General features: G+C 70.7%; 54 protein-coding genes and 2 pseudogenes (2 of these 56 only partly in view). 27 read left to right on the forward strand and 29 right to left on the reverse strand.

What is annotated here, in order from left to right; all coding sequences use genetic code 11:
- On the reverse strand, nt 1-494 hold the 5' portion of the coding sequence (gene map / locus ABFX50_RS08665) for a type I methionyl aminopeptidase (RefSeq protein WP_183658557.1). 355 nt of this gene lie to the left of the window's left edge; the window shows 494 of its 849 coding nt (coding positions 1-494); the start codon lies at nt 492-494; its stop codon lies beyond the left edge, outside the window.
- Between map and ABFX50_RS08670 the strand changes: the two genes are divergently transcribed.
- Nucleotides 493-705, forward strand: coding sequence for a hypothetical protein (locus ABFX50_RS08670; RefSeq protein ID WP_346144807.1), 213 nt, complete (start codon nt 493-495; stop codon nt 703-705). The two genes, map and ABFX50_RS08670, sit on opposite strands and share 2 nt — an antisense overlap.
- A gap of 36 nt (nt 706-741) precedes the next feature.
- On the opposite strand, the gene ABFX50_RS08675 is transcribed toward ABFX50_RS08670, so the two are convergent.
- A complete protein-coding gene (locus tag ABFX50_RS08675) occupies nt 742-1398 on the reverse strand; it encodes a cyclase family protein (protein ID WP_346144809.1) in 657 nt (218 codons plus the stop codon).
- The gene (locus ABFX50_RS08680) at nt 1395-1640 is read right to left on the reverse strand and encodes a CBU_0592 family membrane protein (protein ID WP_346144811.1); all 246 of its coding nucleotides are present in this window, start codon (nt 1638-1640) and stop codon (nt 1395-1397) included. Before ABFX50_RS08680 ends, ABFX50_RS08675 begins: the two co-directional genes overlap by 4 nt.
- A 71-nt stretch (nt 1641-1711) precedes the next feature.
- On the opposite strand from ABFX50_RS08680, the gene ABFX50_RS08685 reads away from it, so the two are divergent.
- On the forward strand, nt 1712-2665 hold the full coding sequence (locus ABFX50_RS08685) for a LysR family transcriptional regulator (protein WP_346144813.1): 954 nt from the start codon (nt 1712-1714) through the stop codon (nt 2663-2665).
- Here ABFX50_RS08685 and ABFX50_RS08690 read toward each other — a convergent pair.
- The gene (locus ABFX50_RS08690) at nt 2606-3184 is read right to left on the reverse strand and encodes a hypothetical protein (RefSeq protein ID WP_346144815.1); all 579 of its coding nucleotides are present in this window, start codon (nt 3182-3184) and stop codon (nt 2606-2608) included. The two genes, ABFX50_RS08685 and ABFX50_RS08690, sit on opposite strands and share 60 nt — an antisense overlap.
- Nucleotides 3185-3302: 118 nt before the next feature.
- Between ABFX50_RS08690 and npdG the strand changes: the two genes are divergently transcribed.
- Nucleotides 3303-3965 carry an NADPH-dependent F420 reductase gene (gene npdG, locus ABFX50_RS08695; RefSeq protein WP_379505693.1) on the forward strand — a complete coding sequence of 221 codons (663 nt, stop codon included), beginning with the start codon at nt 3303-3305 and terminating at the stop codon, nt 3963-3965.
- A gap of 24 nt (nt 3966-3989) precedes the next feature.
- On the opposite strand, the gene ABFX50_RS08700 is transcribed toward npdG, so the two are convergent.
- The 5 genes from ABFX50_RS08700 to ABFX50_RS08720 all read right to left on the reverse strand — a co-directional run bounded on the left by ABFX50_RS08700 (nt 3990) and on the right by ABFX50_RS08720 (nt 8875).
- Nucleotides 3990-4595, reverse strand: a complete 606-nt coding sequence (locus ABFX50_RS08700) for a response regulator transcription factor (RefSeq protein ID WP_346144819.1) — start codon at nt 4593-4595, stop codon at nt 3990-3992.
- Nucleotides 4592-5734, reverse strand: a complete 1143-nt coding sequence (locus ABFX50_RS08705; protein ID WP_346144821.1) for a sensor histidine kinase — start codon at nt 5732-5734, stop codon at nt 4592-4594. Before ABFX50_RS08705 ends, ABFX50_RS08700 begins: the two co-directional genes overlap by 4 nt.
- 11 nt (nt 5735-5745) lie before the next feature.
- The gene (locus ABFX50_RS08710; RefSeq protein ID WP_346144823.1) at nt 5746-6489 is read right to left on the reverse strand and encodes an ABC transporter permease; all 744 of its coding nucleotides are present in this window, start codon (nt 6487-6489) and stop codon (nt 5746-5748) included.
- Nucleotides 6482-7360: an ABC transporter ATP-binding protein gene (locus ABFX50_RS08715; RefSeq protein ID WP_346144825.1), complete on the reverse strand. Its 879-nt coding sequence runs from the start codon at nt 7358-7360 to the stop codon at nt 6482-6484. The genes ABFX50_RS08710 and ABFX50_RS08715 overlap by 8 nt, the downstream gene beginning before the upstream one ends.
- 105 nt (nt 7361-7465) lie before the next feature.
- Nucleotides 7466-8875, reverse strand: a complete 1410-nt coding sequence (locus ABFX50_RS08720; protein ID WP_346144827.1) for an aminotransferase-like domain-containing protein — start codon at nt 8873-8875, stop codon at nt 7466-7468.
- Between the two features lie 60 nt (nt 8876-8935).
- On the opposite strand from ABFX50_RS08720, the gene ABFX50_RS08725 reads away from it, so the two are divergent.
- From ABFX50_RS08725 to ABFX50_RS08735, 3 genes are all read left to right on the forward strand, one after another.
- Complete coding sequence (locus ABFX50_RS08725; protein WP_183658580.1) at nt 8936-10108, forward strand: trans-sulfuration enzyme family protein; 1173 nt, start codon at nt 8936-8938, stop codon at nt 10106-10108.
- A gap of 96 nt (nt 10109-10204) precedes the next feature.
- Nucleotides 10205-12823 carry a rifamycin-inactivating phosphotransferase gene (rph, locus tag ABFX50_RS08730; protein ID WP_346144829.1) on the forward strand — a complete coding sequence of 873 codons (2619 nt, stop codon included), beginning with the start codon at nt 10205-10207 and terminating at the stop codon, nt 12821-12823.
- Between the two features lie 93 nt (nt 12824-12916).
- Nucleotides 12917-13825, forward strand: coding sequence for a serine/threonine dehydratase (locus ABFX50_RS08735; protein WP_428834686.1), 909 nt, complete (start codon nt 12917-12919; stop codon nt 13823-13825).
- A gap of 4 nt (nt 13826-13829) precedes the next feature.
- Here the strand turns inward: ABFX50_RS08735 and panB are convergent, their stop codons facing one another.
- Complete coding sequence (panB, locus tag ABFX50_RS08740; RefSeq protein ID WP_346144833.1) at nt 13830-14654, reverse strand: 3-methyl-2-oxobutanoate hydroxymethyltransferase; 825 nt, start codon at nt 14652-14654, stop codon at nt 13830-13832.
- A gap of 125 nt (nt 14655-14779) precedes the next feature.
- Between panB and ABFX50_RS08745 the strand changes: the two genes are divergently transcribed.
- The 3 genes from ABFX50_RS08745 (at nt 14780) to ABFX50_RS08755 (ending at nt 18228) form a co-directional block, all read left to right on the forward strand.
- Nucleotides 14780-15982: an MFS transporter gene (locus ABFX50_RS08745; RefSeq protein ID WP_346144835.1), complete on the forward strand. Its 1203-nt coding sequence runs from the start codon at nt 14780-14782 to the stop codon at nt 15980-15982.
- Between the two features lie 94 nt (nt 15983-16076).
- A complete protein-coding gene (locus ABFX50_RS08750; RefSeq protein WP_346144837.1) occupies nt 16077-17615 on the forward strand; it encodes an MFS transporter in 1539 nt (512 codons plus the stop codon).
- A gap of 7 nt (nt 17616-17622) precedes the next feature.
- Nucleotides 17623-18228, forward strand: a complete 606-nt coding sequence (locus ABFX50_RS08755) for a TetR/AcrR family transcriptional regulator (RefSeq protein ID WP_346144838.1) — start codon at nt 17623-17625, stop codon at nt 18226-18228.
- 307 nt (nt 18229-18535) lie between these two features.
- Here ABFX50_RS08755 and ABFX50_RS08760 read toward each other — a convergent pair whose 3' ends face one another.
- On the reverse strand, nt 18536-20545 hold the full coding sequence (locus ABFX50_RS08760; RefSeq protein WP_346144840.1) for an AfsR/SARP family transcriptional regulator: 2010 nt from the start codon (nt 20543-20545) through the stop codon (nt 18536-18538).
- 106 nt (nt 20546-20651) lie between these two features.
- Here ABFX50_RS08760 and ABFX50_RS08765 point away from each other — a divergent pair, with 106 nt between their 5' ends.
- The 4 genes from ABFX50_RS08765 to ABFX50_RS08780 are packed head-to-tail and all read left to right on the forward strand — an operon-like array spanning nt 20652 to nt 24768.
- Nucleotides 20652-22610 carry a right-handed parallel beta-helix repeat-containing protein gene (locus tag ABFX50_RS08765; RefSeq protein ID WP_346144842.1) on the forward strand — a complete coding sequence of 653 codons (1959 nt, stop codon included), beginning with the start codon at nt 20652-20654 and terminating at the stop codon, nt 22608-22610.
- Nucleotides 22607-22987 (forward strand): cupredoxin domain-containing protein, encoded by a 381-nt coding sequence (locus tag ABFX50_RS08770; protein ID WP_346144844.1) that lies wholly within the window; start codon nt 22607-22609, stop codon nt 22985-22987. Before ABFX50_RS08765 ends, ABFX50_RS08770 begins: the two co-directional genes overlap by 4 nt.
- Before the next feature lie 13 nt (nt 22988-23000).
- A complete protein-coding gene (locus tag ABFX50_RS08775) occupies nt 23001-24221 on the forward strand; it encodes a hypothetical protein (protein WP_346144846.1) in 1221 nt (406 codons plus the stop codon).
- 13 nt (nt 24222-24234) lie between these two features.
- Nucleotides 24235-24768 carry a TetR/AcrR family transcriptional regulator gene (locus tag ABFX50_RS08780; RefSeq protein ID WP_183658603.1) on the forward strand — a complete coding sequence of 178 codons (534 nt, stop codon included), beginning with the start codon at nt 24235-24237 and terminating at the stop codon, nt 24766-24768.
- Here ABFX50_RS08780 and ABFX50_RS08785 read toward each other — a convergent pair.
- The 3 genes from ABFX50_RS08785 to ABFX50_RS08795 form a co-directional block, all read right to left on the reverse strand.
- Nucleotides 24730-26502: an NAD+ synthase gene (locus tag ABFX50_RS08785; protein ID WP_346144848.1), complete on the reverse strand. Its 1773-nt coding sequence runs from the start codon at nt 26500-26502 to the stop codon at nt 24730-24732. The two genes, ABFX50_RS08780 and ABFX50_RS08785, sit on opposite strands and share 39 nt — an antisense overlap.
- A gap of 49 nt (nt 26503-26551) precedes the next feature.
- Complete coding sequence (locus tag ABFX50_RS08790; protein ID WP_346144850.1) at nt 26552-28024, reverse strand: BTAD domain-containing putative transcriptional regulator; 1473 nt, start codon at nt 28022-28024, stop codon at nt 26552-26554.
- Between the two features lie 106 nt (nt 28025-28130).
- Nucleotides 28131-29342 carry an MDR family MFS transporter gene (locus ABFX50_RS08795; RefSeq protein WP_346144852.1) on the reverse strand — a complete coding sequence of 404 codons (1212 nt, stop codon included), beginning with the start codon at nt 29340-29342 and terminating at the stop codon, nt 28131-28133.
- Between the two features lie 60 nt (nt 29343-29402).
- Here ABFX50_RS08795 and ABFX50_RS08800 point away from each other — a divergent pair, with 60 nt between their 5' ends.
- Complete coding sequence (locus tag ABFX50_RS08800) at nt 29403-30356, forward strand: DUF5937 family protein (RefSeq protein WP_346144854.1); 954 nt, start codon at nt 29403-29405, stop codon at nt 30354-30356.
- Here the strand turns inward: ABFX50_RS08800 and ABFX50_RS08805 are convergent.
- From ABFX50_RS08805 to ABFX50_RS08815, 3 genes are read right to left on the reverse strand one after another with little or no spacing between them, the layout of a single operon-like run.
- Nucleotides 30340-31143, reverse strand: coding sequence for an expansin EXLX1 family cellulose-binding protein (locus ABFX50_RS08805; protein ID WP_346144856.1), 804 nt, complete (start codon nt 31141-31143; stop codon nt 30340-30342). The two genes, ABFX50_RS08800 and ABFX50_RS08805, sit on opposite strands and share 17 nt — an antisense overlap.
- A 31-nt stretch (nt 31144-31174) precedes the next feature.
- Nucleotides 31175-32059 carry a terpene synthase family protein gene (locus ABFX50_RS08810; protein ID WP_346144923.1) on the reverse strand — a complete coding sequence of 295 codons (885 nt, stop codon included), beginning with the start codon at nt 32057-32059 and terminating at the stop codon, nt 31175-31177.
- Nucleotides 32060-32079: 20 nt separating this feature from the next.
- Entirely contained in the window at nt 32080-32625 is a 546-nt protein-coding gene (locus tag ABFX50_RS08815) for an EF-hand domain-containing protein (RefSeq protein WP_346144858.1), read from the reverse strand.
- 203 nt (nt 32626-32828) lie between these two features.
- Between ABFX50_RS08815 and ABFX50_RS08820 the strand changes: the two genes are divergently transcribed.
- The 3 genes and pseudogenes from ABFX50_RS08820 to ABFX50_RS51290 form a co-directional block, all read left to right on the forward strand.
- A complete protein-coding gene (locus ABFX50_RS08820; RefSeq protein WP_346144860.1) occupies nt 32829-34193 on the forward strand; it encodes a glutamine synthetase family protein in 1365 nt (454 codons plus the stop codon).
- A 447-nt stretch (nt 34194-34640) separates the two neighbouring features.
- Nucleotides 34641-35678 carry a trypsin-like serine peptidase gene (locus ABFX50_RS08825; RefSeq protein ID WP_346144862.1) on the forward strand — a complete coding sequence of 346 codons (1038 nt, stop codon included), beginning with the start codon at nt 34641-34643 and terminating at the stop codon, nt 35676-35678.
- A 92-nt stretch (nt 35679-35770) separates the two neighbouring features.
- Nucleotides 35771-35941 (forward strand): annotated as a pseudogene (locus tag ABFX50_RS51290) (DUF6461 domain-containing protein); the annotation flags it as partial.
- 276 nt (nt 35942-36217) lie between these two features.
- On the opposite strand, the gene ABFX50_RS08830 reads toward ABFX50_RS51290, so the two are convergent.
- The 4 genes from ABFX50_RS08830 to ABFX50_RS08845 all read right to left on the reverse strand — a co-directional run bounded on the left by ABFX50_RS08830 (nt 36218) and on the right by ABFX50_RS08845 (nt 38839).
- Nucleotides 36218-36763: an SMI1/KNR4 family protein gene (locus ABFX50_RS08830; RefSeq protein ID WP_346144864.1), complete on the reverse strand. Its 546-nt coding sequence runs from the start codon at nt 36761-36763 to the stop codon at nt 36218-36220.
- 43 nt (nt 36764-36806) lie between these two features.
- A complete protein-coding gene (locus ABFX50_RS08835; protein ID WP_346144866.1) occupies nt 36807-37025 on the reverse strand; it encodes a hypothetical protein in 219 nt (72 codons plus the stop codon).
- Nucleotides 37026-37296: 271 nt separating this feature from the next.
- Nucleotides 37297-37470 carry a hypothetical protein gene (locus ABFX50_RS08840; RefSeq protein WP_346144868.1) on the reverse strand — a complete coding sequence of 58 codons (174 nt, stop codon included), beginning with the start codon at nt 37468-37470 and terminating at the stop codon, nt 37297-37299.
- Between the two features lie 112 nt (nt 37471-37582).
- Nucleotides 37583-38839, reverse strand: coding sequence for a serine hydrolase domain-containing protein (locus ABFX50_RS08845; protein WP_346144870.1), 1257 nt, complete (start codon nt 38837-38839; stop codon nt 37583-37585).
- A gap of 258 nt (nt 38840-39097) precedes the next feature.
- On the opposite strand from ABFX50_RS08845, the gene ABFX50_RS08850 reads away from it, so the two are divergent.
- The gene (locus tag ABFX50_RS08850; RefSeq protein ID WP_346144872.1) at nt 39098-39814 is read left to right on the forward strand and encodes a hypothetical protein; all 717 of its coding nucleotides are present in this window, start codon (nt 39098-39100) and stop codon (nt 39812-39814) included.
- Nucleotides 39815-39830: 16 nt separating this feature from the next.
- Here ABFX50_RS08850 and ABFX50_RS08855 read toward each other — a convergent pair whose 3' ends face one another.
- Nucleotides 39831-40679, reverse strand: coding sequence for an alpha/beta hydrolase (locus ABFX50_RS08855; RefSeq protein ID WP_346144874.1), 849 nt, complete (start codon nt 40677-40679; stop codon nt 39831-39833).
- A gap of 61 nt (nt 40680-40740) precedes the next feature.
- Between ABFX50_RS08855 and ABFX50_RS08860 the strand changes: the two genes are divergently transcribed.
- A complete protein-coding gene (locus ABFX50_RS08860; protein WP_346144875.1) occupies nt 40741-41427 on the forward strand; it encodes a type 1 glutamine amidotransferase in 687 nt (228 codons plus the stop codon).
- On the opposite strand, the gene ABFX50_RS08865 is transcribed toward ABFX50_RS08860, so the two are convergent.
- Nucleotides 41399-41869 carry an HXXEE domain-containing protein gene (locus ABFX50_RS08865; protein WP_346144877.1) on the reverse strand — a complete coding sequence of 157 codons (471 nt, stop codon included), beginning with the start codon at nt 41867-41869 and terminating at the stop codon, nt 41399-41401. The two genes, ABFX50_RS08860 and ABFX50_RS08865, sit on opposite strands and share 29 nt — an antisense overlap.
- Before the next feature lie 74 nt (nt 41870-41943).
- Between ABFX50_RS08865 and ABFX50_RS08870 the strand changes: the two genes are divergently transcribed.
- From ABFX50_RS08870 to ABFX50_RS08880, 3 genes are read left to right on the forward strand one after another with little or no spacing between them, the layout of a single operon-like run.
- Nucleotides 41944-44871, forward strand: a complete 2928-nt coding sequence (locus tag ABFX50_RS08870) for a bifunctional [glutamine synthetase] adenylyltransferase/[glutamine synthetase]-adenylyl-L-tyrosine phosphorylase (protein ID WP_346144878.1) — start codon at nt 41944-41946, stop codon at nt 44869-44871.
- 38 nt (nt 44872-44909) lie between these two features.
- Nucleotides 44910-45944, forward strand: a complete 1035-nt coding sequence (locus ABFX50_RS08875) for a hypothetical protein (protein ID WP_346144880.1) — start codon at nt 44910-44912, stop codon at nt 45942-45944.
- 42 nt (nt 45945-45986) lie between these two features.
- Entirely contained in the window at nt 45987-46514 is a 528-nt protein-coding gene (locus ABFX50_RS08880) for a hypothetical protein (protein WP_346144882.1), read from the forward strand.
- A 96-nt stretch (nt 46515-46610) separates the two neighbouring features.
- On the opposite strand, the gene ABFX50_RS08885 is transcribed toward ABFX50_RS08880, so the two are convergent.
- Together ABFX50_RS08885 and ABFX50_RS08890 are read right to left on the reverse strand one after the other, a co-directional pair.
- On the reverse strand, nt 46611-47489 hold the full coding sequence (locus ABFX50_RS08885) for a sigma-70 family RNA polymerase sigma factor (RefSeq protein WP_346144883.1): 879 nt from the start codon (nt 47487-47489) through the stop codon (nt 46611-46613).
- Between the two features lie 70 nt (nt 47490-47559).
- On the reverse strand, nt 47560-47967 hold the full coding sequence (locus ABFX50_RS08890; RefSeq protein WP_183658644.1) for a VOC family protein: 408 nt from the start codon (nt 47965-47967) through the stop codon (nt 47560-47562).
- A gap of 350 nt (nt 47968-48317) precedes the next feature.
- Between ABFX50_RS08890 and ABFX50_RS08895 the strand changes: the two are divergent.
- Nucleotides 48318-48509: pseudogene (locus tag ABFX50_RS08895) on the forward strand (response regulator transcription factor); the annotation flags it as partial.
- A 50-nt stretch (nt 48510-48559) separates the two neighbouring features.
- Here the strand turns inward: ABFX50_RS08895 and ABFX50_RS08900 are convergent.
- The gene (locus tag ABFX50_RS08900; protein ID WP_346144885.1) at nt 48560-48961 is read right to left on the reverse strand and encodes a hypothetical protein; all 402 of its coding nucleotides are present in this window, start codon (nt 48959-48961) and stop codon (nt 48560-48562) included.
- Nucleotides 48962-49368: 407 nt separating this feature from the next.
- Nucleotides 49369-50400, reverse strand: a complete 1032-nt coding sequence (locus ABFX50_RS08905) for an aldo/keto reductase family protein (protein ID WP_183658654.1) — start codon at nt 50398-50400, stop codon at nt 49369-49371.
- 51 nt (nt 50401-50451) lie between these two features.
- Between ABFX50_RS08905 and ABFX50_RS08910 the strand changes: the two genes are divergently transcribed.
- Nucleotides 50452-51168 (forward strand): FadR/GntR family transcriptional regulator, encoded by a 717-nt coding sequence (locus ABFX50_RS08910; protein WP_346144888.1) that lies wholly within the window; start codon nt 50452-50454, stop codon nt 51166-51168.
- A gap of 306 nt (nt 51169-51474) precedes the next feature.
- Here ABFX50_RS08910 and glnA read toward each other — a convergent pair whose 3' ends face one another.
- On the reverse strand, nt 51475-52899 hold the full coding sequence (gene glnA, locus ABFX50_RS08915; RefSeq protein WP_183658658.1) for a type I glutamate--ammonia ligase: 1425 nt from the start codon (nt 52897-52899) through the stop codon (nt 51475-51477).
- Between the two features lie 94 nt (nt 52900-52993).
- Nucleotides 52994-53155: a hypothetical protein gene (locus ABFX50_RS08920; RefSeq protein WP_346144889.1), complete on the reverse strand. Its 162-nt coding sequence runs from the start codon at nt 53153-53155 to the stop codon at nt 52994-52996.
- 238 nt (nt 53156-53393) lie between these two features.
- On the opposite strand from ABFX50_RS08920, the gene ABFX50_RS08925 reads away from it, so the two are divergent.
- The 3 genes in view from ABFX50_RS08925 to ABFX50_RS08935 are tightly spaced (at most 57 nt apart) and all read left to right on the forward strand, a layout consistent with a single transcriptional unit that may run on beyond the window.
- The gene (locus ABFX50_RS08925) at nt 53394-53861 is read left to right on the forward strand and encodes an RDD family protein (RefSeq protein WP_346144890.1); all 468 of its coding nucleotides are present in this window, start codon (nt 53394-53396) and stop codon (nt 53859-53861) included.
- A 57-nt stretch (nt 53862-53918) separates the two neighbouring features.
- Nucleotides 53919-54467, forward strand: a complete 549-nt coding sequence (locus ABFX50_RS08930; RefSeq protein ID WP_346144892.1) for a TetR family transcriptional regulator — start codon at nt 53919-53921, stop codon at nt 54465-54467.
- Nucleotide 54468: 1 nt separating this feature from the next.
- Nucleotides 54469-54965, forward strand: the 5' portion of a protein-coding gene (locus tag ABFX50_RS08935; RefSeq protein WP_346144894.1) for a glycoside hydrolase family 113 protein. The gene runs 427 nt beyond the window's last position; only the first 497 of its 924 coding nucleotides appear in the window; the start codon lies at nt 54469-54471; the stop codon falls past the right edge of the window.

Consider the following 54965-nt stretch of genomic DNA (forward strand, 5'->3'; position numbering starts at 1 on the left):
ATCGTCGCCTCGCGGGTGCGTTCCACCAGCAGCCGCGACTCCTCGTCGACCTCGCCCACCAGGTAGGTGGCGTCGGTGTCGCCGTGGACCCCGCCGATGTAGGCGGTGATGTCGATGTTGACGATGTCGCCGTCGCGCAGCACGGTGTCGTCGGGGATGCCGTGGCAGATGACCTCGTTGATCGAGGTGCACAGCGACTTGGGATAGCCGCGGTAGCCCAGCGTGCTGGGGTAGGCGTCATGGTCGAGAAGGAACTCGTGTCCGATCCTGTCGAGCTCGTCGGTCGTCACTCCTGGAGCGACGTGCTTGCCGACCTCTTCGAGGGCCTGCGCGGCGATCCTGCCCGCGACGCGCATCCGCTCGATGAGCTCGGGGGTCTTGACGTCGGCCTCTCCGGTCTTGGGCTGCTTCTTGCCGACGTACTCCGGCCGCTGGATGTGGGCGGGAACCTTGCGCATGGGCGAGATCCGCCCTGGCTGGAGCAGTGTGGTCATGAAAACGAGTTTACGGGGCACAATTCACCCCGTGAGCGAAGGTCAATGGTGGTTCTGTCTCAAGCACATGCGCGTCGAGCCCGAGCGGGGCTGCCCGAACAAGGACCGCATGGGCCCCTACGTGACCGAGCAGGAAGCGGCCGGGGCGCTGCAGCGCGCCGCCGACCGCAACAAGGCCTGGGACGAACAGGACCAGGACGACGATGACTGACCGGATGACCGACCGGATGACCGGCGGGGCGACTGGCTAGGCCGCCCGCACCACCGCGTAGGCGCGCACGGGGAAGGTGCCGAGACCGACGATCATGGGTGGCGCCGCGTGGAAGCGGAACCCGCTGACCGGCAGGCGCGCCAGTCCTGTCAGATGCTCGACCAGCGGGATCCCCGCCGCCAGCAGCAGCGTGTGCGCGGGGCGCTCGCCCTTGGGCGGGGTCGCGTCGATGTTCAGCGAGTCGATGCCGACCAGCGCCGCGCCCTGCTCGGCCAGCCAGGCCGCGGCCTCCGGCTCGAGGTAGGGGTGGTCGCGCAGGTAGGCGTCGGTGCCGAAATGCCTGTCCCAGCCGGTGTGCAGGAGTACGGCCCTGCCGCGCACGTCCAGCTCCCGCAGCAGGTCGAGGCCCACGCTCGGCCTGCCCTCCGCGCGCACCACGAGCCCGGGCAGGTCGGCCATCCGCTCGATCGGCAGCTGTGAGAGGTCGGGCCCTTCGGCGTAGCGGTGATACGGGGTGTCCAGGTACGTCCCCGTGTTGGCGGTCAGCGTGATGGTGCCGATGTGGAACTCGGTGCCCTCCGCGTAGACCTCGCGGGAGTCCTCCCTGCTCAGGTGCGTGCCGAGCACGGGCCCCGGGATGCCGGGGTAGGTGGTCATGCCTTCGGTGATCCGGTGACTCAGCTCGATGATCATCGGATGGCCTCTTTCAGTCTGACGATGGAGACGACGCCGATCGCCGCCCACACCACGTTGAGGATCGCCGAGGGCCAGGCCGCGTTGTAGGCCGTGTTGACCATGAGGGCGAGGGATCCCGCCAGGTTGATCAGCTGGTACGGCAGGCCGTCCCCCGCCATCGCACCGGCCGAGACCCTGGCGTAGGCGTAGAGCATCAGGCCCGCGCCGATCCAGCCGACGGCGGCCACAAGGAGATCCATACGGACATTGTGGTGAGCCCGCTTCCTCAAGCGCAAATAATGAAATCTACACTTTGACGTAAGCTGAGCTAATGGAGATCGACCCCCGTCGCCTACGGGTGCTGCACGAGGTGGCCCGCCGCGGCGGGGTCATGCGCGCGGCCGAGGCGCTGCACCTCACGGCCTCGGCCGTCTCCCAGCAACTGGCGCAGCTCGAACGCGAGGTCGGCCTCGCCCTCATCGACCGCTCCCAGCGCAGGGTCTCCCTCACTCCCGCGGGGCGCGTGCTGGCCGGATACGCCGAGCGGGTGGAGGAGGAGCTGGCCGAGGCCAAGCGCGAGCTCACCCACTTCTCCGAACGGCTCGCGGGGCCCGTGACGATCGCCGCCTTTTCCACCGTGATCACGCATCTGCTCGTGCCCGCCCTGCGGTCGCTGGCCGTCAGGCATCCGCAGATCACCCCCGTCATCCAGGAGACGTACGGCGTTTCCGCCCTGCGCGAGCTGCGTCTGGGCGGGGTGGACGTGCTGATCACCGAGCGCGACGCCGGCCTGCCCGCGCCCGCCAGGCCCTCGCTGACGTCGAGGACGCTGCACATCGACGAGTACAGGATCGTGGTGCCGCCGGACTGGCCCGCCATGCCCCGCACCATCGCCGACCTGGCAGGGGCCCCATGGGTGGCGGGCCTGCCCGAGCAGGCCTGCGGTCAGGCGCTCGAACGGCTGGCCGCGCTGCACGGCTTCGAGCCGAGACGGGTGCACGTCATCGAGGAGTTCCCTCCCACGCTCGCCCTGGTGGCCGCGGGGCACGGCGTGGCGATCGTGCCCGAGCTGGCCCTGCTCGACGTGCCGGAGGGGTTCGTGAGGGTGAGCGAGATCGGGGAGATCGGCGCGCGGGGGCTCGACGCCGTCACCCGCGTCAGCCGTACGCGGTCGGGGGAGCCCGACCCCGTGCAGGCCGTGGTCATCGCGGCGATCGAGGAGGCGCTAGTCGACCACCTGCGGGCCGCTGACCCGCTCAAGGAGCCTGGCGAGCCTGTCGCGTAGCCCCGGGCGCCGGGGCAGCTCGGCCGCCGCGGCGCTCACCAGGTGCTGGGCGCCGTCGAAGCTGACGGGCCCGTCGGAGGGGATCGCCAGCGCGTCGTGGGCCAGCCCGGCCAGCTCGGGATCGCCGCTCTCCAGCGCCAGGATCGTCGCGCCGGTGCGCCTGGCGTCGTCGACGCGCTCGAGCAGCGGCACGGGCGCCTGCCGCTCGGCCACCACGAACAGGGTCTCGCCCCTGCCGGCGCGCTCGATGCGGTCGAGGCCGACCCTCAGATGGGCGGGGGCCTGCGCGGGCGGGCTCCACCGCACCAGCGTCGGCGCCAGCTGGGGCAGCCCCGCCAGGCGTGCCTCGTCGCCCAGGTGGGCGGTGAGGTGCCACGGCTCGTCGCCGGGCGTGCCGACCAGGAGCAGGCCGCCGGGGGAGCGGGTGGCCCTCAGTGCCGTTCCCAGCTCCCTGGTGCGCTCCAGCCAGCCGGTTTCGGCCAGAACCTCGCGAAGGAAAGCCACCGACCCTGCGTCCATTCGTCCATGGTGCCTGACCAGTGCCTGCTCTGCTGCCCGTTTGCCGCGTCGGCCGACCACCGCCCGCCCGGCGGGGCTGGGTTCGGCCCGTGAACTCCGCCCTGGCATGATTCGCCGTATGACTGACCTTCCCGAAGTGAGCGGCTTGACCATCGGCATCCTGGGCGGAACGGGCGACCAGGGCAAGGGGCTGGCCCGGCGCTTCGCCCTGGCGGGACACCCCGTGCTCATCGGCTCCCGTGACGCGGGACGCGCCCAGGAGGCCGCCGACTCCATCGGCAACGGCGCGAGGGGCGCGGAGAACGCCGCGGTCGCCGCCGAGGCCGACATCGTGATCGTCGCCGTGCCGTGGGACGGCCACAAGGCCACCCTCTCCGCGCTGCGCGAACCGCTGGCCAGCAAGATCGTGGTCGACTGCGTCAACCCGCTGGGCTTCGACAAGCAGGGCGCCTACGCGCTGCCGGTCGAGGAGGGCTCGGCCGCCCAGCAGGCCGCGGCGGTGCTGACCGACAGCCGTGTGGTGGCGGCCTTCCACCACGTCTCCGCGGTGTTGCTGCTCGATCCCGCGGTGGACAAGGTGGACCTGGACGTGCTCGTCCTGGGCGACGACCGTGAGGCGACCGACACCGTCCAGGCCCTCGCCTCGGCGATCCCGGGGGTGCGCGGGGTGTACGGCGGGCGCCTGCGCAACGCCCACCAGGTCGAGGCGCTGACGGCCAACCTCATCTCGATCAACCGGCGCTACAAGGCGCACGCGGGAGTCCGCCTCACCGACATCTGATCGCGGCGCCCTCCCCACGCCGGCTCAGAGCCAGCCCGCGTCCTGGGCGATGCGGATGGCGTCGATCTTGTTCTTGGCGCCCGTCTTGGTGATCGCGCCGGTCAGGTAGTTGCGCACGGTTCCGGCCGACAGGTGCAGCCGCGCGGCGATCTCCTCGGCCGTCGCGCCCCTCGCCGCCTCGTCCAGGACTGTCCGCTCGCGCTGGGTGAGGGGGCTCTCGCCGTACTCCATGGCCGAGGCCACCAGGTCGGCGTCGAGCACCCTCAGCCCGGCGGCGGTGCGCCTGATGGCGTCGGCCAGGCGGTCGCCCGGCGCGTCCTTCACCAGGAACGCCTCGATGCCGACCGACAGGGCCCGCCGTACCTGGCCCGGCTGGCCCATCGCGGTCAGCACCAGGATCCGGCAGGACGGCAGGCGGGTGCGCAGTTCGGCGGCGGCGGTGATGCCGTCGACGACGGGCAGGTCGATGTCCACGATCGCCACGTCAGGCCTGACCTCCATCGCGGTGGGGACGATCTCGTCGCCCCTGGTCACCTGGGCGACCACGTCGATGTCGGGCTCCAGGCGCAGCAGCGCGACCAGGGCCGCCCTGATCATGTGCATGTCCTCGGCCAGCAGCACCCTGATCACGCGGGGACCTCCATGATGAGCCGGAAGCCGCCCGCGGCGGTCGTCTCGGCGGTGACGGTGCCGCCGACCTGGGAGGCGCGCTCGCCGAGCCCGGTCAGGCCGTTGCCCGGCGTCACCGGAGCGCCCCGGCTCGAGGACGCGGCCGCCCCGTTCGCGGAGGTCGCCGGGCTTTGAGGGGTGCCGTCGTTGACGACCTCGAGGCGGGCCGCGTCCGCCCGCACCGAGGTGGTGATGGAGCAGGTGGTGGCGCGGCTGTGCCGCAGGACGTTCGTCACGCCCTCGCGCACGCCCCAGGCCAGCGCCTCCTCCGACGAGCGGGGCAGCGCCGCCGCCGTGAGGTTGACCTGGCAGTCGACCCCTGAGACCTCCAGCAGCGCCACGGCCCTGTCCGTCTCACCCTTCAGCGACATCTCCCGGTAGCCGCGCGCCACGTGCCGTACGTCCTGGACCGCCTCGCGGGCGACCTGCACGAGCTCGGTGACCTCGGTCCTGGCCGAGGCGGGGTCGCGCTCGACCAGCCTGGCCGCCAGGTCGCCCTTCAGGGCGATCGCGGTGAGGCTGCGGCCGAGGCCGTCGTGCAGGTCACGGGAGATGCGCAGCCGCTCCTTCAGCACCGCCGCCTCCGCCAGCTCCGCCCTGGCCTGCTCCAGCTCGCCCGCCATGCGAGCGCTCCTGACCAGCGCGTAGACCATCACCCCTGTGGTGAGGACGGTGACGGCGTAGAAGAGCGCGATGGCCCAGTGCCCGCCCGTCGCGTTCATGATCCCCAGGCCCTGGTAGACGGTCACCAGCCCGACCAGCGGGCCGCTGACCCGCAGGCGCAGCAGCACCAGCAGAGACCCCGCGAACAGCGGTGCGATCACGCCCGACCAGCCGAAGGGGAGCAGGAAGTCGGGCACGTAGGTGGCGAGGGCCTGCACAGAGAGGGTCAGCGGCAGATGGCGAGGACGGAGGCCGCGCAGTCCCGCTCTGACGTGGAGGACGTGCGGGACGGTGGTGCCCACGGTCCCCACCAGGGCGACGGCTGTGACCGTGAGATCGGCCGCCGCGAGGTAGAGCCCGAAGCCGATCATCGTGTAGCAGACGGAGACCGCGGTGATCACGATGACGGCGAAGCGTCGGAGAGCGGCGGAGGTCATAGTGGGATCAATTATGACTTCCTGGGCTCCCACCTGAACCGGTAGCGGAGGACGATCAGCCCGATAGCGGTCCAAACCGCCAGGTTGAGCAGGGCGAGCAGGACGTTGCCCTCGCCTGTGTAGGCGAAGCGGGCTCCCTCGACGATGCCACCGGTGGGCAGCAGGTTCAGAACCGTGCCGACCCACGAGGGCAGGAGCTGGATGATCGGCCCGAACCCGCCCGCGCCGAGCCCCGCCAGCATGAACCACGGCATGGTGACGGCCGCCGCCAGCTCCGCCCGCGAGATCGCCACCGTCCACGCCGCGCCGAGCAGCGACAGCACGGCCGCGCCCGCCACCACGAACGCGACCAGCACCAGCGGGGTGCCCGGAGTCGGCATCCCCGCCGCGACGTACAGGACGACCGTCACGACCAGCGCGAGCAGCGCGGCCTGCGCGGCGATGTTGGCCAGCTCGCCGCCGATGATCTCCCGGTCGTTCAGCCCCGTGGCCCGCATCCTCTTGAGAATCAGCTGGTCCCTGCGCGCGCTCAGGTTGACCGCGGCCTGCAGGAGCGCGGAGAGCGTCATGATCATGGCGAGCAGGCCGAGGTGCATGTCGAGCAGCAGGCCGGAGTCGCCTGGCCGCAGCTTCGCCATCAGGAACGGCATGCCGATGCCGAGCCCCAGCGAGAGCGCCACCGAGGTGGACAGGGCCACCTTGTCGCGCCAGTAGAGCCTGCCGCCGAACCTCGCCACCGCCATGAAGTCACGCATTGCCGATCCCTTCGAGAAACAGGTCTTCGAGTGAGGCCGTCCGCACCTCGAGCCCGCGCAGCCGCAGGCCCTTCTCCGCCGCCCAGCTCAGCAGCCGCTGCGCGGCCAGGTCGGGGTCCTCGGCCCTGCAGGTGGCGACCGCGCCCGCCATGGTCACCGGCAGCGGGAGCTCCTGCGGCGAGATCCCCTCGGGCAGTTCGAAGGAGACCCTGCCCGCCTGCGTGGCCAGCGTCTCGGCCATGCCGCCGCTGGCCACGATCTCGCCGCGGTCCATGATCGCCATCCGGGTGGCCAGCCGCTGGGCCTCGTCCAGGTAGTGCGTGGTCAGCAGGATCGTGGTGCCCTCGGCGGCGAGAGCGCGGACGACCTCCCAGGTGTTCCTGCGCGCCTCCGGGTCCATGCCGGTGGTCGGCTCGTCGAGGAAGAGCACGTCGGGACGGCCCAGCAGGGCCAGCGCCAGGTCGAGCCTGCGCTTCTCGCCCCCGGACAGCTGCCTGACCTTCGTCGCCGACCTGTCCAGCAGCCCGGCGAGCTCGAGCGCCTCGTGCGTGGGCCTGGCCGCGGGGGTGAAGGCGCGCCACGACTCGACCGTCTGGACGACGGTCAGGTCGGGGAAGAAGCCGGCCTCCTGCAGCATGATGCCGGTGCGCCGCCGTACCTGCCTGCGGTCCTTCATCGGGTCGAGGCCGAGCACGCGCGCCTGGCCCGCGTCGGCCGGCTGGAAGCCGGCCAGCACCTCGATGGTGGTGGTCTTGCCCGCGCCGTTCCTGCCCAGGAGCGCGAAGACCTCGCCGGGAAGGGCCTCGAACGAGATGCCCTTCACCGCCTGGAAGTCCCCGTAGCTCTTGGTGAGTCCGTTCACCTGGATCATGTCTGTGATTGTTCTGGCTCGCCTCCCGCGTGGGCAGTGAAGAATTCATGACCTGCGACGTTTTCCCGATCGACGAGCCTTCCCCCCGCCCGGAGAGGAGGGCGTTCAGACGATCAGGGTGTGGCGGGAGGCGGGGTGGCGGGCGCCGTCGTAGGCGGCCCACGCCTGCGCCAGCGCGTCGATGGCCGCCGTCAGCTCCTCTGGTGGGAAGAGGAAGTGCAGCCTCAGGTGGTCGGCGTGCCCGCCCTGCGGATCGAACGAGCGCCCGGGCGGGATCGCCACCCCGTGCCTGAGCGCCACCTGCGCGAAGGTGTCGGCGTCGCCGCGAGGCAGCCGGGCCCACACGGTCTGGCCGCCGAGCGCGGGGAAGACCTCCCACGAGGGGAGCCTGGCCCGCAGCCGCGAGAGCAGGTGGTCGTGCCGGTGACGGAGAGCCTCGACGCGCGCCTGCCGTACCTCGGGCAGCCGCGACAGCACCGAGGCGGCGGCCAGCTGGGACAGCACGTCTCCGCCGAGATCGTGGACGGCGCGCAGCCTGGCCAGCCTGGAGACCAGCGGGGCGGCGGCGCGGATCCAGCCCACGCGCAGCCCGCCCCACACGAGCTTGCTCAGCGAGGCGATCGTGATGATCTGCTCGCCCGAGGTGAAGGAGGCCAGCGGAGGTGGCGCCGAGCCCGAGAAGCACAGCTCCGCGCAGACCTCGTCGTCGATGAGCGGCACGTCGTGCTCGGCGGCCGCGGCGGCCAGCTGCCTGCGGGTGGCGGTGTCCATGATCGTGCCCGCCGGGTTGCTGGCCGTGGGGATGGCGTACATCAGGGCGGGGCGCTCGCCGGGCTCGAGGCGCGGACGGATCACGGCGGCGGCGTGGCGGAAGACCTCCAGCGCGCCAGGATAGGTGGGCGACTCGGTCTGCACCACGTCGCCCGGGTTGACCAGCAGGCCGGTGAGCAGCGTGATGGCCTGCTGGGCGCCGGTGGTGACCATGATCTGCGAAGGGTCCGTGGGCAGGTCGCGGCCGGTGTAGTAGGCGGCGACGGCCGTGCGGAGGGCGGGGTGGCCTGCGGGGTGGTAGCCGAGGTCGCGCTCGGGCAGCAGCGACACCGCCTGCCGGAAGGCCTCGGCCAGCAGCGGCGGCGGTTCGTCCGGCGCGGCGCAGGTGAGCAGCGTGACGCCGTCCGGCGGGTGCAGGAGATGCGACAGCAGCGGGTTGCTGCCGACCTCGTTGGCCGCGCGGGTGGCCGGCAGGTCGGCGGCGGCCACGCGGGTGCCGCTGCCCCTGCGCCTGACCACGCGCGCCTCCTCCTGGAGCAGGTCGTAGGCGGCGACGACGGTGCCCCTCGCCACGGCCAGCCGTCTGGCGAGGACGCGGTCGGGCGGCAGCGCGGTGTCGGGCGGCAGCAGGCCGTCGTCGATCAGGTCGCGCAGCCGGGCGGCCAGCAGCAGGTAGAGCGGGCCCCTCCCGGTCGCCCACCGGCCGAGCAGCTCAGTGAGCTCGCCGATATTGGCCTCATTCATGGGCCAATTATCGGCGATTGGATCTGACAATCAACACGAAACCAGGACATCCTTATCGGTATGAGCGAACTACGCCCTGAGACCCGAGCCGTCCACCTGCCCAGACCCGTGATCAAGGGAAGCGTCCCGATCTCGGTGCCGATCTACCAGACCTCCGGGTTCGTCTTCGACGATCCCGAGGTCTTCGCCGACGGGATGAGCAGGCCTGACGGGGCTTTCGTGTACGGCAGGCTCTCCAACCCCACGGTCCGCTCGCTCGAGGAGGCCGTGGCCGGACTGGAGGGCGGCGTGGCCTCCGTCGCGACCGCCTCGGGGATGGGCGCGATCAACTCCGTCCTGCTCGGCCTGCTCAAGCCGGGCGACCACCTGATCGCGCAGAAGGCGCTGTACGGCGGGACGGCCGCCATGATCAACGACCTGGCGTCCAGGTTCGGCATCGCCGTCACCCACGTCCCCGGGGACGACCCCGCGGCGCTGCGGGCGGCGGTGCGCCCCGAGACCAGGCTCGTCTACCTGGAGACCATCGCCAACCCCGTCTGCCAGGTCGCCGACCTGCCCGCGATGTGCGCGGCGGCCAAGGAGCTCGGCCTCGTCTCCGTGGTGGACAACACCTTCGCCTCGCCCATCCTGTGCCGTCCGCTGGAGCACGGCGCGGACATCGTGGTCCACTCGACCACGAAGTACCTGTCCGGGCACACCGACGTGCTCGGCGGCATCGCCGTCTTCGCCGCCGACGAGCTCTACCGCAAGGTGTGGCACTACGCGATCGAGCTCGGCTCGACGCCCGACCCCTTCGCCGCGTGGCTGACGCTGCGTGGCATGCAGACCCTGCCCCTGCGGATGGAGCGGCACTGCGCGAACACCCGCGTGCTCGCCACCCGCCTGGCAGGGCATCCCGCGGTCAGCGCCGTCCACTGGCCGGGGCTGCCGACGCACGCCTCGCACGAGGTGGCGGTCAAGCTGATGCCCGAGTTCGGCGGGGTGTTCTCCTTCGACCTGGCGGGAGGGCGCGCCGCGGGCGAGCGCTTCATGAGCGCGCTGAAGCTGGCGCTGCTGGCCCCCTCGCTCGGCGGGGTGGAGACGCTGGTGCTGCACCCCGCGACGACCTCGCACAGGTCGCTGAGCGCGGAGGAGCTGGCGCGGCACGGCATCTCCGAGGGCACGGTGCGCGTGGCGGTGGGCATCGAGCACGCCGAGGACCTCTGGACGGACTTCGCCCAGGCACTGGCCTGACAGCCTGAACCGGCAGAGCGGATCGGCCTGCTGCCTTGGCGGTCATTCCTATTTACAATACAGTGCTGTTCTGTATTGAAATGGGAGGGACGCTGCATGGGCGCCTACGTGCTCGGATTCCACGAGATCGACAAGACCCTGCTCGCCACGGTCGGCGGGAAGGGGGCCAACCTCGGAGAGCTGTCCGCGATCGACGGCGTCCGCGTGCCCGAGGGGTTCTGCGTCACGACCGAGGCCTACCGGGCGGTCGTGGAGCGCGACCCCACCGTCGGCCTGCTGATCGACGGCCTCTCGGGGCTCCGGGCCGACGACAGGGAGGCGATCGCCGAGGCGTGCGCCCGCCTGCGCGCCGCCGTCGAGGACCTGCCGATGCCGGAGGCGATAGAACGTGACATCGTCGGCCGCCTCGCCGCGCTCGGCGACGACGTGGCCTGCGCGGTGCGCTCCAGCGCCACCGCGGAGGACCTGCCGTCGAGCTCCTTCGCGGGCCAGCAGGACACCTATCTCAACGTCAGGGGGGCGGAGGCGGTGGTGCGCGCCGTCAGGCGGTGCTGGGCCTCACTGTTCACCGACCGCGCCGTGGCCTACCGCGTGAGGAGCGGCTTCGACCACCGCGCCGTGCGGGTGTCGGTGGTCGTCCAGCGCGTGATCTTCCCGGAGGCGGCCGGCATCATGTTCACCGCCGACCCTGTCACCTGCAACCGCAGGGTCGTCTCCATCGACGCCGGCTTCGGCCTGGGCGAGGCGCTGGTCTCCGGCCTGGTCAACGCCGACACCTACCGGGTGAAGGCGGGCCGCGTCGTCGAGAAGAACGTCAGCGTCCAGACCAGGGAGCTGTACGCCGCGCCCGGCGGCGGCACGCGCGAGCGGCCCGTCGAGGCGGCGCGCCAGAACGCGCAGACCCTGACCGACGAGCAGATCCTCCGGCTGGAGCGCCTGGGCCGCAGGATCGAGGCCCACTTCGGCCGGCCCCAGGACATCGAGTGGGGCCTGTGCGACGGGGACTTCCACGTGCTCCAGAGCCGTCCGATCACCACGCTCTACCCGGTCCCCGCCGTGTCCGACGGCGAGAACCGCGTCTTCATGTCCTACGGTCACCGCCAGATGATGACCGATGCCTTCACCCCGCTCGGCCTGTCGTTCTTCATGCTGCTGGACGAGGCGCTCGGCCGCCCCCCGATGAGCGTGGCGGGCGGACGCTTCTACAAGGACATGTCCCACGAGCTGTCCTCGTGGTGGGCCAGGCCCGTCACGCTCAGGAGCCTCGGCCAGGTCGACGTCCTGATGGCCAACGCCCTCGCCACCGTGGCGGCCAGGAAGGACTTCCCCCTCGCCCGGGGCAAGGCGGCGGTGATGAACTTCGGCGAAGGCGGTCCGCTGCCGATGGCCCGCCAGTACCTCAAGCTCACCAGGCAGGACGATCCGGGTGTCGTGCCCACGCTCATCGCGCGGAACGAGCGGTCGGTGCGGGAGCTCGGACGGGCCATCGCCGCCAGGTCGGGCGACGAGCTGTTCGCCTTCATCCTGGAGGACCACCGCGAGCTGGCGGCCATCATGTTCGAGCCGAGAAGCGTGGCCGCGGCGTTCGCCGGCATCCAGGCGGCGAACTGGGTCGACAAGCACATGGAGGCCTGGCTGGGCGAGAAGAACGCCGCCGACGTCATCGCCCAGTCCGCCGACCACAACGTCGTTGCCGCCATGGGGCTGGACCTCATGGACGTCGCCGACGTGGCGAGGCGCCACCCCGCCGTCGTGGCCTACCTCGAACGCGCCGAGCGGGAAACCTTCCGCGCGGGCCTGGCCAAGGTGGAGGGCGGTGACGTCGTCGGCCGCGCCATCGACGACTACCTCGAGAAGTACGGCATGCACTGCTCGGGCGACATCGACATCACCAGGACGCGGTGGAGCGAGGACCCCACGCTGCTCGTCCCGATCATCCTCGGCAACATCGAGAACTTCCCTCCTGGAGCGCGACGGGCCCGCGAGGAGCGCGGGCGTCTCGAGGCCGAAAACAAGATCGCCGAACTCCTGGGCCGCCTGAGCGGGCGCAGGGCCAGGAAGGCGGCCAGGAAGATGAGCGTGCTGCGTCACTTCATCGGCTACAGGGAGTACTCCAAGCACGCCTGCCTGCAGCGGTACGGGCTGTACAAGGAGGCGCTGCTCGGCGAGGCGAGGAAACTGGTCGCCAGGGGCGTGATCGCCGCGCCCGAGGACGTGTACTTCCTGGACTTCGAGGAGTTCAGGCAGGTCGTGCGCACGGGGGAGCTGGACTACGCCGTCATCGAGAGACGCCGTGAGGAGTTCGAGGAGTACGGCAGGCTGACCCCACCGAGGGTGATCACCTCGGAGGGCGAGGTGATCAGCGGCGCGTACGACACCGGGGCCCTGCCGGAGGGGGCGCTGGCGGGCGTCGCGGTGTCGTCGGGCGTCGTGGAGGGCACGGCCAGGGTCGTGCTCAGCCTGGAGGAGGCCGACGTGCGCGAGGGGGACATCCTCGTCACCGTCTTCTCCGACCCCAGCTGGTCGCCGCTGTTCGTCTCGGTGAAGGGTGTGGTCATGGAGGTCGGCGGCGTGATGACGCACGGCGCGGTGATCGCGCGCGAGTACGGCCTGCCAGCGGTCGTCGGCGTGGAGGGCGCCACCCGGCGCATCAGGGACGGCCAGCGCATCCGCCTCAACGGCGGCGAGGGCTACGTCGAGCTCCTCTCGGATTGACAGGCGCCCGGGTAGTGAGGAAAGTGGCGAAGCTCATGCGGGGGGCGAGACCAGGGTCGCCGGGCTGAACCGCGCGATCGAGTGGGGGTTGTGATGACGGTCATGTACGACGATGTGGTGGCGGCCGCCAGGCGGATCGAGGGACACGCGGTGCGCACCCCCGTCGTCGAGATCTCCGAAGGCCTGTTCCTCAAGCTGGAGACACTGCAGCACTCGGGCTCGTTCAAGGCGCGAGGGGCCTTCAACAGGATGCTGTCGGCGCACGTCCCCGGCGCGGGGGTGATCGCGGCCAGCGGCGGCAACCACGGGCTCGCGGTCGCCTACGCGGCCAGGGCGCTGGGCGTGCGGGCGGAGATCTTCGTGCCCGAGGTGTGCGCCCCGGTGAAGGTGGCGGGGCTGCGGGCCCTCGGCGCGCACGTCACCAGGACGGGGGCCATCTACTGGGAGGCGGCCGAGGCCGCGGCCAAGAGGGCGGCGCAGACCGGGGCGCTGCAGGTGCACGCCTACGACCAGCCCGACGTGGTGGCGGGTCAGGGAACGCTCGGCCTCGAGGTGGTCGAGCAGACGGGCGGCGTCGACACCATCCTGGTCGCCGTGGGCGGCGGCGGGCTCGTGGCGGGCCTCACCCTCGGCGTGAGGGGCGGAGCGAGGGTGGTCGCCGTGGAACCCGAACTGATCCCCACACTCCACGAGGCGCTGAAGGCGGGCGGGCCCGTCCCGGTGGGCGTGAGCGGTGTCGCCGCCGACGCGCTGGGCGCCACCAGGCTGGGGGCGCTCGCCTACGACATCGTCTCGGCGGCGGGCGTCGAGAGCGTGCTGGTCACCGACGAGGCCATCGAGGCGGCGCGCCGCGCGCTCTGGGCCGAGCACCGCGTGGCCGCCGAGCACGCGGGCGCCACCGCCTACGCCGCGCTGGCGCAGGGCGTCTACGCCCGCGAGCAGGGCGAGCGGGTCGCGGTGGTGGTGTGCGGCGCCAACACCGACCCCGCGACCCTGGTGTGACGGCTCAGCTGTAGGCGTGCTCCCGCGTGGGGAACGCGCCCGAGGAGACCTCCGAGGCGAAGGCGCGCACCGCCCTGTCCATCTCGGTGGCCAGATCGGAGTACTTCCGCACGAACTTCGCGGGGTTCGGGGTCAGGCCCATCAGGTCCTGCCACACGAGCACCTGCGCGTCGGTGCCCGCGCCCGCGCCGATGCCCACCGTGGGCACCGCCAGCGAGGTGGTCACCCGCTCGGCCAGCTCGGCGGGCACGCACTCCAGCACCACCGCGAACGCGCCCGCCTGCTGCAGCGCCTTCGCGTCCGACAGGAGCTCGTCACCGTCCTGGCCGCGTCCCTGCACCCGGTAGCCGCCGAGGGCGTTGACCGACTGCGGCGTCAGCCCGAGGTGCGCCATGACCGGGATTCCGGCCGCGACCAGCGCCTCGACCTGCGGCAGGACGCGCCGCCCTCCCTCCAGCTTGACCGCGTGGGCCCCCGCCTCCTTCATGAACCGCGCCGCCGACTCCAGCGCCTGCGCAGGGGAGGACTGGTAGGAGCCGAAGGGCAGGTCGGCGACCACCAGCGCGCGTGACGAACCGCGCACCACGGCTGCGGTCAGCGAGAGGAGTTCGTCGACGGTGACGGGCAGCGTCGAGTCGTAGCCGTAGACGACCATCGCGGCGGAGTCGCCGACGAGGAGCACTGGGACGCCCGCCTCGTCGAAGACCCTGGCCGTCATGGCGTCGTAGGCCGTCAGCATCGGCCATTTCTCGCCGCGCTCCTTGGCTGAGGCCAGGTCGCGGACGGTGACTCTGCGGCCCGAGGCGCCGCCGTACAGAGAAGAGGACATGAGTCCGACCTCCAGAACAGTCTCGAATCGCCCCTGTGGCGTATCCGGACATTCCTGATGATGGCATGCGGTGAAGGTTTTGTCGGTGCCAGACGACACAATAGGTGCGGAGGTAAGTAATAACGATGGCTATTGAACCTTACCGGCGCCTGTTCAGGATCCCCGGTGTACGGACACTGCTCCTGGTCGGCCTGGTCGCCAGGATCCCCGCGACGGCGACGGCGATGGCACTGACGCTGCACGTGGTGAACCTGCCGGGAATGGGGTTCACCCAGGCCGGGATGGTCGCCATGGCCAGCACGGTCGGCATGGCCGTCGGCTCCCCGCTGTCGGGAAGGTTCGTGGACAGGCACGGGCTGCGTCCCGTGCTGGCCGTCACGACGGTCGCGCAGGCGCTGTTCTGGTCGACGGCGTGGCTGCTGCCGTTCGTCGCGCTGGTGCCCGCCGCGGGCGTGGCGGGCCTGCTGGCGCTGCCGATCTTCAGCGTCATCAGGCAGTGCCTGGCCGCGATGGTCCCCCTCGAGCAGCGCAGGATGGGCTTCTCACTCGACTCGATGTTGGTCGAGCTGTCCTACATGACCGGCCCCGCGCTGGCCGTCGTGGGCATCACCTCGCTGGGGAGCACGTGGACGATGGCGACGATCGCCGTCGGGCTGGCGTGCGCGGGCATGGCGCTGATCGTGCTCAACCCGCCCATCCGCTCGGCCGACGAGCTGAAGGCGCCCGCGGGCAAGGTCTCGCGCCGCACGTGGCTGACCCCTTCGCTCATCGCGCTGCTCGGCACGGTCACCGCCGCCACCTTCATCCTCACCGCCACCGAGCTGTCGCTGGTGGCCACGATCGAGCACGCGGGGCAGACCGCGTGGATCGGGCTGGCCGTGGCCATCTGGTGCGTCTACTCCCTCGTCGGCGGCTTCGTGTACGGCGGGCTGCCGCGCGGCTTCTCCGTCCTCGTGCTGACCGGACTCATGGGCGCGCTCACCATCCCCGTCGGCCTGGTCGGCGGCGACTGGCGATGGCTGCTCGTGGCGCTGCTGCCCGCCGGGGTGCTCTGCGCCCCCGCGCTCTCCTCCTCCGTCGACACCCTCAGCAGGTGGACCCCCGCCGCGGCGCGCGGCGAGGCCATGGGCCTGCACGGCACCGCCCTGCTGATCGGCGGCGCCGCGTCCGCGCCGATCGCGGGGGCCATCATCGACGCGCACGGGCCCGCATGGGCGTTCGCGGTCGCCGGCCTGGTGGGCGTGGTGATGGTGCTGGTCGCACTGCCGTTCTGGAAGGGCGCGGACGAGCCCGAGCCCGTCCGCGAGCCCGTCAGCGTGGCCTCCTGAGAGACGACTTATGAAACGCGACCGTTGCGTATCGGAATACCTTGCGCTACGGTGGCGTTGCGAAACTACGTCGTATCGAAATTGGAGCTTCCTGATGGAACCACAGACGGGCCATCCCCGCCGATGGGCGATCCTCGGCGTGCTCGTTTTCAGCCTCCTCGCGGTGGTGCTGGACAACACGATCCTGAACGTCGCCATGAAGACCATCGCCGACCCTGTACAAGGGCTCGGCGCGACACAGAGCGAGCTCGAGTGGGCGATCAACTCCTACACACTCGTGTTCGCCGGCCTGTTGTTCACCTTCGGCGTGATCGGTGACCGCACAGGGCGCAAGCGCATGCTGTTCATCGGCATGGCGCTGTTCGGACTTGCCTCCCTGGCCAGCGCCTACTCGCAGGACCCCATGCAGCTGATCATGGCAAGGGCCGCGATGGGCATCGGCGGCGCGGCCATCATGCCGGCCACCTTGGCGATCATTTCCAACGTCTTCCCTCCGCAGGAGCGCGGCAAGGCCATCGGCGTCTGGGCCGGCGGCGTCGGCCTCGCGGTGGCGATCGGCCCGATCACCGGCGGACTGCTGATCGAGCACTTCTGGTGGGGCTCGGTCTTCCTGATCAACGTGCCGATCGTGCTGATCAGCATGTTCCTCATCGCCACCGTGGTGCCGGAGTCGCGTGACCCCAAGCCGTCCAGGCTCGACCCCGTCGGCGTGATCCTGTCGATCATCGGTCTGGTCGCCGTCGTCTACGGCATCATCCGCGGCGGCGAGCTCGGCACCTTCGGCAGCGCCGAGGTGCTCGTCCCCACCCTCTTCGGCGTGCTCGTGCTGGCCGTCTTCGTCTGGTGGGAGCGGCGCGTCGAGCACCCCGCCTTCGACGTGCGCAACTTCGGCAACGTCCGCTTCAGCTCGGCCATCGGCATGATGGGCATCGTCTTCTTCGCGATGATGGGCGGGATGTTCTTCCTGACCTTCTACCTGCAGATCGTGCTGGGCTTCAGCCCGATCCAGGCGGGGGCGCTGATGATCCCCTTCGCGGCGGCGCAGCTCATCTTCGCCCCGCTGAGCCAGCGGGTGAACGAAATGCTCGGCGCCAAGACGGCCGCCACGGTCAGCATGCTCGTCGTGACCCTCGCGCTGGCCGCCTACGCGCTGTTCGACCAGAACACCCCGATCTGGCTGATCGAGGTCGTCTTCTTCGTCCAGGGCGCGGCGATGGCCAACATCATGCCGCCCGCGACCACCGCGATCATGGAGGCGCTGCCCAGGGAGAAGGCGGGCGTCGGCTCGGCCATGAGCAACACCGTCCGCCAGGTGGCGGGCGCGCTCGGCGTGGCCGTGCTCGGCTCGGTGCTGTCCTCCTCCTACCGCGGCGAGGTCGCCCCCGCCCTGGCCGGGCTCCCCGAGGACGTCCAGCACCGCGCAGGCGAGTCCATCATGGCCACCGTCGGGATGGCCCAGGGCAACGAGGCCATCCTGCAGCCCGCCTACCGCGCCTTCATCGACGGCATGCACACCACGGCCCTCATCTCGGCCGCCATCGCCCTGGTGGGCGTCGTGGTGGTGGCCGTCTGGATGCCCGGCAAGACGAGGGTCGTCCAGAGGGTCGAAGAGAAGGAACCAGCGGTAGTGTGAGCCGGCGATGACGACGACAGAGACCGCCACGGCCCGCCCCGCGGGCCGTCCGCGCAGCGAGAAGGCCGAGAAGGCGATCATCGAGGCGACCCTCGATCTGATCGGCGAGGGGATGGGCGTCTCCGAGCTGTCCATCGAGGCGATCGCCTCTCGGGCAGGCGTCGGCAAGACGACCATCTACCGGCGCTGGTCCAACAAGGAGGACCTGGTCGCCGACGCGCTGGCCTCGCTCAAGGCGCCGGTTCCCACCCTTGCGGGCGTCTCGGTGCGCGACGACCTGATCGCGTTGCTCGACACGATGATGCGCGAGTCCGGCCAGGACCGCACGCGCTGCGTGATGAACATCGCGATGAGCGAGTCCGATCGCTATCCCCGGCTGTTCGAGAAGTTCATGAAGCAGGCAGTCGAGCCGCGCACCGCGGCGATGGTCGCGGTCCTGGAGCGTGGCGTCGAGACCGGCGAGCTGCGGGCCGACCTCGACGTGCGGCTGTCGCTCGGCACACTGGCGGGGGCGATGATGTGGCACATCAAGCGGGCGGCCGGCGAGGACGACCTCGCCGACGACCTGCCAGGCCGCATCGTCGACAGCGTCCTGCGCGGCCTGGCGCCGTGAGAACCCCACCGAAAGCGGATTGATATCGGGGGCTCGTATCGTGCACTCATCCCGTCCGTGAGGGATGACGGGAGGCGATGATGCGCAAGAAGAAGATCAGTTCCATGGATGTCGACCGGAACTGACCCGGTGAGCACGGCCGGTGGCTAAGGGGTTCGCCACCGGCCGCTCTCGCATCCCGCGTCGACGTGGTCCTGTCACGTCCTCCGCCTGATCGCGGAGGGGGTGGCAGGCACCCGCTGCCTGAGCAGCCGGCGCGCCTCCTCCGGCGTCATCAGCCGCAGCCCGGCTGTCCCCGTTCGCCGCCTCAGGTCCGCGCTGGCCGAGGCGCTGGAACAGCTCGATGGCGTGCAGGACGCACCTCATCGACTCCTCCAGCCGCCCCAGCCACCGGTAGGGGGTCGACAGGTTGCTGACGGCCTTCGGCCACGGTGGCCAGGTAGCCGTGGGCCGTCCTGCCCAGCGCGGCTCGCGCGTCGGAGGGGGCCAGCTCCCTGGCGTACAGGCGCAGCAGGTCGTGCATGGCGTACCTGTGCGGGGCGACCCTGTCGATCAGCCTGGCGTCGGCCAGACGCCTCAGCGCGGCGGCCGCCTCCGCCTCGTCACAGTCGAGGAGCGCGGCGGCGACGCCGGGGGTGTAGGTGCGCGCGTCGAGGGCGCCGAGCAGGCCGAACAGCGGGGCGTCAGGCTCGTCGCGCAGGCCGACGGAGAAGCTCGTGCGGACCGCCAGGTCGGCGTACTCCAGCGAGTCGAGCCTGGTCCTGGCCTCGACCAGGGCGGCCCTGAGCTCGGTCAGCGGACGGCTCGGCCTGGCCGCCCCCCTGGCCCCCACGATGCGGACGGCCAGCGGAAGCCCGCCGCACAGCCGTACGATCTCCCGCGCCGCCTCGGGATCGGCCGCGGCACGGGAGTCGCCGAGCGCGCTCTCCAGCAGGCTGAGCGCCTCGTCCTCCGCCATGGCCTTCAGGTGCACGTGGGCGGCGCCGTCGAGGGTGGTGAGCGGACGCCTCGAGGTGACCATGACCATGCACCTCGGCCCCGCGGGCAGCAGCGGCCGCACCTGCGCCACCCCTGTCGCGTTGTCGAGCAGCACCAGGAGCCGCCGGTGCGCGGTCAGCGACCTGAACCTGGCCGCCGCCTCGTCGACCTCGGCGGGCACGTCGGGGCTGCCGAGCGAGCGGAGGAACCTGCCGAGGACCTCGGCGGGTCCGAGCGGGGCCAGGCCAGGCGTGGCGCCGTGCAGGTCGGCGTAGAGCTGGCCGTCGGTGAAGCCCTCGGCCAGCCGCCTGGCCGCCTCCACGGCCAGCGACGACTTGCCCACCCCGCCAGGGCCGTTGATCGCGACGATCGGCAGGTCCTCGCCCGCCAGCTTGTGGATGTACCTGAGCTCCACCGCCCTGCCGACGAACCCCGCCGCCGCGGCGGCGGGCAGCTCGGCGGGCCGCGGGACGAAGCCAGGATCGTCCTGGTCCGCCGCGTCGCAGGCGTCGGGCGAGCAGGACGCGGCGGCGTGCTCATGGGGGGAGGAGCCCTGGAGGAGCACGGGCCTGGCGGGGGAGCGGAAGAGCACGGGCTCGTCGGTGAGGACGGCCCGCTGCGCGCGCCGCAGCTCGGGCCCGGGCTCCAGGCCCAGCTCGGCGCCCAGCAGGTCGCGTCCCGCCTGGTAGGTCTCGAGCGCCTCCGCCCTGCGCCCGTTCAGGTAGAGGGCGCGCATCAGCTGGGCGCGGCTGCGTTCGCGAAGCGGGTGCTCGGCCACCAGGGCCGTCAGCTCGGCGACCAGCTCGCCGTGCCTGCCGAGGGCCAGCTCCAGCTCCACGCACTCGTCGGTGGCGGCGAGTCGCAGCTCCTCCCAGACGGCGCTGCCCGGGACCGTCCTGCCCAGGGTCGCCAGCGTGGGGCCGCGCCAGAGGGCCAGCGCCCGCCGCATGGCCGAGGCCGCCTCCGCCTGCCGTCCCGCGGCGGCCGCGGCCCGCCCATCGGCGATGCCGCGCTCCGCCTCGAGCGCGTCCAGCCGTACGGCGGGCGGCACCCGGTAGCCCGCCGCGACCGTCTCGATCACGCTGGGGTCGGCGCCCGCCTCTCTCAGTGACCTGCGCAGCGTGGAGACCACGATGGCCACCTGGCCGCGGGCCGAGCTCGGAGGATCCTGCCCCCACAGCACGTCGACCAGCCGCTCGACGGAGACCGCCCTGCCGGGGCCGAGCAGCAGCAGCGCCAGCGCGGCCCGCGCTCTCGGGCCACCGACGTGCACGGGCTCACCGCCGACGAGCACCTCCAGCGGGCCCAGGATCCCGAACTCAACCGTGGCGAAGGACATGGCACGCCACCGTAGCCAGCGGGCGTTGGGTCGGCATTGGGTCATCTGAGCAGGCGTTCCTGCCAGGCTCTAGGCAGAACGTGAGCAATGTTCTAGTCTCGCCGCCATGCCCCTCATCGCGCGCCGGACCTTATCCCTGCTGGGCCTGGTCCTCGTTTTCCTGCTCCCGGCCTCAGCGGCCCTCGCCCACGAGGAGCGGGAGGTGAAGTTGCCGGACGGCACGGGCAGCGTTCCCGTGTACCGGCAGGGCGAGCCCGACCTGCTGGTCTGCAAGACGGACAAGTCAGATTTCCAACGCCGAATCGCGAAATTCCCCGATGAGCTGCGGCAGCGCAACCTCAGGCTCTTCGCCAGGTGCCAGAAAGAGGGGTTCAGGCACCTGCAGGAGGCGGTGGACAGGGTCGATGGCCCCGGGATGAACATCGCCATCCTGCCCGGCCTCTACCTGGAGGAGCCCGGTCAGCCCGCGCCCACGGGAGAGTGCGCCGACCTCAAGGCCCGCTGGTCGAGCTGGGGCTACCAGATCCTCTCCTACGAGCAGCAGGTCCAGTGCCCGCACAACCAGAACCTGGTCGCCATCCTCGGCAAGAAGGACCTGCAGATCGAGGGCACGGGCGCGGGCCCGCTCGATGTGATCATCGACGCGCAGTACCGCAAGCTCAACGCCATCCGCGCCGACATGACCGACGGCGTCTACTTCAGGAACTTCACCGCCCAGCGCACGACCTTCAACTCGCTCTACATCCTGGCCACCGACGGCTTCGTCATCGACCGCATGCTGACCAGGTGGAACGACGAGTACGGCTTCCTCACCTTCGCCAGCGACCACGGCCTCTACACCGACTGCGAGTCGTACGGCAACGGCGACTCGGGCATCTACCCCGGCAGCGCCTCCAACATCAACGACGGCCTCGGCTACGAGGTGCCGCGCTACGCCATCGAGATCAGGCGCTGCAAGAGCCACCACAACATGGTCGGCTACTCGGGCACGGCGGGCGACTCGGTCTGGGTGCACGACAGCGAGTTCTGGGGCAACCTCGCGGGCGCCACCATGGACAGCGCCTTTCCCGGGCACCCGGGCCTGCCGCAGAACCACGCCAAGTTCGAGAACAACAAGATCTACGACAACAACGCCGCCTACTACGAGCACGTCAGAGACGGCACCTGCGCCAAGCCTCCCGCCGAGCGAGGCTACGAGAAGGGCGTGGTCTGCCCGCAGATCGGCCTGCCGCCCGGCAGCGGCATCATCACCGCGGGCGGCAACTGGAACGTCTTCAGGAACAACCAGATCTGGGGCCACGACAACGCCGCCTTCAACCTGATGGCGGTACCCGCCTTCATCAGGGGCGAGGAGGCGTGGGACAAGCAGTTCGACACCTCCCACCACAACCTCTACACGGGCAACCTGCTGAAGGACAACGGCGCCGACGTCTACTGGGACGGCCAGGGCAGCGCCAACTGCTGGGAGGGCGTGCGGGTCGCCAGCCCCGCCGCGCTGCCGGGCTGCGGCGCCACGGGACCGGCCAGGGTCGTGGCCGAGCCGGTCAAGCTCGTGCAGATGTATCTGTGCAACGACTACAGCATCGGCGAGCGCCGGCTGCCCGGGGGCTGCTGGTGGTTCGGCTCCAGCGGTCTGGCCAGGGTGGAGGTGCAGCTCGCGCTGGGCGGCTCTGTCGTGCTCGCCCTGATGGCGGTGCTGTTGTGGCGGCGCCGCCTGCGTTCGCGCTGGGCGCTGCCGCTGACCGTCGTGGGTCTGGCGGGGCTGGCCCTCGACGTGCTCGGCGCCCTCGACGGCTACTCCGTGCTGCCCGCCGCCGCGCTGGCGCTGACCGGGCTCTGGCTGCTCGGCGCGGGCTGGATCATGCGCGGCGCGTTCGGCTGGTTCACCGTCGTGCTCGGGGTGCTGCACCTGGTCGACGCCTTCGACAGGGCGGTGTGGATGCTGCCGCTGATCCCGATCGGGCCAGGCTGGATCCGCGGGCTGCTCACAGGGGTCTGGGTGCTGTGCGCGGTGGTCGTGGTGGCGCCCAGGCGCAGGGCCGAGCGGGAAGAGGCGGCGGCGTGAGGCGCGCGGTGGTCCTGCTGGCGTGCGTGCTGGTGGCGGGGTGCGGGCCGATCTCGGAGACCCATCACAAGCCGGGCACCGGGCACGAGGTGGCCACGGGCGCGCCGTTGCCCGGCGAGCCGAGCGCGCAGATCACCATCGCCGGGGGGCGGGTGACGCCGCCGCCGGGCTGGCTGGAGGTCAGGCGGGGCCAGACCGTCAGCCTGACCGTGACCAGCGACGTCGCCGACGAGCTGCACGTGCACGGCTTCGACATCAAGCAGACACTCCGGCCAGGAAAACCCGTAAATATCAGGTTCAAGGCTGATATGTCGGGTGTCTTCGAGGTGGAGACCCACGGCGGCAAGCTCGTCCTCATCCAGCTGGCAGTGAAGTGACGGGCCGGCGGAGATGACAGGAGTGCTGGCACACGGGATCGGCAGCCGCAGCGACCTGCCGATCCCGCTCTTCTACGCCTACGCGGGGGCCTTCGCGGCGCTGGTCGTGTCGTTCCTCGCGCTGGGCCTGCTGTGGGCCGACTCCCGCTTCAGCGGCGACAGGGCGGGGCGGGTGCTGTCATGGCGTCCGCCCGCCAGGGCGATCCGCGTGGTCACCGCGGTCCTCGCGCTCTACACGCTCGGCTGGCTGCTCCTCGGCCCCGCCGAGGACAACGCCGCGCCGTACCTGGTCTACGTGATCTTCTGGGTGGGGCTGGTGCCCGCCTCACTGCTGTTCGGACCCGTCTGGCGGCTGGCAGGCCCGTTCAGGCTGCTGCCCGACAGGCCGCGCCGTCCGCTGCCCGGCCGCCTCGGGTACTGGCCCGCCGCGGCGGGTCTGCTCGCCTTCACCTGGATGGAGCTGGTCTCGCCCGAACCCGCCGCCTCCGCGACGCTGCTGATCTTCCTGCTGGCGTACGGCGCCGCGCAGGTGGCGGGGACCGTCGTCTACGGCCACGCCTGGCTCGAACGAGGCGACCCCTTCGAGGTCTACTCCACGCTCGTCGGCCACCTGTCGCCCCTCGGCCGCAGGGCCGACGGCACGCTCGTGCTGCGCAGCCCCTTCAACGGGCTCGACGCCATCGCCCAGGCCCCCGGGCTGGTGGCGACCGTGTGCGTGCTGCTCGGCAGCACGGGCTACGACGGTTTCGCCGGAGCCCCCTTCTGGGTGAACGCGCTGCAGACCAGCCCGCTGGGCCCGACGGGCCTCGGCACGTTCGGCCTGCTGGTGGCGGTCGGGGGAGTGGCCGCCCTCTACACCGCCTGCCTCTGGGCGGCGGGGCTGATCGGCGGGGCGCGCGGGCTGACGCCCAGGTTCGCCCACTCGCTGGTGCCGATCGCGATCGGCTACCTGGTCGCCCACTACTTCTCGCTGTTCGTCATCGAGGGGCAGCGGGCGGTGATCCTCGCGCTGGGCCTGGACGCGCAGGTGAACCAGGACGTCGTGAGCGCGGGCGTCATCGCCACCGTCCAGGTGCTGGCCATCGTGGCAGGGCACGTGATCGGCGTGGTGGCCGCGCACGACAGGTCGGTGCGCCTGCTCGAACCGGCCAAGGCCGTCGCGGGTCAGATCCCGCTGTTCGTGCTCATGGTCTGCTACACCCTCGGCGGCCTGACCCTCCTGTTCGCCGCATGAGACTGTTTGCCGCATGAGACGCACCCCGCTTCAGCGGCGCAGCGCCGAGAGGGTCGACCGGATGCTCGACGCGGCGGCCGCGCTGCTGGACGAAGGCGGCTACGACGCGCTGAGCACGCGCACCGTGGCCACCCGCACCGGCATGCCGATCGGCTCGATCTACCGCTTCTTCAGCGACAAGCGCTCGCTGGCGGCGGCGCTGACCAGGCGGAACCTGGAGCAGTTCCTGGCCAGGCTCGAGCCGAAGCTGGCCGGGGCCTCGGGGTGGGACCCCGTCATCGACACCGTCGTGGACGAGTACCTCGACATGAAGGCCACGGTGCCAGGCTTCGCCGTCCTCGACTTCGGCGACAACGCGGAGGTGGCGGGCGCGCTGGCCGAACTGCTCGGGCTGCGCGAGGGCGCCAGGGCGATGCTGGTGGCGGTGGAGGCCGCCGACGCGCTGCTCAGGGCGCACCACGACGAGCCCGAACTGGTGGAGGAGACCAAACTGCTGCTGCGCTCCTACCTAGGAGGGCGTCTCCCTCCACCTGTTGGTGATCGGTAGCCTGCGGTCCCTGCCGAAGTTCTTCGGGGTGATCTTGGGGCCTGGCGGGTACTGCCGCCGCTTGTACTCCGCCAGGTCGACCAGCCGGATGATCCGCGCCACCAGGGCCGGGTCGTGGCCCGCCGCGATCAGCTCCGCCGAGCCCATGTCCTTCTCGACGTAGTCGTCCAGCAGCCGGTCGAGCACCTCGTACGGCGGCAGCGAGTCGGTGTCTCGCTGGTCGGGCCGCAGCTCGGCACTGGGCTCCTTGGTGATGGAGTTGTCCGGGATCGGCCGCTCGGCGCTCATCAGGAACGAGGGGTCGGTGTGCTCGTTGCGCCACCTGGCCAGCGCCCACACCATCGTCTTCGGCACGTCCTTGATCGGCGCGAACCCGCCGGCCGAGTCGCCGTACAGCGTGGAGTAGCCGGTGGCCAGCTCGCTCTTGTTGCCCGTGGTCAGCACCAGGTGGCCGTGCTCGTTCGACAGGCCCATGAGGATCATCCCGCGCACCCTGGCCTGGAGGTTCTCCGCGGCCAGGCCCGACAGGGCGATCTCCTTCTCGAAGCCGTCGACGATGTCGGAGATCGGCACGATCCTCGCGTTGACGCCCTGCCTGCGCACCAGCTCCTCGGCGTCGCCGAGCGAGTGCTCGGAGGAATAGCGCGAGGGCATCATGACGACATGCACGCGCTCGGGCCCGATGGCGTCGGAGGCGATGGCGGCCGTGAGCGCGGAGTCGATGCCGCCCGACAGGCCGAGGATCACCGAGCCGAACCCGTTCTTGGCCACGTAGTCGCGCACGGCCAGCACCAGGGCGTGGTAGACCTCGCCGGTGTCGTCCAGCCTGGGCTCCACCTCGGGCGTCACCGGCTCGTACGGCGCGACGGGCTCGGCCGACAGCACCACCCGCTCCACCGTGATCGTCGTGCCGTCGCCCGCGTCGAAGGGGAACAGGCCGGGCTCGGCGTCGGAGACGGGCAGGTCGAGGTCCACGACGAGCAGCTCCTCGCGGAACTGCCCCGCCCTGGCCACGAGCGCGCCCGAACCGTCGACGACCAGCGAGTCACCGTCGAAGACCAGCTCGTCCTGTCCGCCGACCTGGTTGGCGTAGACGAGCGCGCAGCCCGCCTCGCGCGCCCTGCGCGCCACCAGCTCCAGGCGGACGTCGTCCTTCTCCCTCTCGTACGGCGAGGCGTTGGGCACCACGAGCAGGCCCGCTCCCGCCTCACCCACGACGGCGACGGGACCGCCCTCCTGCCACAGGTCCTCGCAGACCGCGATCGCCACGTCGACGCCGTGCAGGCGGAAGATCGGCAGCCGGTCGCCGCGGACGAAGTAGCGGTACTCGTCGAAGACGCCGTAGTTGGGCAGGTGGTGCTTGGCCGTTCTGGTGACGATCCTGCCCCTGTGCAGCAGGGCGGCGGCGTCGAGCGGCGCGCCCTTGGGCTGGCCGACGCGCGGCGCGAGCCCCGCCCTGTCGACGTAGCCCACCACGACGGGCAGCTCACCGAGGCCCTCGTCGGCCAGCCGCGCCGCGACCTGCTCGAGCGCCCTGATGCTGGCGTCCACGAAGGACGTGCGCAGTACGAGGTCCTCGACCGGATAGCCGGTCAGGAACATCTCCGTGAAGAGGGCGAGGTGCGCGCCGCGGTCGGCGGCGTCGCGTGTCCACCTCACAAGCGAGTCGGCGTTGGCGGTCAGGTCGCCGACGACCGGATTGGTCTGAGCCAGGGCAATGCGCAGAAGTGCCACGCCACCCACCCTAATACTCTGCCCTTTTTATCCTCAAAGCGACGATAAGTCACCCGTTGTCTCCGGGAGTCACCAGACCCGTCTCGTAGGCGGCCACCACCAGCTGTGCCCTGTCGAACAGGCCCAGGTGGTCGAGCAGCCCCGCGACGGCCTCGGCCACCTCGTCGTCAGGGACGGCGAGCGTCCGGGCGATCTGCCGGTTGGTCAGCCCGCGCGCGATCAGCCTGAGCACGTCGAGCCTTGAGTCGGCCAGCCCAGCGAGGGCCGGGGGAGCGGAGGGGTCGGGCCTGCCGGCGAAGGCGGAGATGATGCGCGTCGTGAGCGCGGGGTCGATCAGCGCGTCCCCGGCCGCCGCCGCGCGCATCGCGGCCACGAGCTGCTCGGGGGCCGAGGTCTTGAGCACGAACCCGCTGACCCCCGCCCGCAGCGCGGCGTAGAGGTTCTCGTCGGTGCCGAAGGTGGTCATCATGATGACCTTGGGAGGGTCCTGGTCGGCCAGGATCCTGCGGGCCGCGGTCAGGCCGTCGAGCCTCGGCATCTGGATGTCGAGCAGGACCAGATCCGGTCTGGTGTCGCGGACGACGACGATGGCCTGCTCGCCGTCAGAGGCCTCGCCGGCCAGCTCGAGCCCCTCCTCGGTGTCGATGACGACCCGAAGCCCCGTCCTGACCAGCGCCTGGTCGTCGGCCACCACGACGCGCAGCGTCCGCTCCGCCGGACCTCGCCGCGCGACCTGCGGACGGGACACGGTCACGGCGTCCTCGCCGGCCGGGAGGTCGAGGTGGGGTGCCTGGCTGAGCATGTCGGCTTCCAGCCGCTGCAGGACGCCCGAGGGGTCGAGCCCCAGCTCCTCGCGCCAGATCGTCCTGGCCCTGCGCAGCGCGCCCAGAGCGTCGCCCTGCCGTCCGCTCCTGTAGAGGGAGGTGGCCAGCAGCCGCCAGCCCTCCTCGCGCAGCGGGTGGGCCGTGGCGTGCGCCTCCAGGTCGGGCACGAGCGAGGCCGCCTGCCCGAGCCGCAGCCCCGCCTCCGCCCGCCGTTCGACGGCCACCAGGCGCAGCTCCTCCAGCCGGCCCGCCTCGGTCGAGGCCCACCCCAGCTCGGCGAACTCGGCCAGCGCGGGACCCCGCCACAGCCCGAGCGCGGACTCTGTGGCGTCCCAGATCTCAGCGGCCGTCCCGTCGGCCCTGGCCAGACGCTCGAATCGCCAGCAGTCCACCTGGTCGGCCGCGGCGCGCAGCGCGTAGCCCGGCGGAGCCGACACCAGGACCGCCGCCTCCGAGCGCGGCGCCCTGTCAGGCTCGAGGGCGCGCCGCAGGCGGGAGACGTATCCCTGGATGGTCGACAGTGCCTGCGCGGGCGGGTCACCTGGCCAGAGCTCGTCGATGAGCGTGGTTACGGGCACCGCCCTGCCCCTGGCCACCAGCAGCCTGGCCAGTACGGCCATCTGGCGCTGGCCGCCGAGATCGAGGGGGATGGCGTCGAGACAGACCTGGAACGGTCCCAATGCGCTGAAGGTCACCATGGCAGGCGTAAGCGTAGAGCGACCTGCGGGTGTGGCATATGGCGACATGCCCCAAAGCTCCCTTCAAAGTGGGAGCGCGGGGCGCCGACGTGCCGCCGACGGCCGATCAGCCCTCGTTCAGCGCCGCCCTGCGCCTGATCGCCGGGCCCAGCGCCACCCCTGCCCCGGCCGTCACCAGGCCGATGACCCCGATCGTGAGCCACAGCGCGAGACTGCTGATCTCCAGCAGCGGCGTCATCAGCGGGGCCGCCATGCCCGCCACCGCCCACGCGAACCCGAACAGCCCCGCGTACCTGCCGCGCAGGTGCGGAGGGGCCAGCGAGGCGACGATCGCGCCCGCGATGCCCGCGGTGACGATCTCGCCGATCGTCCAGACCACGATGGTGGCCACCAGGGTGATCGTCGAGGTGACGAAGGCGGTCAGCGCGAAGCCGACCCCCATGATGCCGATGCCGAGCGCGAAGGTCCTGCTGGGATCCCTGCGGCCCAGCCAGTCGGACACCAGCGGCTGCAGCACCACGATGAGCACGCCGTTGGCCGCCATCGCCACGCCGAACTGGGCGGTGCTCAGGCCCGCCAGCTTCATCGCCACCGGCAGCGTGGTGAAGGTCTGGCTGTAGACCAGCGCGTCACCGAGCACGACGACGGTGAAACCGAGCATCAGCCTGTCGCGCAGGACCTGGCGCATCCCACCGCCCGTGGTGGTCTCCGAGGACGCGGGCCTCGTCTCGGGCACCGCCCTCCACACCAGGACGGCGAAGACCACGCTGCTGATCGCGTCGAACCAGAACAGCCACATGAAACCCGACTGCGCGAGCCAGCCGCCCGCCGTCATGCCGACCGCGTAGCCCAGGTTGATCGCCCAGAACAGCAGGCCGTACGCCCTGGGCCGCTCGGCCGGGGCGATCAGGTCGGCCACCAGGGCGCTGGAGGCGGGCCGGTAGGCGTCGATCACCAGGCCGAGCACGAACATCGAGGCCAGGATCGCCGGCAGCGTCGTGCTGTAGCCCAGCGCCAGCATCGCCACCGCGGTGGCCAGCATGCCGCCCGCCAGCGTCGCCCTGCGCCCGATGCGGTCGGCCAGCGTCCCCGCGATCAGCTGGGAGACCAGCGAGCCCGCGCCGAACACCGCCATCACCAGGCCCGCGGCCGTCAGCGACAGGCCACGCGACTGGGTCAGGTACACCCCCGTGAACGGCATCACCATCGTGCCGAGCCTGTTCACCAGCGTGCCGCTCCACAGCGCCCAGAAGGGGCGCGGCAGGCCGCCGATCTTCGACTGCAGGAAAGAGGGCTTCTCAGCGAGTGCGGTAGTCACAGGTGAGACCTTGATGGGTTTCTGTCCGACTCGCGAACGATTTAGTGCACACTAAAAAGTATGGCCATCGAGTGGACCCTCAGACCCGAGGACGTCGCCCGCATCAGGTTCGCCTTCTCGCCGATGTGGGAGCTCGTCGCGAGCCTGCGCACCCTGCGCGACCCGGCCCGCCAGGTCGTCCACCTGCCGTGGATCAGGGCGGTGCGCCCCAGGCTACCCGCTCTCGACCTGGTCGAGCTGCTGGCCCTGGTGCCGCCGAGCGGCTACCTCGCCGACTTCCTCACCCCTCCGCCCGACACCCCGCTGCCCGACTTCGCCGCCGAGCTCGACAGAGTACGCCGGACGCCTCCCGAGCGCGCGGCCGAGGAGGCGGCGCTGCTGGCGGGCACCGAGCGCTTCCGTGCCGACCCGGTGGCGGGCGTGGCCAGGGTGGCCGACGCACTCGAGGCCTACTGGGAGTCGTGCTTCGCGGAGTACTGGCCCCGCGTGTACGGCCTGCTGGAGCGCGACGTGCTGCGCCGCTCCCGCGAGCTGGCGACCGGAGGGGCGCGGCAGCTGTTCGCGGGGCTCGACCAGGCCATCGTGTGGAACGGCGAACAGCTGATCATCGACAGGCCGTGGTGCGCGGGCTCAGCCCACCTGTACGGCGACGGCCTGGTCCTTGTGCCCTCGGCGTTCTACTGGCCGAGCGTGGCGGTCATGTCGGCGCCCTACCAGTCGATGGTCGTCTACCCCGTGCAGGGCGTCGGCACGCTGTGGGAGCAGGGCCCGCCGCCCGCGCCCGACGCCCTGGCCGCGCTCATCGGGCGCAGCAGGGCCCAGATCCTCACCGCGCTCGCCGAGCCGACCACCACCTCGTCGCTCGCCCGGCGGATGTCGCTCAGCGCCGGCGCGGTCAGCCAGCACCTGGGCGTGCTGTCCGCGGGCGGCCTGGCGGTCGGCAGGCGCCTGGGCAAGGAGGTCGTCTACCGGCGCACGCCCACGGGCGACGCGCTGGCTAGCACCGCCGCCTGACCCCTTCGGCCGACAGCGGCAGGGGCGTCGGCGCAGGCGGCGACGCCGTGACCGGTTCGGCGCCCTTCGCCCCTTCGTAGAGCCTGACGGCGGTCCGCTGGACCCGGCCAGGGGCCAGACCCACGCCCTTGACGGTCGCGCGCTGGCCGTGGACGTCACTCACCCGCAGCTGGAAGGGGCCGTCGCCGGCCCCGCGCGGGGCCACCCAGTAGCCGTCGGAGCCGCGGTCGAGGGCGTGCCACTCGTCGTCGCGAAGGAGCTCCACCCCGCTCAGCGGGTTGCCGTGGTCGATCACCTGCAGCGCCAGCCAGCCCGCCGTCGAGCCCTTGTGCACCCGGAAGGCCAGGCCCCTGCTCAGCTCCGGATCGCGGACCGTGCGGTAGACGACCTCGGTCACACCCGCGCCCGGGTCGGCGATCCTGGCGAAGGCCGCCCTGCTGAGGTCCACCTCGCCCGAGCGGCAGGACGGGCAGCTGTCGACCACCTGCACGCGGACCGTGCCGCGGGGGCCCGTGACGTCGAGGTAGCCGCCGCACAGCCTGGAGCCCGCGTACTCTCCCGACGACACCGAGGCGTACAGCTCGCCGCCGGAGATCGAGCAGTGGCCGTCCGTGCCCTGGTAGTACATCGCCCTGCCGGTCACGGCCGGATCCGCCTCGGCGGCCGCGCAGGCGTCGTGCCGCAGGAAGCTCACCACCCACACAGTGACGGCCAGGGCGGCGAGCACCGTCGTGCCCGCCATGCCCCTGCGCCGCCAGGTCGTCCGCTTCGCATGTCGTCCCCCCATGCTGAATACATAGCGAGATCGACCGGTGACGTTACGTGTATCTCTCCGTCTCGGTGATCCAGTCGATGTGGGCGCGCGGCGCGGTCAGGTAGGCGCAGGCCACCTTGCTCACGTCCCTGGCGACCTTCACCGGCAGCGTGTCCAGGGGCAGCCGCCGCGCCGCCGCCCGCATGTCGGCGCACCGCCCCGCGATCCTGTCGAGCACCCAGTCCAGGGCCTCGGGCTCGCTCAGACCGAGCTCGCTCGCGGCGATCACCACGAAGTTGTGCGCGTCACCGCGCTCCTTGTCCAGCGAGGCCACATCGTTGCACCAGGCCGAGACGTCGGCGCAGGACTCCACGAGCGCCTGCCACGGCTCGCCCTCGTGGAGCTCCGGCGGCACCTCCACGCCGAGGCAGGGTTCGACCAGGTCGTACAGGTAGGGCCCCGCCGTCCCCCTGCGCAGCCCCGGGTACTCCTCGATCGTGGGCACCCGCGAAGAGGCCCTGTTGTCGGCCTCCGTACGGCACGCGTCCGCCTGCCGCTGGAGGTTGGTCGCGAAGCGCAGCCGCCAGTCGTCGCTCATCGACACGCTGGTGATCCTCCACAGGTCGGCGAAGGCGGCCTCGAGCGGATGCTCGCCGTTGCCGTCGAACAGCCTCGGGTACGGCTGGCGCTCCTCGTCCATCTGGTCGTCCAGGTGGAACAGCCAGGTCAGCCACTGCGCGAACAGCGCGGCGGAGCCCGCGTCGAACTCGGCGAAGGCGCGGGCGGCCAGGCGGTGACAGCTCGACCTGCGGTCGACCCGCAGGCCCGTCCTCCTGGTCCAGTCGATGACCGAGGCCTCGATCGCGTAGACCGAGCGGTGCATCCTGCACGGCGCCGCCAGAGCGGGGACGCGTTCGATGAGCGGTGTGAGCACGCTCGCTGAGGTCATGGTGAGCACGGCCGATCCCCCTAGACCGGGCCGAACAGCCAGTTGCCCGGGGCCTGCGGGTCGTCGCCGGCGTAGAACTGCCTGGCCGCCTCGACCAGCTCGTCCACGGCCAGCGTGCCGTCACGGTCGTGGTCGAGCCGGTCGAAGGCGTCGTCCACGTCGTCGTAGGCGGTGCCGAAGGCGCTCAGCAGCATGCGGAACTCACCCGCCCGAACCCTGCCGTCCCCGTCGCCGTCGCACAGCTCGGCGACGGCGCGGGCGGCCGGCCTGAAGACGGAGTCGAACCCGTCGCCCTCGATGAAGGCGGCGGTCATCCCCGCGTGGAACTCCTTGCTGGAGATGGAGTCGTCGCCGTCCTTGTCGAGCTGGGCCGACAACGCCGTCCAGACGCGGTCGAAGCTCTGCACGAGCCGGTCGCCCCTGACCGAGGTGGGCGACTCCCCGAACCCCACCAGCAGGCGCGCGCCGAGCCCCAGCAGGTCGTCGCGCTCGATCGCCCCCGCGCCGTTGACGTCGATGTGACTGAAAGCCTTGTCGAGCTTGCGTTTGCGCAGCTCAGCGCTCATGTGGTGCCTCCCCCGAGACAGCGGTGCTTGATCACCCTAGGAGGCGCGAAGGGCGTTGTCAGTGAGGCACGCGCTCTTCACTTGGGCACGAGGGGGCAGAAGACCTCACCGGCCACGCCGTGATGTGTCCCCGTAACGTGCGCGAAACACGCGACGGGCAGACTGTAGGGGACCAGACATGTCTTTTCAGTCAAGGGGATGCCTTGGACCGTCAGCAGGAGTTCGTTCTCCGCACACTCGAGGAGCGCGACATCCGGTTCATCCGGCTGTGGTTCACTGACGTGCTCGGCTTCCTCAAGTCCGTCGCCATCGCGCCCGCCGAGCTCGAAGGCGCCTTCGCCGAGGGCATCGGCTTCGACGGCTCGGCGATCGAGGGCTTCGCGCGCGTCTACGAGAGCGACATGCTCGCCAAGCCCGACCCCGCCACCTTCCAGATCCTGCCCTGGCGCAGCGAGGTGCCCGGCGCGGCCCGCATCTTCTGCGACATCCTGATGCCGGACGGCTCGCCCTCCCACGCCGACCCGCGCTGGGTGCTCAAGCGGGCCCTGGCCAAGTGCGCCGACATGGGCTTCACCTTCTACACCCACCCCGAGATCGAGTTCTTCCTGCTGAAGAACCGGCCCGAGGCGGGCGGGGAGAGGCCCGAGCCGATCGACTCCGGCGGCTACTTCGACCACACCCCGCACAGCGCGGGCCACGACTTCCGCCGCCAGGCGATCATGATGCTCGAGTCGATGGGCATCTCGGTGGAGTTCAGCCACCACGAGGGCGCGCCGGGCCAGCAGGAGATCGACCTGCGCTACGCCGACGCCCTCACCACCGCCGACAACATCATGACCTTCCGCCTGGTCATGAAGGAGGTCGCGCTGGAGCAGGGCATCTGGGCCTCCTTCATGCCCAAGCCGTTCACCGAGCACCCTGGCTCCGGCATGCACACCCACATGTCGCTGTTCGAGGGCGACCGCAACGCCTTCTACGAGGCGGGCGCCGACTACCAGCTGTCCAAGATCGGCCGCTCGTTCATCGCGGGGCTGCTCAGGCACGCCGCCGAGATCACCGCCGTCACCAACCAGTGGGTCAACTCCTACAAGCGGCTCTGGGGCGGGGCCGAGGCCATCGCGGGGCAGGGCGGCGAGGCGCCCTCCTACATCTGCTGGGGCCACAACAACCGCTCGGCCCTGGTGCGCGTGCCGATGTACAAGCCGCACAAGGGCGGCTCCACCCGCATCGAGTTCCGCTCGCTCGACTCGGCCTGCAACCCCTACCTGGCCTTCGCGCTGGTGCTGGCCGCGGGGCTCAAGGGCATCGAGGAGGGCTACGAGCTGCCCGCCCCCGCCGAGGACAACGTCTGGGCCCTGACCAGCGCCGAACGGCGAGCCCTCGGCATCCAGCCGCTGCCCGGCTCCCTCGACGAGGCCATCGCCGTGATGGAGCGCAGCGAACTGGTCGCCGAGACACTGGGCGAGCACGTCTTCGACTACTTCCTGCGCAACAAGCGCACGGAGTGGCGCGAATACCGCCGCCACGTCACCGAATTCGAACTCGGCCGCTACCTGCCGGTCCTCTGACCAGGAAAGACGCTCTGCCGTCGAGCGGTCCCGCATGCTTGAGGGTCGCTCAACAGCAGGGCGTGTTTCGATTCTGATCATGTTCAGGGCGCATCCAGAGATGTCCATGGGCCCGCTTTGCGTGCTCGGTCGCACCGGGCACGAGGTGTGCGGGTTCGTAGCGTGAAAGCCAGGTCACCGAGCCCGAGGTGTTCGGCCACGGTCTCTCTATCGACACCGGCGGCGGGCCAGGCCGACGCTGCGACGTGGCGGAGCTTGTGGCATCCGTGCTCCTTCGATGGCGCAGCGCCTCAGGCCCTCACGGCACGGTGCCGTCCAAGAGGATGGCCGCATCGCTCGCTTCTGAACATCAGTTCGAATTCACTCTTCCCGCGGCGTCCCGCAAGGATTACGATCTTGCTTGCTGGTCGATCAGACCGGCTTCATATCGGCGGACGGGGAAGATCGATGATGAGACGCAGGCTGCTCACGCTGGCGATCGGCTTAGGGCTGGTGGGCGCCACCGCCGTCGCCGCGCCCGCTCAGGCCGCGGACGTGGTGTCGGCCCCGCTGACCTTCAGCACGGCGAACGCTCAGCAGGTCGCGACGTTCTGGCTGGCCGACGGAGGCGCCAACCTCAGGAGCGCCACGCCCTACGCCCCGCAGACGGAGGTCCACGGGGAACGTACATCCAGCGACGTCGTCCCGCCCGGCAAGCCCGGCCTGGTCGCGCCGGTGCCTCCGGAGGCGGAGGGCGAACTGCCCCAGACCTCGGGCAAGGTGTTCTTCGTCGGCGCCGACGGTCAGCCTCACTGGTGTTCGGGCATCGCCGTCCAGTCGAACTTCCGCAACCTCGTAGCCACGGCCGCGCACTGCGTGTACGACATGGAGGGCGCCCCTGCCACGGTTGACAAGTTGGCCTTCGTTCCCGGCTACTCCCAGGGCACCACCCCATCCGGCCTGTACGTCGGGAAGCAGACGTTCGTTCATTACGACTTCACCCAGTACAGGGACCACGACCGCGACTTCGCCTTCGTGAACGTCTACGCCGGCGTCGTCCTGTCCTCGTCGGGAGCGCTGACCACCACCGGAAGACTGGTCGACATCGTCGGCGGGCAGGGCCTCGCCTTCAACCAGACGAACACCCCGGCCGTCGACGTCTTCGGCTACCCCGCCGGCCCCCACCCCGACGGAACCCGGCCCTACACCGGCGAGACCCTCGAACGGTCCACCGGGCAGACCTTCGCCATGAGGCTCGCCTCGCCTCCCGCCGACCAGCCCATCGGTGTCGACTCCCCGTTCACCGGCGAAGGCTCCCTCGGCTCCTCCTGGCTGAGGAGCTACAGCGACGACCACCGCCTCGGCTACCTCAACGGCATCACGACCGGCGTCACCGACACCGACGGCGACGGCCGCTACGACACGGGAGTCTCCCCGTACTTCGACAGCGGGCTGCACACGGTCTTCCGCGCCGCGGGCTCGTACGCGACCGGGCGCATGATCTGAACGGCTTGGCCGGCCTCCTCCGAGGGTTGGCCGGCGGCCGCCATCACCATCATGAACGGGCGCACGTCGATTTCGTGGGGGAGGAGTTGGTGATGGCACACGACCGGGTGGGCTCGATCCACCACCTCGCCACGGAGCCGAGTGCGCCTGCGGAGGATTACGCGTGGTTCGTCGAGGCGTGTGCGGAGGAGAGTGACGGATTCAGCGCCACTTTCGTGCGGGGCCTGTCCGCCGAGGAGGCTCTGCGTCGGCTCGGGGCGACTCCAGGGGATGTCTCCGGCAGTTGGGGCATCGGAGCCTGGGCGGCCTCCGGAGGGACCGTCCTGGTCGACTACGGGTACGCCGAACTGCCGGCTGGCGGAACGGGCCACCTCCGTCCACCTGTCGCCTGCCCACCACGCGGTTCCCCCCATCGTCGGATCCGTCGATCACCTGTACTGACCGGGGCTCTGTCAGCGGTCGCCGTGACTTACCGAGTCGCGGTGCTCCGCTGTCCCGATGATCCAGACATGCGCCGAACGCTGACGGACCTGGCCCGGTCACTCACCCTCGGACAGCCGCTGCCGAGCCGTCTTCCACGGTCGCATCTCGCCGGCCTCGTCGGCGTCTTCCTCGTACCAGCCTGTTCCCGCCAGCCAGCGCTCCAGCCAGCCGGTCAGGCTCCCTGAGTCGACGTACCAGGCGCGGTGCCAGTCGCCCTCGATCCCGTTGGGTTCGAAGACCAGGACGGTGCCCTCGGGGCTCCTGCAGTCCACAGCGGCGTACATGCCGCAGCCCCAGTCCAGGATCGGCAGGACCTCCGCCGGCCAGTGGGGCTCACCACCCGACTCCGTCAACCGGCGTTCCTCGTGGTAGACGGTCACGGCGGTACGCCCCGCTCCCATGAGGGGGAAGAGCTGGTAGTCGGGGCCGAAGCCCCCGTTGGCCACTTCCCGGTAGAGCCGTACGAGCACAGAAGGGAGCCCGAACCCCAGGAGGCGCTCCGCTCGTGCCACCTCCTCCGCTGTCGCCGGGGGAGGCAGCCGTTCCTCGGTCGCAGCCGCCTTCGCCAGGACCTGTCGGAGCAGATCATCGGTGTCTGTCATGGCGATGATCCTTTCGGAAGGACCACATGCCGGCCATGGAGTCTCAGGGTCCTGGATCCGATCGGTCGACGAAGAGGTCTTCGGGCCGGGGGAGCGAGGCAGGGTCGTCTTCAGCGGAGTAGACCTCCAGGCAGGAAAGGCGGCCGTCCTTGGTGAAGAGGAGGACGCCGTCATTCCGCCCACGTACGGTGGCGGAGATCAGCATGCCGTCCTGTACGGGAGCGGCGAGCGCATGAGGGTCCTTCCTCACACGAAGGTCCACCGTCGCGCATCCACAGCCGCAGCCTCCCGTCACGGTCGCGAAAGGGACCTGCGCGCGAAGCCCTCCCGCTCCGGGGAAGTCCTGCGCGAGGAGCGCCATGATCACGGCGCGTTCCTCAGCGGACAGGGGGCGTTCGCCGGCCGACACATCGACAAGGTAACCCGATCGGCTGCAGCGGGCCATGTCCGCCGCGTCCCCGCTTCACGGGATCGGCACCGGGCGGCAGGTCATCGCGGGCCGCCCCTACGCCACGTGTGGGACAACCGGCACCTCATGCGGGCTCTGCCCACCGTCTCGTCGTCAGCAGCAAGGCGATGCCGCCGACCACCACCCAGCCGACCACGCCGAACAGGCCGCCGAGGACAGGGTCGGCGGGATGGCGGGCGTCCGAGACCACGAGGTGGAACGCGGGCATCGTGCCGTTGATCGCGGCGTGCCCGATCACGGCGGGCCAGACGCTGGCTGTACGGAGGCGGAGCCAGCCCAGCAGATGCCGTCCGGCGGCGGGCTGGGTGGGAAACCGGTCGCCGAGCGGTGAGCCCGGCGGCCGGCGGGGGTCAGAGGTACTTCGGGTAGAGGTCGGTGGTCGGCCAGGACGTCACCGTGTCGTGGGCCTGCCACATCAACCTGTCGATCACGTCGAAGTCGGGGGAGCCCGACTCCTCGCGCCGGTTGAACTGCACGCACCAGCTCACCCCCGCGGCGTTCCTCACCAGCAGCGTGAAGGTGCCGGGCATCGAGCCCGTGTGCCAGGTGTTGAGCCCGCTGCCCCACGTGCGCACGTACCAGCCGCAGCCGTACCACCAGCCGTCGCCGCTGACGCCGATCTCCGGCTTGGCGAAGGCGCGGGACAGGGAGGTGGCGTTGAGCACGGGCCCCGCCGCGTCGAAGACGCTGCCCCACTTGACCATGTCCACGGCGGAGGCCACCCAGCCGCCGTTGGCGTCCTGGTTGGGCATGTTGAACCCGCCGTAGGGGTACGGCACGACCTTGCCCGAGTCGTCCACCACGCTCTTGTTGGTGTACGCGGAGCTGTAGCCGACCTCGCTCGGCGACATCTCCGAGCGCAGGCTCTCGCCGAGGCTCATCCTCGAGATCCCCAGCGGCGCCAGCAGCTTGGACTGGACGTACGACTCGTAGCTCTGCCCTGAGACCTTCTCGATGATCCGGCCCAGCAGCATGTACCCGTAGTTGCTGTAGGCCATCTTGCTGCCGGGGTCGAAGTCGAGCGGCTTGGCGGTGACGTACCTGACGATGTCGGCGTGGCTGATCGGCAGCGGGGTGTCGAGGGAGGCGGAGATCGTCGCGTCGAGCCAGAGCGGGTCCTTGCTGACGTTCCTGTCCCAGCCGCCCGTGTGCTGCATCAGCCGCCAGAGCGTGACCTTCTCCAGGCGCGGGTCGGCGGCGGCCGACAGGCCGAGGAGTGTCGTGACGGGGGAGGTGAGGCTGACCTTGCCGTCCTGGGCCAGGCGCAGGATCGCCGCGGAGGTGATGCTCTTGCTCAGGCTGGCGATGCGGAACAGCGAGGTCGGCTGCACGCGGGCGAGGCGGACCATCGGGTTGGTGGAGTTCGGCCGGTAGGTCCCGTAGCCGCGGGCGGCCAGCAGCTTGCCCTTCCTGGCCACCGCCAGCTGACCGCAGGTGATGTTCCGCTCGGTCATGTACTTCTGCAGGGTCTTGTCGAAGGCGGCCAGCTGCGCCGGCACGGTCCCGCTGGGCAGCAGGTCGGCCTCGGCCCTGCCCGGCTGCAGACCCAGCGTCAGCGCGGGTACGGCGGCGGCGCCCGCCTTCAGCAGGTTCCGACGGCTCAGCACAGTCACTTCTGACCCCCACATCACATCCGTGTCAGGAAGTCAGCATCCTAGAGGACATGTCCGAACATCAGGTGATGTGCGGTCAACCTGACGCGCGCCGCGAGGAAGAGTGACAAGGATCACTGTCGCGCGCGGGAAGCCCTGCGGGCGCGAGGATGTTGGCCGGTCATGACCGCCCCTGGTTCGCTTGACAAAGCGGCGCTCAGCTAAAATCGGCCCGCTTGAAACGATATTTCCGGACATATAGGAGGGTGTGGCATGACGACGGCTGCCCTGCAGACCGTGCTGACCGTTCCCCGGCGCTTCCGCGGACCTGAGGGGATGGCCAACGGCGGCTGGATCTCCGGCACCGTGGCCGACGCGCTGAACGGTCTCGAATCGGCCGTCGAGGTCACCCTCCATGCTCCCACCCCGCTGGAGACCGAGCTCAGGCTCGAGCACGTCGCCAACTCGGCGACCCTCTCCCACGAGGGCACGCTGCTGGTCGAGGCCATCCCCGTCGCCGAGCACCTGAGCGGCCCAGGCTTCGTGCCGTTCAACGAGGCCGCCCGTGCCGAGGCCGGCTTCCCCGGCTGGCGGGGCCACGCCTTCCCCGAGTGCTTCGCGTGCGGCCTGCGCGAGCCGGGTGACGGCCTGCGTGTCTTCCCCGGCCCCGTCGAGGGCGCCGACGTCGTCGCCGCGGGCTGGCGCGTGCCGTTCACGGTGGCCGACGCCGACGGCGTCGTGCCCGCCTCCGTCGTCGGCGCGGTGCTCGACTGCGTCACCGGATGGGCGCACTTCCAGCCCGGGGAGTCCGCTCTCCTCGGCCGCCTGACCCTCCAGGTCAACCGCCGCGTCTACCCCGGCGGCACGTACTCCGTCGTGGCCAAGGCCACCGGGCGTGAGGGCCGCAAGCTCTTCGGCGAAAGCGCCATCTACGAGGTCGACGGGACGATGGTGGCCGCGGCCAAGGCGACCTGGATCGCTCCGCGTTAGGCGGCGCGGGCCGTCTCTAGCTCGTGAGACGGCCCGCCACCAGCGACGCGCACCGATCGTCGAACATGATCGTGTAGTGGTTGCAGTCGGGCACCACCTCGTCGCGAAGCAGCGCGACCCTGGAGGTCCACGCCTTGGCCAGTTCGTCGGGCAGCATGCCGACGCTCTGGTCGAGCAGCCCGCGAGGGGCCCTCAGCAGTTCGGTGGGCGCCTCGACGGCGGCGAGCGCGGCGCCGATCGGCTCGCCGTTGAGCCGCATCCACCTGCCGTCCTCGCGGACGGCCTCGCCCACGGCCCGTGACCGCAGCGCCCCCGGGGGCCCGAACAGGTCGTACCTGACGTACTCCTCCGCCTCGGGGGTCCAGTTCCCCGCGAAGGCCGGATGCGCCTGGAAGAAGGCGACGTAGTCGTCGGCCGTGGCGAAGGTCTGGCTCAGTCTGGCGATCGCGGGGCCGAGAGTCGCCTCGATCTCCGCGTCCACGTCGGCGCCCGGCGCCAGTGGGGGGAGCGGCAGCCCGCCGTCCACCAGCACCACCTTCCCGAAGCGCCGTCGCGCGCCGGCGAGCACGGCGACGTACGCGCCCATCGAATGGCCTGCCAGCACCGAGTCGGAGCCCGCCCCGACGTGCTCGGCCACGCGCAGCACGTCCTCGGCGTGTCTGGCCAGGCCGTAGGGGCCAGGCAGGTCGCGACTGTGGCCGCGCCCCCTGAGGTCCATCGCCACCAGCGACCACCCCTGCGGGAGCCGTCGCGCGACCGCGTTCCACGCCATGAGCGAGGCGGTGATGCCGTGCACCGCGACGATCCGCCTCGGGCCGGATCCGAAGGTGGCGATGCGCAGGCCGTCGACGTCGTCGAGCTTCATGGGCACACCCTAGTCCGGCGGCAGATCCGGGCATCGGCCTTGAGGCCGGATAATTGCGCTTATGCGCATCACCGTGATCGAGCACGAGGCCGGAGCCGGTCTGGGCTTCTTCGAGGGCTGGCTCGGCGTGCCCTGCGAGGTCGTCAGGCCGTACCTGGGTGAGAGCGTGCCCGCGCACGCGCCCGACGGGCTGATCGTCCTGGGCGGCGAGGCCTCGGCATGGGACGACGAGGGCTATCCCTGGCTGCCCGCCACCCGCGACCTGCTGCGGACCAGCGTCGCGAACGGCACGCCCACACTCGGGATCTGCCTGGGCGCCCAGCTCATGACCCTGGCCTGCGGTGGCGCGGTGGAGCGCGGCGGCGAAGGGCTCGAGGTCGGCGCCCGCGAGGTCGTGGCGCTGCCCGAGGCGGCGGCCGACCCGCTGTTCGGCGCGCTCGGCAGGGCGCCGGCCGTGCAGTACCACCAGGACGCCATGACCGCCCTGCCCGAGGGCGCCGTACGGCTGGCCGCCGGCGAGCAGTACCCCAACCAGGCCTACCGCCTCGGCGAGCGGGCGTGGGCCGTGCAGTTCCACCCCGAGGCCACGCCCGAGATCTTCGCCGGCTGGGGCGCGGACGAGGGGCTCGTCGTCGAGGTGAAGCGGGCCGAGGAGGACCTGGTCGAGGCGTGGAGGCCGATGGCCGAGGCGTTCGGCAGGCAGGTCGTGGACCAGGCGGTCAGAAGTGGCGGTCACGCGGCTTCGTGAGCACGTGGGCGGCGGCATGGACGCCGCCCAGCGCGAGGGGGAGCAGCAGCCAGCTCCACGCGGGCAGCCGCCTGTCCTCCAGCCTCCGCCAGGCCCACACCGAGTAGGGGATCACCACGAGCGGCGCGGTGACGGCGCCCGGCGTGTAGCCGCGCATGGCCGTGGCCTGGGCCAGGTGGATCACCCCGTGCACGCCGAAGGAGGCCACCGCCGCCCGGTAGAGCGCGCTCTTCGGGCCGCTCGCGGCGGCGGAGGCCACCAGCGCGCCCATGAGGCCGATGGCGACGGTCACGTGCCGCTGGTCGAGCTCCCATACGCCCTCGGGGATCCAGGGAAAGCGTTCGGTGAGCTCCGCCCTGTGCTCACGCGCCCAGCTCGCCATCGTGGCCAGCTCCTCGGCGTCGTGCAGTGTCCACGCGGCCAGCAAACCCCAGGCAGCCATGATCTCTCCCTTCTGAATACAACGCAACGTTGCGTTGTATTTCTCACTATACGCCGACCTGAGAGGATGGGGGCGTGCCCAGGATCGAGTCCACCGCCGCCCGCCTGGCCAAGCTCGGCTTCGCCGATCCGGCCCGTGCCGAGCGCCTGGTCCAGGAGGCCGGCGCCGAATGGCTGCTCGACGACTTCGCCGCCGTCGCCGATCCCGACCTCGCCCTGCTGTCGCTGACCCGGGTGGCCGAGCGGGAGTCCGGCCTGCTCGACGCGCTCCGCTCCGACGAGGGGCTGCGCTCACGGTTGCTCGGCGTCCTCGGGGTGAGCGCCGCGCTCGGCGAACACCTGGTCACCCATGAGGGCCACTGGCGCTCCCTGGCGGGCGAGCAGGCCGTCCTGCGCCCCGGCGAGGGCGAGATGAGGGCCGCCCTCCTGCGCGCGGTCGGGGCCGAGCCCGCCGACGGCCAGCCACGGGCGAGCGTGGCCTCTCCACGACGCGAGCTCAAGAGCGCCTACCGCGAACGGCTGCTGCGCCTGGCCGCCCGTGACATCACCGGCGCCGCCTCCTTCACCGAGGTCACCGCGGAGCTGTCCGACCTGGCGGGCGCCGCGCTGGAGGCCGGCCTCGCGGTCGCGAGGGCCGAGACCGGCCCTGGCGGGCTCGCGGCCGAAGAGCTCTCGACGGTACGGCTGGCCGTGATCGGCATGGGCAAGTGCGGCGCGCGCGAGCTCAACTACATCAGCGACGTCGACGTGATCTTCGTCGCCGAGCCCGCCGAGGGCGCGGACGAGACCAAGGCGCTGCGCGTGGCCACCCGTCTGGCGCAGGGCATGATGCGCGCCTGCGCCGAGCTGTGGGAGGTCGACGCGGGGCTGCGCCCTGAGGGCAGGGCGGGCCCCCTGGTCCGCACCCTCACCAGCCACCTGGCCTACTACCGGCGCTGGGCCAAGACCTGGGAGTTCCAGGCGCTGCTCAAGGCCAGACCGGTCGCGGGCGACGCCGAGCTGGGCGCGGCCTACGTCTCGGCCGTCGACGAGCTGGTCTGGCACGCAGCCTCCCGCGACAACTTCGTGGAGGACGTCCAGGCGATGCGCCGCCGCGTCGAGGCGCACGTGCGCGAGGACGGCGAGCGGCAGCTCAAGCTCGGCCCAGGGGGGCTGCGCGACATCGAGTTCGCCGTCCAGCTGCTCCAGCTCGTGCACGGAAGGCTCGACCCGCTGCTGCGCCGCAGGGCCACGCTTCCCGCCCTCGCCGCGCTGTCCAGAGGCGGCTACGTCGGCAGAGAGGACGCCAGGGGCCTGGCCGAGGCCTACACCTTCCTGCGCCAGGTCGAGCACCTGCTGCAGCTGCACAGGCTGCGCCGTACGCACATCGTGCCCTCGGCCCCCGGCGACCTGCGCAGGCTCGGCAGAGGGCTGAGGCTCGGCCCCGATCCCGAGGCGGAGTTCGTCAGGCAGTGGAAGAAGCACGCCAGGGAGGCGCGGCGGCTGCACGAGAAGCTCTTCTACCGGCCGCTGCTGCAGGCCGTGGCGAGGCTGCCCGACTCCGAGACACGCCTGTCCACCGCCGCGGCCACCGCCCGGCTGAAGGCGCTCGGCTTCGGCGACCCCTCGGGCGCGCTGCGCCACATCGCCGCGCTCACCACGGGCGTGTCCAGGCGCGCGGCCATCCAGCGCACGCTGCTGCCGGTCATGCTCGGCTGGTTCGCCGACACCCCCGATCCCGACGCGGGGCTGCTGGGCTTCCGCCAGGTCAGCGACCAGCTCGGCACGACGCCCTGGTACCTGCGGCTGCTGCGTGACGAGACCGCCGTCGCCGCCAGGATGGCGCGCGTCCTCGGCACCAGCCGCTACGCCACCGACCTGCTCACCCGCGCGCCCGAGGCCGTCGCCATGCTCGGCTCCGACGCCGACCTGGCGGCCAGGCCGTTCGCGGCGCTGAGGGCCGAGGCGGCCGCCGCCGTCTCCAGGCACGACGACGCCGAGACCGCCGTCGCCTCCGTCAGGGCGCTGCGGCGCAGGGAGCTGTTCCGTACGGCCGTCGCCGACCTGTCGGGCCTGACCGACATCGAGCAGGTCGGGGTGGCGCTGTCGGAGCTGAACGACGTGACGATCCAGGCGGCGCTCGACGCGGCGATCGCCAAGGTGCGGCTGGAGAGCAGGGGCGAGTCGCCTGGCAGGTTCGCGGTCATCGCGATGGGCAGGCTCGGCGGCATGGAGTGCTCCTACGCCAGCGACGCCGACGTGATGTTCGTCTGCGACCGCATGGAGAGCGCCTTCGCCGTGGCCAACGAGCTCAGGCGGCTGCTGGCGCTGCCCGCGCCCGACCCGCCGCTGCTGATCGACCCCGACCTGCGGCCCGAGGGCAGGCAGGGGCCGCTGGTGCGCACGCTGGCCTCCTACCGGGCCTACTACGGCAGGTGGTCGTCGCCGTGGGAGTCGCAGGCGCTGCTGCGCGCCCGCTTCAGCGCCGGTGACGCCGAACTCGGCGAGGCGTTCGTCTCCGTGGTCGACGAGCTGCGCTACCCGCCGGGCGGGCTGCCCCTCGAGTCGGTGAGGGAGATCCGCAGGCTGAAGGCGCGCATGGAGGCCGAACGGCTGCCGCGCGGCGCCGATCCCGCCCTGCACACCAAGCTCGGCAGGGGCGGGCTGTCCGACGTCGAGTGGGTGGCCCAGCTGCTGCAGCTCCAGCACGCGGGCTCGTTGAGCTCGCTGCGCACCACCAGGACCCTCGAGGCGCTGCGCGCGGCCGTGCACGAGGAACTGCTCGAAGCGGACGAGGCGCGGGTGCTGGCCGACAGCTGGCGTTTCGCCTCCCGCATCCGCGACGCGATCATGCTCGTGAAGGGCAGGGCGGGCGACATGGTGCCCACCGACGTCAACGAGCGGCGGCTGATCGCAGGGACGCTCGGCTATCCGCCCGACGGCTCGGAGGACTTCGTCGACGACTACCGCAGGGTGACCCGCCGCGCCCGCAAGGTCGTGGAGAGAGTCTTCTACGGGGATTGATTGCGGGGCCACGCGCGGAGGTGTATCAAGAGCGCGGGGTGATCGGTTTGCTGTCTGTTTACGTGGACCTGGCGCTCGGCCTGGTGACGTCGTTCCTGCTGCTGTCGCTGCTGGTCAGCGGGCTCAACGAGGGCTTCGTCAGGCTGCTGTCGATCCGCAGCAAGTTCCTGTGGGCCTACCTTCGCGACACCATGGACGGCGCGGCGCCCTCGGGCCGTTCGTGGCTGCCCAGCACGGTCTCCGACGTCTTCGCCAAGCTGCCCTTCTCCGAGGATCCGCGCCCCGCGCACAACGAGCAGCCCTCTCCCTCCGAGGTCGCCCCCGTGCCCGAGCACGAAGGCGCCCTGACCGGCCTGTTCTACCAGCGGGTCCGCGAGATCGACTACGCCAGGCGGGGCAGGACCAGCATCTCCGACATCCCGCCCGAGCGGTTCTCGGTGGCGATGATGGAGATGGCCTCCGCGGAGAAGGACGGCGTCGAGGGGCTGCTGGCCAAGCTTCAGGCGGTCGGCAGCCCGCTGCACGGTCACCTGCAGGGCCTGTGGGAGGGCTCGCAGCGCGACCTCAACCGCTTCAGGCAGGGCGTCGAGAGCTGGTTCGACGCCGAGATGCAGCGCCTGTCCATGCTCTACAGGCGCTACGTCAAGTGGGTCGTGGCGATCCTCGGCTTCGTCGTCGTGCTGCTGTTCAGCATGGACGGCCTCGAGTACGCCAAGACGCTGCTGCGTGACAACGCCTACCGCTCGGCCGTCTCGGCGATCGCGGCAGGCGACAGCGAGCGGCTCGAACCGCTGCGCGAGGAGTGCGCCACGCCGGGCAACCCGTACCGCTGCGTGACCGAGACGCTGAGCTCGCCCGCGCTGGTCAAGGTCTTCGACCACGCGATCGTCAGCGTCGTGATCCCCGAGGAGGGCGATCCGTCCCTGTCGTGGAACGGCGGCGTCTGGTGGGAGCGCCTCATCACCCTCAGCCACTGGCCAGGCTTCCTGGTCACCTACCTGGCGCTGCTGTTCGGCGCGCCCTTCTGGTGGGACGTCCTGCGCCGCATCACCGGCCTGCGCTCCACCAAGTAAGATCACCTCACTCCCCCCATGGTTTCAGTGGGAGGAGTCCACATGTGGATGATCGCCGGGATCGTACTGGCCTCGACCGTCGTGGCGCCGGTGCCCGACGTCGCGGGCCAGGGCTTGGTGATGGCGGTGCAGGCGCTCAAGGACGCGGGCTACGAGCGCATCAAGTCCACCGACGTCAGCGGGCGGGGGCGCATCGTGGTCGTGCGGCGTGACTGGAAGGTCTGCCGTCAGCAGCCTGGCGCGGGAGCGGTGCGAACGGACACGCGGAGGCAGACACAGGTCGAGCTCTCGGTGGTGAAGGTGGGGGAGAACTGCCCCACGCGTGTGGAGGCGCCGGTCAGGCCGGGCTTCATGCCCGCGCTCTCGGGCAAGAGCGTCCGGGTCGCCCGGCAGTCGCTGCCGGGCCGTACGACCATCAGGATCACCGACGCCACCGGGCAGAACCGCCTCGTCTTCTGGGACACGGCCTGGCGGGTCTGCACCCAGACCCCCGCCGCCGGTCAGCCGCTCACGGGCGGCCCCGTGCTCCTGCGCACGGTGAAGTACGGCGAGGCCTGCCCCGCGCGCTGACGGAGACGCCGGCGAGGCTTGGCGGCGATGCACGCCATGGCCGCCGAGCCCCGTCGGATTTGATACAGCGATTCAGCTGGAAGCGGTGAGCGTGTCTCACACAGGGTCTGGCAGGTGCATCGATGCGAGCTTGGCGGGATCAGCCACGATCGCGATGGCGGCGATCCGGCCGTCGGCGACCGTGAACGAGATGATCGAGAGCGGGGTTCCGTCCTCGCGCCACGAGACGTACCCGGGAAGGCCGTTGACGAGCACCGCTCGATGTCGTGCGACAGCGCCGGAGACCATCCGCGCACCGGCGGCGACCGCGGTGGCGCCGAGGGTGACGACCACCCCGTTCGGAGTGTCTACCGTCAGTCTCACGTCCGGGTCGAGCACGCGCAGCAGCGCCTCGAAGTCGCCGCCCCTCGTGGCCGCGCGGAAGGCGTTGATGACCTGTCGTTGTTCCGGTCCGACCATCGCCGGCCGCTCGGTTGCCCGTACCTTCCTTCGGGCGCGGCTGGCGATCATCTTGGTGGCGTCGGCGGACTTGCCGAGGATCTGGCCGATCTCGGCGAACGGCACCCCGAACAGGTCGTGCAGCACGAACGTCAGCCGCTCGCTGGGCCCGAGCGCGTCCAGGACGACGAGCAGCGCGAGCCCCACCGAGTCGGCGAGCGCCACGACTTCCTCGGGCTCAGCGCTGTCGTCGACCGTTATCACGAGCTCGGACAACCCGTCTCCGTAGGACGCCTCGGGGCGGACCTGACGGGACCGCAGGACATCCAGGCTGATCCGGCCGACCACCGTGGTCAGCCAGCCCGTCAGGTTCTCGATGGTCGTCGCGTCCTGGCGGGCGAGCCGCATCCAGGCCTCCTGGACCACGTCCTCGGCGTCGGCGTGCGATCCGAGCACGCGGTAGGCGACCGCGCTCAGCCGGTCGCGCTGGGCCTCGAACGCTTCGGCCAGCAGGCCCGTCCGGCTGGTGTCAGTCATCCTGTGGGTTCCTCGGATCTGCTTGCTCACGGGTCGTGACGGCCTGGATCGTCGCATGGTCTACGGCCGGTCAGCCATCGGCACGGTTTCGGCGGCGCTGCTGGCGGAGCGAGATCCGGTTGCCGTCCGGATCCACCGCCTCGATGCGAACGCCGAACGGGTAGTCCTCCGGTTCGGGCTGGTCGAATGTCACGCCGCGCCGGCGAAACACCTCGAAGTCCTTCCTCAGGTCGTCCGACTCGAGGATGAGCGCACCGGCGGCGGCGTCCGGCCGCTTCTCGACCGGCTGTCCCTCGGCCTGCGCATGCGACCAGAGGAGGATCTGGACCGGACTGCCGGCGACGCCCACGGTGAGGAAGCGTCCTTCCGGCCCCGGGTAGTCGACGCGCTTCTCCAGGCCGAGCCCTTCGGTGTAGAACTTCAGCGCGCGGTCCTGATCGGTGACGTGGACCGTCACATACATAAGGTTCGTCAGCACCCTGATCTCCCATCTCGTTGTTGGTCCGACGACCGTGGGCGTACACGGCCGTCGCTCCTATGACGGGCGCGGACGCCAGAAGGTAACGAACGGACCGAGCGCTGCAAGGGCGTCCGCGAGGGAAGGGCAGATCCGGAGACCGACCCCACCCGTCTCGAAGTCAGATGATCTTCAGCGAGGCGGCTCGCTGTCGCCGCTGTAGGGGGCTCCAGACCGAGATGTAATGTCCTGCCCGCTACTCACCAAGAAGGGGGAAGGCTCGAGCAACTGGAAGGCGTAGTGGATGGCAGACACTTCATCGGTGGATCTCCGGCGGACGATGCGAGATCCCGAGGCGTTCGAAGCCTTCTCTCACCGCCCGGGAACTGGAGACGGTCAAGCTCGTGGCGCTCGGCCTCTCCAACGACGAGATCGCCGAGCGCCTCGTCATCAGCCCGCTCACTGCCAAGACCCACATCACCAGGGCCATCGCCAAGCTGAACGTGCGCGACAGGGTCCAGTTGGTCATCCTGGCCTACGAGAGCGGCCTGATACGTCCTGGCGTGTGGCGACGGCCTCCGGATGATCAATGCGTGAGCGACGGGCGGGCGGCCTATTCGACGCGTTCGGCGTTGGAGTCGTAGCCGCCCCCGCCCGGGTAGACCCACGCTCCGGTGAGGCTGTGGCTGTCCGGACTGAAGACGCCCTGATAGTAGGCGGGAGAGCCCCGCTCGCCCGCCCAGATGGTGAGGGTGTCACCCTCTATCTCATAGGTGTAGTCGAGGGTGCTGCCATCGTCGCCGTAATAGCGAGACTTGATGTCGGCGCTGGGCTCGGCCATCAGCTTTCGTTCCCTGCCGATGATCTCGATGCCGTGCGCGCCGCCAAGGTGGACATCCTGCTGGAGGAAGAAGTCGTTCAGCCAGCGGTAGGTCACGGTTCCCTCGTGCCCTCCGGTGATCTTCCACGTGCCGACGAGCCTGGCAAGGGCCTGCAGTGCTGGGTCGTTGGTCATCGCCGTCCCCTTCGCATCGGGTCGTCACCTCGACAGACCGGCGTCCGCAAGAATCTCATCGGTCGCAAGGGCGTACAAGCCGGACCAGCCCTCAGGCGAGCTCGTCCTCATTTGCCCGCTCCCAGGCGGCCCGGTGCCTGAAGCGGGCAGCTCGACGGCCAGGCGGACGAGCACGGCACCGGTTCACGCTGGTCAGCCCATCTACGGGTTTCCATTTCCGGGATCGCATCCATCGACGTCTTCGCCCAGCCACCCCCTCGAGATCGGCGTGCCAGCACGCTGGCATGCCACGCGTTTCCGGGACGGTGTCACAGGCGGCGCCATGGTCGTGCCCGGCGTCCGACAGGATCCTTGACCGGCGGCCGATGAGCTGGTGGCCGCCAAGAGCGACGGCCACCATCCCGCCGTCAGGACTTCCAGGCCGGCATCACGTCGAACGGAGCCGCGACCTTGGCGGGGTCGCGTTCGGCGAGGTCTCCATACATGTCGTCGATCAAGACGGCGTCGATCCTGGCCATCGTCTCCGCGTCGAGCGTGTGGCCGGCGGCGACGGCGTTCTCGCGGATCTGCCCGGGACGGGAGGCCCCGATGATGGCGCTGGAGACCGCCGGGTTCTGCAAGACCCACGCGACGGCGAGCTGGGCGAGCGTGAGGCCGAGCTCGTCGGCGATCGGGCGCAGGCGTTGCACGGCCGACAACACCGGCCCGCCGAGGTAGCGGCCGACGAAGGTGGAGCCGAGGGAGCTGGTGGCCCGGCTCTCGGCGGGTGGCTGCTGCTCGGGCCGGTACTTGCCGGTCAGAGTGCCCTGCGCCAGAGGGGAGAAGGCGATCTGGCCCAGGCCAAGCCGGGAGCTCGTGGGCACGATCTCCGGCTCGATGACCCGCCACAACAGGGAGTACTGCGCCTGGTTGGAGATCAGCGGCACCCTCAGCTCCTTGGCGAGGGCGGCGGCGGCCTCGATCTGGTCGGCTCGCCATTCGGAAACGCCGAGGTAGAGCACCTTGCCCTGCCGTACCAGATCCGCGAAAGCGGTCATGGTTTCCTCCAGCGGCGTCTCCTCGTCGAAGCGGTGCGCCTGGTAGAGGTCGATGTAGTCCGTGCCGAGGTTGCGCAGGGAGGCGTGACAACTGTCGGTGATGTGCTTGCGCGAGAGGCCCTTGTCGTTGGGGCCGGTGCCGGTCGGCAGGCAGACCTTGGTGAAGATCTCGATCGACGCGCGGCGCACACCAGACAGGGCTTGGCCGAGCACTCGCTCCGCGGCGCCGTAGTCGGGGCGGCCGTACACGTCCGCGGTGTCGAAGCTGGTGATGCCGGCGTCAAGGGCCTCGGCCACGCACTGGCGTGCGTTCTCGGCGGCGTCGGCGGAGTGGGTGAGCCAGTTGCCATAGGTGAGCGCGCTGACCGAAAGGCCGCTGGCGCCGAGCTTGCGGTATTCCATGGCACAGCAAGCTAGCATGGACGTCCAATCATTGGACCTCTGGAGATCCCCGTGCGCACGGTCACCCGTAACTCGCTCGTCGACCAGGCTATTCAGCAGCTACGCGAGGCGATCGTCTCCGGTGAGTGGCCGGTGGGGGAGCGCATCCCTGCCGAGCCGCAACTGATCGAGCTGCTCGGCGTGGCCCGCAACACGATGCGCGAGGCGGTCCGCGCGCTGGCGCACGCGGGCATGCTGGAGGTACGGCACGGCGACGGGACCTACGTGCGCGCCAGGGGCGAGACCGAGGGCGTGCTGTTGCGCCGGCTGGAGCTGTCGGACCTGCTGGAGGTGGCGACCGTACGGCGCGGGCTGGAGGTGGAGGCGGCCCGGCAGGCCGCCGAACGGCACACGCCGGACGATCTGGTACGGCTGGCGGACCTGGCCGGCGGTCCCGACGAGGGCACCATCCAGGACCGCGTCGCGCGGGCGATCGACTTCCACCTCGCCCTGGTGGACGCTTCCCACAACAAGTTGCTCATCGACCTGTACCGGGCTATCTCCTCTGTGGTCGCAGCCGGGATGAGCCAGGCCACCGCGGACCCCCGACTGTCCGACGTCGGCACGCGCGAGCATGAGGAACTGCTCGCCGCCATCGCCGGCGGTGATGGCGAGCAGGCAGCGCAGGCCGCGGGCCGGCACCTGGATCCCCTGATCGACCAGGTGCGAGCCCGCCTGGCCACGTCGGCATCCGGGGAGGACCGGTACGGATTTCGGCGGCAGGGCTGAATGAGCTTCCGTTTCCGCAGTTCAGCGCATCGACTCCTGTTGACGGACACCCAACAGGAATGCGTCTTGGGCCCCGAACGATGTTGATCTTGTACGAGACGGATGGCTCCTGGTCGCAGGGCAGCGCGGATGCGTGCCGTATCGGCTGGTCGGAGCCCACACGCGTCTCTGGAAGAAAGCTTTCGATCTCCATGGCATGAGCGGCAGGGCGGTGCCGGGTTTCCCCTCAGGTCCCGACCGCAGCTGAAAAGGCCGTCGGCCGCGCCCGGGGCGGGCACGGCCGACGGCCTCACTCACATGACGTGCTCACACGTCGTAGTACATCTCGAACTCGTGCGGGTGCGGGCGCAGGCGGATCGGGTCGACCTCGTTGGTGCGCTTGTAGTCGATCCACGTCTCGATCAGGTCGGGCGTGAACACGCCGCCCTCGAGCAGGTAGTCGTGGTCGGCCTCGAGCGCGTCGAGGACCTCCGACAGCGAGCCGGGCACCTGCGGGACGAGACGGGCCTCCTCCGGAGGCAGCTCGTACAGGTCCTTGTCGACAGGCTCCGGCGGCTCGATCTTGTTGCGGATGCCGTCGATGCCCGCCATCAGCATCGCCGCGAAGGCGAAGTACGGGTTGCAGGAGGGGTCGGGCACCCTGAACTCGATGCGCTTGGCCTTCGGGTTGGACCCGGTGATCGGGATGCGCACGCAGGCCGAGCGGTTGCGCTGGGAGTAGACCAGGTTGACGGGCGCCTCGTACCCCGGCACCAGGCGGTGGTAGGAGTTCACCGTCGGGTTGGTGAAGGCCAGCAGCGAGGGCGCGTGCTTCAGCAGGCCGCCGATGTAGTAGCGGGCGGTGTCGGACAGGCCCGCGTAGCCGACCTCGTCGTAGAAGAGCGGCGAGCCGTCCTTCCACAGCGACTGGTGGCAGTGCATGCCGGAGCCGTTGTCACCGAAGATCGGCTTCGGCATGAAGGTGACCGTGTGACCGTACTCGAGGGCCGTGCTCTTGATGACGTACTTGTAGAGCATGAGGTTGTCGGCCGTCTTGAGCAGCGTGCCGAACTTGAAGTCGATCTCCGCCTGGCCCGCGGTGCCGACCTCGTGGTGCTGCATCTCGACCTCGATGCCGCTCTCGATGAGGTTGCGGACCATCTCCGAGCGTAGATCGGTGAAGTGGTCCATCGGCGGGACAGGGAAGTAGCCGCCCTTGTAGCGCGGCTTGTAGCCCAGGTTGCCGCCCTCGGCCGCCTTGCCGGTGTTCCAGGCGCCCTCGATGGAGTCGACGTAGTAGTAGCTCGAGTGCTGGTTGGTCTCGAAGCGCACGTCGTCGAAGATGTAGAATTCGGCCTCGGGGCCGAAGTAGACCGTGTCGGCGATGCCGGTGCCCTTGAGGTACTCCTCCGCCTTGCGGGCGACGTTGCGCGGGTCGCGGCTGTAGGCCTCGCCGGTCAGCGGGTCGTGCACGAAGAAGTTGATGTTGAGCGTCTTGTGCTGGCGGAACGGGTCGAGCACGGCGCTGGAGGGGTCGGGCAGCAGGAGCATGTCCGACTCGTGGATGGCCTGGAAACCGCGGATCGACGAGCCGTCGAACATGAGGCCGTCGGAGAAGACGTTCGCGCCGAAGTTCTCGACCGGGAAGGTGAAGTGGTGCGTCGTCCCCGGCAGGTCGGTGAACCTGACATCGACGAACTGCACCCCTTCGTCCCTAATGAACTTCAGGACGTCGTCGGCGGAGTTAAACACTCTCGAACCTCCCAGGGGCATGGGCTATCAGGCCGACCGTAGGGGTCGGCCGTTTCCGGCCCGTGTCCCGATTGTTTCGCATGTGTTAAGCCCGTCACGTCTCGGAGGAGATCGTGCACTCCTCGTTGTGCTCAGGAGCGAGGTCGTAGGGGTCGCCGGCGTGCTCGGTGGCCCGCTCGGCCACCTTGTCGCGCGGCGAGTCGGGATAGAAGGGATGGACGAAGGAGTCGTCGACGTCGCACCTGGCGGGGGTCACCCCGCCGGTGTTCCAGTTGTAGACCCAGACGACCAGCTCGCCGTCCTCACGGTAGACGTGCGGGCGCGCTCCTTAAGGAAGCCGCGATGGTCCTCGGGCGTGGTCGCTCGGGTTCCACCTGGGAGACGAGCGCGTTGAAGCGGTCGTCGAGATCGTCGGGGGACATGGATGGCTCGTGCCTTTCGGGGGGTGTCGAGGCATGATACGGACCGGCACCCCGGGCGGATACCGTTGGGGTATGAGCGGCAAGCAGGAGCAGCCCCGGTGGACCCAGACCTGGCTGGGAGGGGTGAGGTCGGCGGGGGTCGATCTCGGGTACCCGGGAGAGCGGCTGGGCGTGCCCGAGGAGGACAGCGGCTCGATGGCCAGGTTCGGGCGCAGGTTCGGCGCCCTGGTCATCGACTGGCTGATCTGCACGTGGGCCATCGCCCAGGCGCTGCTTCGGATCAACCCCGCCGAGTCGCCGTGGGTGCCGGTGACGATCTTCGCGGTGCAGTACCTGCTGCTGGTCGGCTTCCTCGGCCAGACCTTCGGCCACCGGCTGATGGGCATCAGGGTCGCGGCGATGGACGGCGGGCGGCCCAGGTGGCTTCCCGTGCTGGTGCGCACCATCCTGCTGTGCCTGGCCGTCCCCGCGGTGATCTTCGACCGCGACCAGCGCGGCGTGCACGACAGGGTGTCGAACACCATGGTCGTGCGCATGTAGGGCAGGCACCCTTAATTATGTACCCGGTTCACCTATGAACCAGGTATGGTTTTGCGTATGACTGGTTTGCGCGAGCGCAAGAAGGAACAGACGCGCTGCCGCATCGAGCAGGTGGCGATGCGGTTGTTCGCCGAGCGGGGCTTCGACGACGTCACGGTCAACGAGATCGCCGAGGCGGCCGAGGTGGCGAAGGTGACGCTGTTCAAGTACTTCCCCTCCAAGGAGTCGCTGGTACTCGACGGTGTCAAGGAGGACTTCGCGGGGATCGTCGCCGCCCGCCAGGACGGCCGGTCGGTCGTCGACGCGGTGCGCGACCACTGCGCCCTGATGGTCAGGGCCGACGCCCCCGAGGTGGCGACCCTGGTCAGGATCATCTCCGGCAGCCCCGCGCTGCTGGTGGGGTTGCAGGCGGTCCAGGCGGGACAGCGGGCGGAGCTGGCGGCCGTGCTGGCCGCCGAGCGGGACGAGATCACCGCCCGCCTCATGGCGGCGCAGCTCATGTCCACCGTGACGGCGCTGCAGGAGCTGTTCTTCGAGGGACGCCTCACGGACGACGCGGTGAAACGCGCCTTCGACCTGCTCGAGAACGGAATGAGGGGACACTGACGTGCGCGCCAGGGGCATCAACTACGACACGGGCTTCCTGCCCGACCTCTCCAGGAAGACCTTCGACCCCGCCGACGTGGCCAGGGAGATGAAGGTGATCGCCAAGGAGCTGCGCTGCACCGCCGTACGGGTGTCGGGGGTGGTGCCCGAGCGGCTGTCGGTGGCCGCCGAGCAGGCGGCCGCGGCCGGCCTCGAGGTGTGGTTCGCGCCCTTCCCCGTGGACCTGACGCCCGAGGAGATGACCGGGCTCTACGCCGACTGCGCCGACAGGGCCGAAGCGGTGCGCAGGTCGGGCGCCGAGGTGGTGTTCGTCACGGGATGCGAGACCAGCGCCTTCGGCAGGGGTTTCATGGCGGGCGAAACCTACATGGAGCGCATGGAGGCCATGGCCATGGCGGACATCGAGTGGTGGGGCAGGCTCGGACCCGTTCTCGAGCGCCTGAGCCTCTTCCTCGCCGACACCGTGGAGGCTGCGGTCAGGCCGCGCTTCGGCGGGCG

Origin of the sequence: Nonomuraea recticatena (assembly GCF_039533245.1) — a bacterium.
Lineage (GTDB): Bacteria > Actinomycetota > Actinomycetes > Streptosporangiales > Streptosporangiaceae > Nonomuraea > Nonomuraea roseola.

Coding starts and splice junctions, on each gene's coding strand:
- ABFX50_RS08885 (WP_346144883.1), bottom strand. CDS start 47,489: ATGACTGACACCAGCCGGACGGGCCTGCTGGCCGAAGCGTTCGAGGCC.
- ABFX50_RS08880 (WP_346144882.1), top strand. CDS start 45,987: ATGTGGATGATCGCCGGGATCGTACTGGCCTCGACCGTCGTGGCGCCG.
- ABFX50_RS08765 (WP_346144842.1), top strand. CDS start 20,652: ATGCCCCTCATCGCGCGCCGGACCTTATCCCTGCTGGGCCTGGTCCTC.
- ABFX50_RS08800 (WP_346144854.1), top strand. CDS start 29,403: ATGGCCATCGAGTGGACCCTCAGACCCGAGGACGTCGCCCGCATCAGG.
- ABFX50_RS08900 (WP_346144885.1), bottom strand. CDS start 48,961: ATGACCAACGACCCAGCACTGCAGGCCCTTGCCAGGCTCGTCGGCACG.
- ABFX50_RS08855 (WP_346144874.1), bottom strand. CDS start 40,679: ATGAAGCTCGACGACGTCGACGGCCTGCGCATCGCCACCTTCGGATCC.
- ABFX50_RS08715 (WP_346144825.1), bottom strand. CDS start 7,360: ATGATCCAGGTGAACGGACTCACCAAGAGCTACGGGGACTTCCAGGCG.
- ABFX50_RS08690 (WP_346144815.1), bottom strand. CDS start 3,184: ATGGACGCAGGGTCGGTGGCTTTCCTTCGCGAGGTTCTGGCCGAAACC.
- ABFX50_RS08735 (WP_428834686.1), top strand. CDS start 12,917: ATGACGGTCATGTACGACGATGTGGTGGCGGCCGCCAGGCGGATCGAG.
- ABFX50_RS08680 (WP_346144811.1), bottom strand. CDS start 1,640: ATGGATCTCCTTGTGGCCGCCGTCGGCTGGATCGGCGCGGGCCTGATG.
- ABFX50_RS08685 (WP_346144813.1), top strand. CDS start 1,712: ATGGAGATCGACCCCCGTCGCCTACGGGTGCTGCACGAGGTGGCCCGC.
- ABFX50_RS08865 (WP_346144877.1), bottom strand. CDS start 41,869: ATGGCTGCCTGGGGTTTGCTGGCCGCGTGGACACTGCACGACGCCGAG.
- ABFX50_RS08725 (WP_183658580.1), top strand. CDS start 8,936: ATGAGCGAACTACGCCCTGAGACCCGAGCCGTCCACCTGCCCAGACCC.
- ABFX50_RS08720 (WP_346144827.1), bottom strand. CDS start 8,875: ATGAATGAGGCCAATATCGGCGAGCTCACTGAGCTGCTCGGCCGGTGG.
- ABFX50_RS08815 (WP_346144858.1), bottom strand. CDS start 32,625: ATGAGCGCTGAGCTGCGCAAACGCAAGCTCGACAAGGCTTTCAGTCAC.
- ABFX50_RS08850 (WP_346144872.1), top strand. CDS start 39,098: ATGACGACGGCTGCCCTGCAGACCGTGCTGACCGTTCCCCGGCGCTTC.
- ABFX50_RS08805 (WP_346144856.1), bottom strand. CDS start 31,143: ATGGGGGGACGACATGCGAAGCGGACGACCTGGCGGCGCAGGGGCATG.
- ABFX50_RS08825 (WP_346144862.1), top strand. CDS start 34,641: ATGATGAGACGCAGGCTGCTCACGCTGGCGATCGGCTTAGGGCTGGTG.
- ABFX50_RS08705 (WP_346144821.1), bottom strand. CDS start 5,734: ATGACCTCCGCCGCTCTCCGACGCTTCGCCGTCATCGTGATCACCGCG.
- ABFX50_RS08750 (WP_346144837.1), top strand. CDS start 16,077: ATGGAACCACAGACGGGCCATCCCCGCCGATGGGCGATCCTCGGCGTG.
- ABFX50_RS08930 (WP_346144892.1), top strand. CDS start 53,919: ATGACTGGTTTGCGCGAGCGCAAGAAGGAACAGACGCGCTGCCGCATC.
- panB (WP_346144833.1), bottom strand. CDS start 14,654: ATGTCCTCTTCTCTGTACGGCGGCGCCTCGGGCCGCAGAGTCACCGTC.
- ABFX50_RS08860 (WP_346144875.1), top strand. CDS start 40,741: ATGCGCATCACCGTGATCGAGCACGAGGCCGGAGCCGGTCTGGGCTTC.
- ABFX50_RS08755 (WP_346144838.1), top strand. CDS start 17,623: ATGACGACGACAGAGACCGCCACGGCCCGCCCCGCGGGCCGTCCGCGC.
- npdG (WP_379505693.1), top strand. CDS start 3,303: ATGACTGACCTTCCCGAAGTGAGCGGCTTGACCATCGGCATCCTGGGC.
- ABFX50_RS08810 (WP_346144923.1), bottom strand. CDS start 32,059: ATGACCTCAGCGAGCGTGCTCACACCGCTCATCGAACGCGTCCCCGCT.
- ABFX50_RS08780 (WP_183658603.1), top strand. CDS start 24,235: ATGAGACGCACCCCGCTTCAGCGGCGCAGCGCCGAGAGGGTCGACCGG.
- ABFX50_RS08670 (WP_346144807.1), top strand. CDS start 493: ATGAAAACGAGTTTACGGGGCACAATTCACCCCGTGAGCGAAGGTCAA.
- ABFX50_RS08925 (WP_346144890.1), top strand. CDS start 53,394: ATGAGCGGCAAGCAGGAGCAGCCCCGGTGGACCCAGACCTGGCTGGGA.
- ABFX50_RS08905 (WP_183658654.1), bottom strand. CDS start 50,400: ATGGAATACCGCAAGCTCGGCGCCAGCGGCCTTTCGGTCAGCGCGCTC.
- ABFX50_RS08830 (WP_346144864.1), bottom strand. CDS start 36,763: ATGACAGACACCGATGATCTGCTCCGACAGGTCCTGGCGAAGGCGGCT.
- ABFX50_RS08775 (WP_346144846.1), top strand. CDS start 23,001: ATGACAGGAGTGCTGGCACACGGGATCGGCAGCCGCAGCGACCTGCCG.
- ABFX50_RS08790 (WP_346144850.1), bottom strand. CDS start 28,024: ATGGTGACCTTCAGCGCATTGGGACCGTTCCAGGTCTGTCTCGACGCC.
- ABFX50_RS08760 (WP_346144840.1), bottom strand. CDS start 20,545: ATGTCCTTCGCCACGGTTGAGTTCGGGATCCTGGGCCCGCTGGAGGTG.
- ABFX50_RS08710 (WP_346144823.1), bottom strand. CDS start 6,489: ATGCGTGACTTCATGGCGGTGGCGAGGTTCGGCGGCAGGCTCTACTGG.
- ABFX50_RS08745 (WP_346144835.1), top strand. CDS start 14,780: ATGGCTATTGAACCTTACCGGCGCCTGTTCAGGATCCCCGGTGTACGG.
- ABFX50_RS08675 (WP_346144809.1), bottom strand. CDS start 1,398: ATGATCATCGAGCTGAGTCACCGGATCACCGAAGGCATGACCACCTAC.
- rph (WP_346144829.1), top strand. CDS start 10,205: ATGGGCGCCTACGTGCTCGGATTCCACGAGATCGACAAGACCCTGCTC.